The organism is Chryseobacterium sp. NFX27 (genome assembly GCF_049887855.1).
In the GTDB taxonomy this organism is placed as follows: Bacteria; Bacteroidota; Bacteroidia; order Flavobacteriales; family Weeksellaceae; genus Chryseobacterium.
Map to the genome: position 1 here is coordinate 57672 of NZ_JAGEKK010000009.1, position 57671 is coordinate 115342.

At 38.8% G+C, this 57671-nt stretch carries 61 protein-coding genes (2 of these 61 cut by a window edge); 22 read left to right on the forward strand and 39 right to left on the reverse strand.

The window, feature by feature from the left end:
* From J4Q03_RS11915 to J4Q03_RS11935, 5 genes are all read right to left on the reverse strand, one after another.
* Positions 1 to 244 carry the 5' portion of a DoxX family protein gene (locus tag J4Q03_RS11915; protein ID WP_426048393.1) on the reverse strand. Its footprint begins 167 nt before the window's first position, so only the first 244 of its 411 coding nucleotides appear in the window; it begins with the start codon at positions 242 to 244; the stop codon falls past the left edge of the window.
* Positions 245 to 261: 17 nt separating this feature from the next.
* Complete coding sequence (locus J4Q03_RS11920; RefSeq protein ID WP_426048394.1) at positions 262 to 840, reverse strand: YdeI/OmpD-associated family protein; 579 nt, start codon at positions 838 to 840, stop codon at positions 262 to 264.
* A 199-nt stretch (positions 841 to 1039) separates the two neighbouring features.
* On the reverse strand, positions 1040 to 1498 hold the full coding sequence (locus J4Q03_RS11925; RefSeq protein ID WP_426048395.1) for an SRPBCC domain-containing protein: 459 nt from the start codon (positions 1496 to 1498) through the stop codon (positions 1040 to 1042).
* Positions 1499 to 1604: 106 nt separating this feature from the next.
* Entirely contained in the window at positions 1605 to 1934 is a 330-nt protein-coding gene (locus J4Q03_RS11930) for an ArsR/SmtB family transcription factor (RefSeq protein ID WP_426048396.1), read from the reverse strand.
* 253 nt (positions 1935 to 2187) lie between these two features.
* Positions 2188 to 2583 (reverse strand): VOC family protein, encoded by a 396-nt coding sequence (locus J4Q03_RS11935; RefSeq protein ID WP_426048397.1) that lies wholly within the window; start codon positions 2581 to 2583, stop codon positions 2188 to 2190.
* 135 nt (positions 2584 to 2718) lie between these two features.
* On the opposite strand from J4Q03_RS11935, the gene J4Q03_RS11940 reads away from it, so the two are divergent.
* From J4Q03_RS11940 to J4Q03_RS11950, 3 genes are all read left to right on the forward strand, one after another.
* Positions 2719 to 2877, forward strand: coding sequence for a hypothetical protein (locus tag J4Q03_RS11940; protein WP_426048398.1), 159 nt, complete (start codon positions 2719 to 2721; stop codon positions 2875 to 2877).
* A gap of 1002 nt (positions 2878 to 3879) precedes the next feature.
* Entirely contained in the window at positions 3880 to 5898 is a 2019-nt protein-coding gene (locus tag J4Q03_RS11945) for an IgGFc-binding protein (RefSeq protein WP_426048399.1), read from the forward strand.
* 2 nt (positions 5899 to 5900) lie between these two features.
* Positions 5901 to 6422 carry a hypothetical protein gene (locus J4Q03_RS11950; protein ID WP_426048400.1) on the forward strand — a complete coding sequence of 174 codons (522 nt, stop codon included), beginning with the start codon at positions 5901 to 5903 and terminating at the stop codon, positions 6420 to 6422.
* Positions 6423 to 6575: 153 nt separating this feature from the next.
* Here J4Q03_RS11950 and J4Q03_RS11955 read toward each other — a convergent pair whose 3' ends face one another.
* From J4Q03_RS11955 to J4Q03_RS11965, 3 genes are all read right to left on the reverse strand, one after another.
* Positions 6576 to 7025, reverse strand: coding sequence for a GNAT family N-acetyltransferase (locus tag J4Q03_RS11955; protein ID WP_426048401.1), 450 nt, complete (start codon positions 7023 to 7025; stop codon positions 6576 to 6578).
* A 256-nt stretch (positions 7026 to 7281) separates the two neighbouring features.
* The gene (locus J4Q03_RS11960; protein ID WP_426048402.1) at positions 7282 to 7758 is read right to left on the reverse strand and encodes a hypothetical protein; all 477 of its coding nucleotides are present in this window, start codon (positions 7756 to 7758) and stop codon (positions 7282 to 7284) included.
* A 172-nt stretch (positions 7759 to 7930) separates the two neighbouring features.
* Positions 7931 to 8101 (reverse strand): hypothetical protein, encoded by a 171-nt coding sequence (locus tag J4Q03_RS11965; protein ID WP_426048527.1) that lies wholly within the window; start codon positions 8099 to 8101, stop codon positions 7931 to 7933.
* Between the two features lie 200 nt (positions 8102 to 8301).
* Here J4Q03_RS11965 and J4Q03_RS11970 point away from each other — a divergent pair, with 200 nt between their 5' ends.
* From J4Q03_RS11970 to J4Q03_RS11980, 3 genes are all read left to right on the forward strand, one after another.
* Positions 8302 to 11169, forward strand: coding sequence for an AsmA-like C-terminal region-containing protein (locus J4Q03_RS11970; RefSeq protein ID WP_426048403.1), 2868 nt, complete (start codon positions 8302 to 8304; stop codon positions 11167 to 11169).
* A 118-nt stretch (positions 11170 to 11287) separates the two neighbouring features.
* A complete protein-coding gene (locus J4Q03_RS11975; RefSeq protein ID WP_426048404.1) occupies positions 11288 to 12073 on the forward strand; it encodes an XRE family transcriptional regulator in 786 nt (261 codons plus the stop codon).
* A 19-nt stretch (positions 12074 to 12092) separates the two neighbouring features.
* The gene (locus J4Q03_RS11980; protein ID WP_426048405.1) at positions 12093 to 12704 is read left to right on the forward strand and encodes an alpha-ketoglutarate-dependent dioxygenase AlkB family protein; all 612 of its coding nucleotides are present in this window, start codon (positions 12093 to 12095) and stop codon (positions 12702 to 12704) included.
* Between the two features lie 10 nt (positions 12705 to 12714).
* On the opposite strand, the gene xth is transcribed toward J4Q03_RS11980, so the two are convergent.
* Positions 12715 to 13488, reverse strand: a complete 774-nt coding sequence (gene xth / locus J4Q03_RS11985; RefSeq protein WP_426048406.1) for an exodeoxyribonuclease III — start codon at positions 13486 to 13488, stop codon at positions 12715 to 12717.
* 152 nt (positions 13489 to 13640) lie between these two features.
* Here xth and J4Q03_RS11990 point away from each other — a divergent pair, with 152 nt between their 5' ends.
* The 4 genes from J4Q03_RS11990 to J4Q03_RS12005 all read left to right on the forward strand — a co-directional run bounded on the left by J4Q03_RS11990 (position 13641) and on the right by J4Q03_RS12005 (position 15706).
* On the forward strand, positions 13641 to 13868 hold the full coding sequence (locus J4Q03_RS11990) for a glutathione synthase (protein WP_426048407.1): 228 nt from the start codon (positions 13641 to 13643) through the stop codon (positions 13866 to 13868).
* A 9-nt stretch (positions 13869 to 13877) separates the two neighbouring features.
* The gene (locus J4Q03_RS11995; protein ID WP_426048408.1) at positions 13878 to 14108 is read left to right on the forward strand and encodes a hypothetical protein; all 231 of its coding nucleotides are present in this window, start codon (positions 13878 to 13880) and stop codon (positions 14106 to 14108) included.
* A 143-nt stretch (positions 14109 to 14251) separates the two neighbouring features.
* Positions 14252 to 14818 carry a ferritin-like domain-containing protein gene (locus J4Q03_RS12000; RefSeq protein WP_426048409.1) on the forward strand — a complete coding sequence of 189 codons (567 nt, stop codon included), beginning with the start codon at positions 14252 to 14254 and terminating at the stop codon, positions 14816 to 14818.
* Between the two features lie 285 nt (positions 14819 to 15103).
* The gene (locus J4Q03_RS12005) at positions 15104 to 15706 is read left to right on the forward strand and encodes a DNA-3-methyladenine glycosylase (protein WP_426048410.1); all 603 of its coding nucleotides are present in this window, start codon (positions 15104 to 15106) and stop codon (positions 15704 to 15706) included.
* Positions 15707 to 15755: 49 nt separating this feature from the next.
* Here J4Q03_RS12005 and J4Q03_RS12010 read toward each other — a convergent pair whose 3' ends face one another.
* Together J4Q03_RS12010 and J4Q03_RS12015 are read right to left on the reverse strand one after the other, a co-directional pair.
* Positions 15756 to 17153, reverse strand: coding sequence for an alkaline phosphatase (locus tag J4Q03_RS12010; RefSeq protein WP_426048411.1), 1398 nt, complete (start codon positions 17151 to 17153; stop codon positions 15756 to 15758).
* Positions 17154 to 17274: 121 nt separating this feature from the next.
* Positions 17275 to 17613: a MerC domain-containing protein gene (locus J4Q03_RS12015; protein WP_426048412.1), complete on the reverse strand. Its 339-nt coding sequence runs from the start codon at positions 17611 to 17613 to the stop codon at positions 17275 to 17277.
* 85 nt (positions 17614 to 17698) lie between these two features.
* Here J4Q03_RS12015 and J4Q03_RS12020 point away from each other — a divergent pair, with 85 nt between their 5' ends.
* Entirely contained in the window at positions 17699 to 18088 is a 390-nt protein-coding gene (locus J4Q03_RS12020; protein WP_426048413.1) for a Fur family transcriptional regulator, read from the forward strand.
* A 145-nt stretch (positions 18089 to 18233) separates the two neighbouring features.
* A complete protein-coding gene (locus J4Q03_RS12025; RefSeq protein ID WP_426048414.1) occupies positions 18234 to 18725 on the forward strand; it encodes a hypothetical protein in 492 nt (163 codons plus the stop codon).
* Between the two features lie 4 nt (positions 18726 to 18729).
* Here J4Q03_RS12025 and J4Q03_RS12030 read toward each other — a convergent pair whose 3' ends face one another.
* Together J4Q03_RS12030 and J4Q03_RS12035 are read right to left on the reverse strand one after the other, a co-directional pair.
* Positions 18730 to 19194, reverse strand: coding sequence for an NUDIX hydrolase (locus J4Q03_RS12030; RefSeq protein ID WP_426048415.1), 465 nt, complete (start codon positions 19192 to 19194; stop codon positions 18730 to 18732).
* Between the two features lie 49 nt (positions 19195 to 19243).
* Complete coding sequence (locus J4Q03_RS12035) at positions 19244 to 20083, reverse strand: AraC family transcriptional regulator (protein ID WP_426048416.1); 840 nt, start codon at positions 20081 to 20083, stop codon at positions 19244 to 19246.
* Positions 20084 to 20175: 92 nt separating this feature from the next.
* Here J4Q03_RS12035 and J4Q03_RS12040 point away from each other — a divergent pair, with 92 nt between their 5' ends.
* The 5 genes from J4Q03_RS12040 to J4Q03_RS12060 all read left to right on the forward strand — a co-directional run bounded on the left by J4Q03_RS12040 (position 20176) and on the right by J4Q03_RS12060 (position 24814).
* Positions 20176 to 21153, forward strand: coding sequence for a polysaccharide deacetylase family protein (locus tag J4Q03_RS12040; protein WP_426048417.1), 978 nt, complete (start codon positions 20176 to 20178; stop codon positions 21151 to 21153).
* Between the two features lie 204 nt (positions 21154 to 21357).
* A complete protein-coding gene (locus J4Q03_RS12045) occupies positions 21358 to 21744 on the forward strand; it encodes a DoxX family protein (RefSeq protein ID WP_426048418.1) in 387 nt (128 codons plus the stop codon).
* Between the two features lie 190 nt (positions 21745 to 21934).
* Entirely contained in the window at positions 21935 to 22102 is a 168-nt protein-coding gene (locus tag J4Q03_RS12050; protein WP_426048419.1) for a lmo0937 family membrane protein, read from the forward strand.
* A 170-nt stretch (positions 22103 to 22272) separates the two neighbouring features.
* On the forward strand, positions 22273 to 23931 hold the full coding sequence (locus tag J4Q03_RS12055; RefSeq protein ID WP_426048420.1) for an FAD-binding dehydrogenase: 1659 nt from the start codon (positions 22273 to 22275) through the stop codon (positions 23929 to 23931).
* A 79-nt stretch (positions 23932 to 24010) separates the two neighbouring features.
* Positions 24011 to 24814 (forward strand): SDR family oxidoreductase, encoded by an 804-nt coding sequence (locus J4Q03_RS12060; protein ID WP_426048421.1) that lies wholly within the window; start codon positions 24011 to 24013, stop codon positions 24812 to 24814.
* Positions 24815 to 24889: 75 nt separating this feature from the next.
* On the opposite strand, the gene J4Q03_RS12065 is transcribed toward J4Q03_RS12060, so the two are convergent.
* The 6 genes from J4Q03_RS12065 to J4Q03_RS12090 all read right to left on the reverse strand — a co-directional run bounded on the left by J4Q03_RS12065 (position 24890) and on the right by J4Q03_RS12090 (position 29604).
* A complete protein-coding gene (locus tag J4Q03_RS12065; protein WP_426048422.1) occupies positions 24890 to 25882 on the reverse strand; it encodes an aldo/keto reductase in 993 nt (330 codons plus the stop codon).
* Between the two features lie 137 nt (positions 25883 to 26019).
* Entirely contained in the window at positions 26020 to 26910 is an 891-nt protein-coding gene (locus J4Q03_RS12070; protein WP_426048423.1) for a hypothetical protein, read from the reverse strand.
* A gap of 11 nt (positions 26911 to 26921) precedes the next feature.
* Positions 26922 to 27746 carry a hypothetical protein gene (locus J4Q03_RS12075; protein ID WP_426048424.1) on the reverse strand — a complete coding sequence of 275 codons (825 nt, stop codon included), beginning with the start codon at positions 27744 to 27746 and terminating at the stop codon, positions 26922 to 26924.
* A gap of 11 nt (positions 27747 to 27757) precedes the next feature.
* Complete coding sequence (locus tag J4Q03_RS12080; protein ID WP_426048425.1) at positions 27758 to 28585, reverse strand: hypothetical protein; 828 nt, start codon at positions 28583 to 28585, stop codon at positions 27758 to 27760.
* A gap of 254 nt (positions 28586 to 28839) precedes the next feature.
* Entirely contained in the window at positions 28840 to 29160 is a 321-nt protein-coding gene (locus J4Q03_RS12085) for a helix-turn-helix domain-containing protein (RefSeq protein ID WP_426048426.1), read from the reverse strand.
* A 9-nt stretch (positions 29161 to 29169) separates the two neighbouring features.
* Positions 29170 to 29604: a transposase gene (locus J4Q03_RS12090; protein WP_426048427.1), complete on the reverse strand. Its 435-nt coding sequence runs from the start codon at positions 29602 to 29604 to the stop codon at positions 29170 to 29172.
* 625 nt (positions 29605 to 30229) lie between these two features.
* Here J4Q03_RS12090 and J4Q03_RS12095 point away from each other — a divergent pair.
* A complete protein-coding gene (locus J4Q03_RS12095; protein ID WP_426048428.1) occupies positions 30230 to 32077 on the forward strand; it encodes a chloride channel protein in 1848 nt (615 codons plus the stop codon).
* 83 nt (positions 32078 to 32160) lie between these two features.
* Here the strand turns inward: J4Q03_RS12095 and J4Q03_RS12100 are convergent, their stop codons facing one another.
* From J4Q03_RS12100 to J4Q03_RS12115, 4 genes are all read right to left on the reverse strand, one after another.
* A complete protein-coding gene (locus J4Q03_RS12100; protein ID WP_426048429.1) occupies positions 32161 to 33105 on the reverse strand; it encodes an aldo/keto reductase in 945 nt (314 codons plus the stop codon).
* Positions 33106 to 33334: 229 nt separating this feature from the next.
* Positions 33335 to 35140, reverse strand: coding sequence for a hypothetical protein (locus J4Q03_RS12105; protein ID WP_426048430.1), 1806 nt, complete (start codon positions 35138 to 35140; stop codon positions 33335 to 33337).
* Between the two features lie 333 nt (positions 35141 to 35473).
* Positions 35474 to 35653 (reverse strand): hypothetical protein, encoded by a 180-nt coding sequence (locus J4Q03_RS12110; RefSeq protein WP_426048431.1) that lies wholly within the window; start codon positions 35651 to 35653, stop codon positions 35474 to 35476.
* Positions 35604 to 36083 carry a hypothetical protein gene (locus tag J4Q03_RS12115; RefSeq protein WP_426048432.1) on the reverse strand — a complete coding sequence of 160 codons (480 nt, stop codon included), beginning with the start codon at positions 36081 to 36083 and terminating at the stop codon, positions 35604 to 35606. Before J4Q03_RS12115 ends, J4Q03_RS12110 begins: the two co-directional genes overlap by 50 nt.
* 582 nt (positions 36084 to 36665) lie before the next feature.
* Between J4Q03_RS12115 and J4Q03_RS12120 the strand changes: the two genes are divergently transcribed.
* Together J4Q03_RS12120 and J4Q03_RS12125 are read left to right on the forward strand one after the other, a co-directional pair.
* Positions 36666 to 37010, forward strand: a complete 345-nt coding sequence (locus J4Q03_RS12120) for a mannan-binding lectin (protein WP_306842645.1) — start codon at positions 36666 to 36668, stop codon at positions 37008 to 37010.
* Positions 37011 to 37427: 417 nt separating this feature from the next.
* Positions 37428 to 38630, forward strand: coding sequence for a CynX/NimT family MFS transporter (locus J4Q03_RS12125; RefSeq protein ID WP_426048433.1), 1203 nt, complete (start codon positions 37428 to 37430; stop codon positions 38628 to 38630).
* A gap of 54 nt (positions 38631 to 38684) precedes the next feature.
* On the opposite strand, the gene J4Q03_RS12130 is transcribed toward J4Q03_RS12125, so the two are convergent.
* The 5 genes from J4Q03_RS12130 to J4Q03_RS12150 all read right to left on the reverse strand — a co-directional run bounded on the left by J4Q03_RS12130 (position 38685) and on the right by J4Q03_RS12150 (position 43295).
* Positions 38685 to 39761, reverse strand: coding sequence for an alpha/beta hydrolase (locus J4Q03_RS12130; RefSeq protein WP_426048434.1), 1077 nt, complete (start codon positions 39759 to 39761; stop codon positions 38685 to 38687).
* 2 nt (positions 39762 to 39763) lie between these two features.
* Positions 39764 to 40327: a DapH/DapD/GlmU-related protein gene (locus tag J4Q03_RS12135; RefSeq protein ID WP_426048435.1), complete on the reverse strand. Its 564-nt coding sequence runs from the start codon at positions 40325 to 40327 to the stop codon at positions 39764 to 39766.
* Positions 40328 to 40585: 258 nt separating this feature from the next.
* Entirely contained in the window at positions 40586 to 41407 is an 822-nt protein-coding gene (locus J4Q03_RS12140; protein ID WP_426048436.1) for a helix-turn-helix domain-containing protein, read from the reverse strand.
* Positions 41408 to 41482: 75 nt separating this feature from the next.
* A complete protein-coding gene (locus J4Q03_RS12145; protein ID WP_426048437.1) occupies positions 41483 to 42190 on the reverse strand; it encodes a DUF421 domain-containing protein in 708 nt (235 codons plus the stop codon).
* Between the two features lie 343 nt (positions 42191 to 42533).
* On the reverse strand, positions 42534 to 43295 hold the full coding sequence (locus tag J4Q03_RS12150) for an MBL fold metallo-hydrolase (protein ID WP_426048438.1): 762 nt from the start codon (positions 43293 to 43295) through the stop codon (positions 42534 to 42536).
* Positions 43296 to 43388: 93 nt separating this feature from the next.
* Here J4Q03_RS12150 and J4Q03_RS12155 point away from each other — a divergent pair, with 93 nt between their 5' ends.
* Positions 43389 to 43706, forward strand: coding sequence for a winged helix-turn-helix transcriptional regulator (locus J4Q03_RS12155; RefSeq protein ID WP_426048439.1), 318 nt, complete (start codon positions 43389 to 43391; stop codon positions 43704 to 43706).
* On the opposite strand, the gene bioA is transcribed toward J4Q03_RS12155, so the two are convergent.
* From bioA to J4Q03_RS12180, 5 genes are all read right to left on the reverse strand, one after another.
* On the reverse strand, positions 43696 to 44985 hold the full coding sequence (gene bioA / locus J4Q03_RS12160) for an adenosylmethionine--8-amino-7-oxononanoate transaminase (protein WP_426048440.1): 1290 nt from the start codon (positions 44983 to 44985) through the stop codon (positions 43696 to 43698). The two genes, J4Q03_RS12155 and bioA, sit on opposite strands and share 11 nt — an antisense overlap.
* 146 nt (positions 44986 to 45131) lie before the next feature.
* Positions 45132 to 46118: a biotin synthase BioB gene (gene bioB, locus J4Q03_RS12165; RefSeq protein ID WP_426048441.1), complete on the reverse strand. Its 987-nt coding sequence runs from the start codon at positions 46116 to 46118 to the stop codon at positions 45132 to 45134.
* A gap of 2 nt (positions 46119 to 46120) precedes the next feature.
* The gene (gene bioD / locus J4Q03_RS12170; protein ID WP_426048442.1) at positions 46121 to 46735 is read right to left on the reverse strand and encodes a dethiobiotin synthase; all 615 of its coding nucleotides are present in this window, start codon (positions 46733 to 46735) and stop codon (positions 46121 to 46123) included.
* A gap of 47 nt (positions 46736 to 46782) precedes the next feature.
* The gene (locus J4Q03_RS12175) at positions 46783 to 47883 is read right to left on the reverse strand and encodes an aminotransferase class I/II-fold pyridoxal phosphate-dependent enzyme (RefSeq protein ID WP_426048443.1); all 1101 of its coding nucleotides are present in this window, start codon (positions 47881 to 47883) and stop codon (positions 46783 to 46785) included.
* Complete coding sequence (locus J4Q03_RS12180; RefSeq protein WP_426048444.1) at positions 47876 to 48499, reverse strand: hypothetical protein; 624 nt, start codon at positions 48497 to 48499, stop codon at positions 47876 to 47878. The genes J4Q03_RS12175 and J4Q03_RS12180 overlap by 8 nt, the downstream gene beginning before the upstream one ends.
* Positions 48500 to 48664: 165 nt before the next feature.
* Here J4Q03_RS12180 and J4Q03_RS12185 point away from each other — a divergent pair, with 165 nt between their 5' ends.
* Positions 48665 to 50152, forward strand: a complete 1488-nt coding sequence (locus J4Q03_RS12185; RefSeq protein ID WP_426048445.1) for a PLP-dependent aminotransferase family protein — start codon at positions 48665 to 48667, stop codon at positions 50150 to 50152.
* Positions 50153 to 50379: 227 nt separating this feature from the next.
* Here the strand turns inward: J4Q03_RS12185 and J4Q03_RS12190 are convergent, their stop codons facing one another.
* The 6 genes in view from J4Q03_RS12190 to J4Q03_RS12215 are tightly spaced (at most 4 nt apart) and all read right to left on the reverse strand, a layout consistent with a single transcriptional unit that may run on beyond the window.
* Positions 50380 to 51564 carry a PepSY-associated TM helix domain-containing protein gene (locus J4Q03_RS12190; protein ID WP_426048446.1) on the reverse strand — a complete coding sequence of 395 codons (1185 nt, stop codon included), beginning with the start codon at positions 51562 to 51564 and terminating at the stop codon, positions 50380 to 50382.
* A gap of 1 nt (position 51565) precedes the next feature.
* Positions 51566 to 54028: a TonB-dependent siderophore receptor gene (locus tag J4Q03_RS12195; RefSeq protein WP_426048447.1), complete on the reverse strand. Its 2463-nt coding sequence runs from the start codon at positions 54026 to 54028 to the stop codon at positions 51566 to 51568.
* Complete coding sequence (locus J4Q03_RS12200; protein WP_426048448.1) at positions 54015 to 55403, reverse strand: AMP-binding protein; 1389 nt, start codon at positions 55401 to 55403, stop codon at positions 54015 to 54017. Before J4Q03_RS12200 ends, J4Q03_RS12195 begins: the two co-directional genes overlap by 14 nt.
* Positions 55404 to 55407: 4 nt before the next feature.
* Positions 55408 to 55653, reverse strand: a complete 246-nt coding sequence (locus J4Q03_RS12205) for an acyl carrier protein (RefSeq protein ID WP_062646915.1) — start codon at positions 55651 to 55653, stop codon at positions 55408 to 55410.
* Position 55654: 1 nt separating this feature from the next.
* Positions 55655 to 57058 (reverse strand): MATE family efflux transporter, encoded by a 1404-nt coding sequence (locus J4Q03_RS12210; RefSeq protein ID WP_426048449.1) that lies wholly within the window; start codon positions 57056 to 57058, stop codon positions 55655 to 55657.
* Positions 57055 to 57671: the end of an IucA/IucC family protein gene (locus J4Q03_RS12215; RefSeq protein WP_426048450.1), read on the reverse strand. It continues 1198 nt past the right edge of the window; only the last 617 of its 1815 coding nucleotides appear in the window; the start codon falls outside the window, past its right edge; it ends in the stop codon at positions 57055 to 57057. Before J4Q03_RS12215 ends, J4Q03_RS12210 begins: the two co-directional genes overlap by 4 nt.

Genomic DNA, 57671 nt, shown 5'->3' on the forward strand with positions numbered 1-57671 from the left:
CATAGGCCCATTCTTTAAGCAGAGGACGTTTGGGGATCAGTACAGCAACAACGCCAAGGAGTTTCCACACTCCGATTATCATCATCAGGTAAGCGGGATAGCCAAGATTGGTAAAGTTCCTGAGCTCATCTTCATTTTTCATAAGCTGTACAATGGCTGTAGATACCATTCCCAATGCCATCCAGATCGTGAAGATCCAGTAGATGATCCTGTTTCTTTTTTGAGATTTGTTCTGTGTTTCCATAAAATAGTTTTTTAATGTTAATCGTTTAATCCTATTCCGTCCATTATTTGTGGGATGCATTTTTCAATACGGGCTTCACGGGTTTTGGCCTGTTTGGCAGAGGAAAAGTGGAGCAGGTAGGCTCTTTGTCTTCCCGGAGTCAGTGCCTTGAAAGCTTCCTGTAAAGCCGGGTTCTGATCCAGTTTATTCCGAAATTCTTCGGCCATTTCAAACTCTTTTGTTTTCTTCATTTCCACCTTAGCACCAGATTCTTCAATTTCCACTGCTTCAAACATATAGCTCCGGAGAACCTGCTCCAGACCACTGATCTGTGCTGCCTCCGTAAAACGGATCTGTCTTGCCGCCTGTACGTTTTTAGACTGCTGGATCAAAAGATGATCGGGGTCTTTCATCAAAGCACCTTTAAAGAATAGCAAGGCACAGTATTCTTTAAAACCATGGATCAGGAAAATATTTTTCCCTTCGTAGGTATAGCAGGGACAGCCCCATTTTAAATCTTCTGTAAGCTCTGTGCTGAGGGCAATGGTTCTTAATTTTTCAAATTCTTCCTGCCATTGGCCGGCATTCTCGAAGAAAAAATTAACTTTTGGATTCATGTGTTTTGGGTTTCTTGGGTTTGAGGGTATTAGAGTGGGAGAGTACTAGTGTTCAAGGTTTAAGGTTTAAAGTTCAATGTTGTTGTCCATTCACTGATAATTGATGATTCGCCTGCAAAGCAAAATTCACTATTGGCATTGAGGTTCACAATTATCCTGGCGTTCATTGTCTCTCCATTTCTTAGTCTATTATCTCATCTTATTTTAACAACTCCTGCAAACGGTTGTGAGCCATATTAAGTCCCTGTGCGAAAGGCAGTTTCAGCATCTGGTCTCGGAAATCAACAGATTTATAAATGGTATGGATGGTAATTTTGCTGGTACTGTCTGTGAGCTTTTCAAATTCTAAAAATTCGATCTGAACAGGAAATGGCGTATTTTCCATCTGGAAAGTTCTTGTGATCTTTTGGTCAGGAACAAATTCATGGATGGTTCCGTTGGCACTAAAAACTACATCGCCCTGTGGATTTGACGTTTCGAAACGGTAACTTCCGTGTTGCTTATTTTCAAATTTGGTTACTTTGGTTCCCATCCATTGCTCGAAAAGTTCAGCTTCCGTATAGGCTTTGAAAAGCAGTTCCACAGGAAGATCGAATTCCCTGATGATGAATATTTCCTGCTTGCCGTCTTCGGCGTGAATTTTTGTTTTTAATTCCATGATTTTGAAGGTTTGAGTTAGAGGGTTTGAGAGTATTAGAGTGGGAGAGTTTTCTTGAGTGGAGGTTTGCGTGTTTCTAGAGTATAAAATGATTACTCACTGCCTGTTACTTGTTATTCATGTTTTGGAAGGCTTTCATCACAGTTTCCAGCTTATTGAATTTTTCGTCCCACATCTGGCGGAAAGGTTCTATAAAATCGGCTATTTCTTTCATTTTATTGGGATTAAGGTGATAGATAATTTCACGGCCGTTCTGTTCAGATCTCAGCAGTTCGCATTCGGTAAGGATCTGAAGGTGTTTGGAAACGGTAGGTCTGGCGGTATCGAAATTGGAAGCGATAGCACCGGCGGTCATAGACTGTGCAGCCACCAGCATCAGAATAGATCTTCTGGTAGGGTCGGCTATCGCCTGGAATACATCTCTTCTTAAATTCATTGTGTAGCTATTTGACTACAAATTTAAATGAAGTTATTTGACTACGCAAGTTTTTATAGGAAAATTTTACAGCAAAAGGATAAATCTGCGAGAGGTATAAAATTATTGTATCCTTACCTATAAGAAAGAGAAACTATGTGATAAGTAAATCTCACTGAGTTTTAATTTCCCGCAGATTTTAGGATCAAGCAGATTAGGAATGATAAAAATCTGCAATATCTGCCAAATCTGCGAGAGATATTACTTATTATCCTTACATATGGAATACATTAAATTTATGTCCATCAGGATCTGCGAAGACAAAACCATAATAATGATCTCCAAAGCTTTCAGGTTCCGAAACAATGCTACCATCGGCTTTCACGACTTCCTGTGCCCACAGATCTGCCTGTTCTATGCTTTCTGCTGACAGGGTGAATATAATTTCATTGGGACTCTGTGCGTCGCTGAATTGTACATTTTTTACATTGGCTTCCAGTATTTCTTTAAGGAAAAAGTGGATAATAAATTCATTTTCACCGAAAAAAAAGCTGACCAGTTCATTAGATGAATTAGGATTATTAGGCTTGAATCCGAGTTCTGTATAGAATTTTTGGGTACGCTCAAGGTTGGTTACTCCAAGATTGGCCCAGATCATTTTGGGCTTCATATTATTTTTATTTTATGTTAGAATAAAGGTATTGGTTTTTATTGCTACTGAAATTGTCATGTGACAAGAATTTATATTGATGATCTATTTAACATAATATTTTGATGGAAATAAGTCAACCAGCAAATGAAGTGAGTGGAATGGTATAAAATCAATGATTCAGGGGCAAAATACAGAGATGGTGAATGCTGGAAAAATTTTATCGAAAACGGACAGAGCATTAATTTCTTCATCATCTTCATGAGCGGTCGTACGGCCATTATTTTTTCAGAGGCTGAATTTTATGCCGTATAGACAAGCTCAGCAGATCTGGAAAAATTTAAACGGCTTATGGAAGAAATAAAATCTAAAAGTGTACAGCAATACGATGAAGTTTGCTTTAACGAATGGACAGGTTGATGAATTAGAAACGTTCCAGAATCCGCTATAGGATATTAGGCAGGGAAAATTTGAAAATAACGGAATCTGAAGAGGTTATACTTCTATTTCATTGAAATACTATTTGTCCTATAATTTATATTATGTTAAATTGTATATGAATTCACTTTTTTATGCTAACCCATAATCCCTCCAATTTTGAAGTTCTTTATGTGGAAGAAATCTGCTTTAAGATTTTCCATTTATTCATTAAATTAAACTGCATTCTTATTTTAATTCATAATGTACAATCGATTGAATATATTATTTATTTATTAATAATGACAGAATATTATCATTCATGTAATAAATTATATTTATAATATTTATATTTGCAAACTGCTAATAAGTACTGTACTACGCCATGAAAATGAAAATTATTTATTACTTTATCTATAACACTTCCCTTTTTCAGGTTAAGATAAATACCCGCCGGCTATTGCTGATTCTGCCACAAATCGTACCTATGTTACGTTATTCATTGTTGGCAGTTTACCGCAAACACCTTTCTTTTAATCAAATTTAAATCTGATTGTGTAAGATGATGATCCAATAAGACAAACATTGTTTTGTATTATATATAATCTCATGCACAAGAATTATTGTAATAATACCTGAAATGCAGAAATGAGAATAGATTCTAATAACACAAAATGAAACTATAAAATATGCATAATCCCTCCTATTGTATGTTAACGAAAATCCTTTTTTGGACCAAAGTCTGCATTTCCAGGTTTTTACTGATGAAATTATTTGGTAATATAAAGCTTAAAATAGACTGCTTCCATCCTAAGCTCTAAAATTTAAGAAAAAATATCAATTATATACAATTATAAAAATCATACAATGCGTAAATTTTATTTTTTGATTGTGCTTCTTATGTCACAGTTATTTTATTCCCAGCTGGACAATACGCACTATCTACAGCCTATCATCTTTGGAGCTTATGGCTCAACGGCAGCTACTATTACGGAAGAATATATTTATTTGTCGACCCCGTCAACAAGTAATATATCAGTAACGGTAAGAATGGCCGACGGAACAACCATTCCCCGGCTGTCCGTTTACAATATTAATGCGGCAACGACCACTATTGTAACCAACGGCGTGGTAACATTTGCTAATACAACTCCCGTGAGGCTATCCGTTATCAATGCCTCAAACGTGGTTTTAGCACCCGGAACATCACCCATGACCCGGCCTACAACCAATGCAGGAACTATAATCCCGGCCAACGTTGGTGGGATGATCTTCCAGTCTACAGCTGACTTTTTCGTTAATTACAGGGGTGCTGATGCTTCCCAGGCAGGATCTTCTCTTACCAAAGGACAAGTGGCCCTGGGGAAAAATTTCTTTTGGGGCGGAACTCCGAATGAATTTACCACTTCAATCCCTGAAGTCGGAAATATGGTTTCCATTATGGCTACAGAAAATAATACGGTAGTCACCATTAATAATATTGATGCAGGAACCCAATTCATCAATGGAGCCAGCGCAACCCCGTTAACAGGTACTACTTTTACAAGAACACTGCAAAAAGGACAGTCTTTTATACTCTATGCTAAAGTAAAATTGAATGCATTCAGCTTGCAGGACAGAGGCTGGCTGGGAGCTAAAATAACAGCGGACAAAAATATCGCGGTGACAGTTGGAGGGCTAATGCAGCAAGGAAGTATAGAAACAGGAACCGTATCAGACAGCCGGGATTTTGCAGTGGATCAACTGGTGCCCGTAGAACAGCTCGGGAACGAATATGTTATAATGCAGGGAAATGGCGGAACATATGAAAGAGTGGTCGTGATCGCTACAGAAGCCAATACAACAGTGAGCGTCAACGGAAGCGCTACTCCCAACTATACTTTAGCCAATATCGGAGATTACGTGGTTGTACCGGGCAGTTCATTTACCAATAAGAATATGTATCTGAAAACCAATAAAGCGGTTTATGTTTTTCATAAAATTTTCGGAGGCTCTTCTTTGGCAACGAACAGTTTTATGTTTATACCCCCTCTGTCATGTTTCGGGCAGACATCAGTAAACATGATTCCGGATGCTAAACAAATAGGAGCAACGGTATATCCCAATACAGAACTTGCCGTACTTGCAGCAAGCGGAACCGCCAACGCACCTGTTGTATCGGTAGGTGGAGTCTCTCTTGCGGCTATTGTTGCAGCAGGAACCGCTGTACCGGGAAATCCTAACTGGAGAAGCTATAGATATGATATTGCCAATGCTTCAGGAGGAACCGCAACTATTAAAAATGTAAGAGTGAGCTCAGCAGGAACAATACAGGCAGAAATAATCGGAGCAAGCGGAAATGCCGGATTTGGAGGATATTATTCAGGTTTCGGAACCGCACCGATTGTTACCATTAATGTAGCCAATAGTCCTACCACAAGACCTTGTACGGGTACTACAGGAAGCTCAACCTTGTCATTATCTGTAACTCCCGGATTAGGTGCTTACCAGTGGTATAAGAATGGTGTTGTCATTTCAGGAGCAACTACCAGTAACTATTCTATTCCAATCACTGATAGTTCTGCAGCGGAATACAATGTAGTGGTAACTCCACCCGGAGGCTGTCTTATTTATTCCAATGTTGTTAAATCTTATGCCTGCCCATGTTACAAACCTGGCGTAACAGGAACTCCGGAAATCACGAAAATCGGAATTTCTACAAGAGCTTCCAAAAGCACAATAAATTTCCCTGCGGATGTTAACAACGGATTTATTGCTTTAGAATCTAATGATAAAGGATTGGTCATCACAAGAGTAACGGATCCGGAAATTTCAATTACCAATCCTGTCGACGGAATGATGGTTTTCGACACAGACGACGTCTGTCTGAAAATCTATGACGGAACAAAATGGAGCTGTATTAACCAAACATGTAATTAATTATGAACTTCAATATAAAAACACTCACTATATCTCTTTTCATATCGGCTTTTGCAAACGCCCAGGTTGGATTTGAAAAAGAATCTGTCGACGGAAGTGGTTTGGTAGATTTTCCTTCCGGAACTACGAAAGGAATTATTCTTCCTCAAGTAAGCGACAATGCAAGCATGACCAATGTAGCTGAAGGAACATTTGTTTTTGACGGAACCACTTCCAAAGTAAAATATTACAACGGAACCGCATGGGTAGAGCTTACAGGACAGGCCGGTACTTCGAAAACATTACTGGCAGGAGCCGAAAACAACCAATCTAAAGGGCTGGTTATCGGAGCCGCCGATTCACCTGCAGAAAAAGGAGTTTTAATTCTGGAATCTCAAGACAAAGCACTTATTTTACCGAAAGTAATCAACCCCGCAGTCAACGTACAATCGCCAAGCGCAGGGATGATGTGCTATGACCCGGTTGCAAAACTGGTTTGCTTTTATAACGGAACCAGCTGGGCATTTTGGGGGAATATTGAGTAATGTAATTCATTCCAACTAAGCCCGCAAAAACATAAAAGCCTTCAAATTATTTTTTGAAGGCTTTTTGTTGGTCTTTATTTACTAAAATTCTTTTTTAATAAAGTTCAAAGATTTATTTTCCATTCCTTTATTAAAACCATTGTTATACTTTTCTTATACTTCGATTTGATAAATTCTTGATTTTTCCTCCCAAGGGTGATAACCTTCTCCTATATATTCAAATCCATATTTTTCATAATAACCTATATGGTCAGTACATAAATTTAAATACCTAAATCCGAAAGCTTTCGTATCATTTTTAGCCTTTTCTATGAGTAATGCACCATAAGCATTTCCTCGATATTTTTCTTCAACATATATTGCACAGATCCAGGGATACAAATCCATTCTACTTATAAAGTCGTTTGTAATTAATCCTGCACACCCAATTATCTTTCCCTCTTTTTCTAATAAATACCATTGTGGTAAAGACTGTGTAGCATTAATACTGTTCGAGATACAATCTTCATAAATAACAGGCGAAATTTCAGACCAGCTGTCCTGAAAATATTTTATTGCTTTTTCTTTGTATTCCGGATTTTGTCTTACTGAAATTATCTTCATTATTTTTTTATTTACATTCGTTTTTAAAAATAGCATATAATTCCGAAGCTTTAAAGTTACGGCCTCGGAGACCGTTTTTGATTATTTTTCTATTTTTTTTAGATTGGTAATGCGTAGCCAACGTAAAATCACCATGCGAAGTATGATGTGCTGTGATCCGGTTGCAAAGCTGTTAAGATCATAAAAAAAATAAAAGCCTTCAAAACAATTTGAAGACTTTTTGAAAGAAATATTTTCAAAGTTTACAGTGATAGCTTTAATTATTTCTTATAAATTTAATTGTTATATTATAACCCGTTCCAGTCGCTGGATTTAACATATCAAAGAAGATATTTCCACCGGAATCATAAAAAGAGTATGTTGGCAGGCCAACATTGGCAGCATTCGCTAAAAATGAAGTTATAATAGGTGTAAATTCAGTCAGACTGACTCCGGTAGCAACAATAATTGGGGTATCTGTAATGATATAGTTTGATAGAATTACATTGGGAGGTGTTGACTTTGCAACCCTATTAGTGTAACCTAAATTTCCATTAACATCAGCTACAACATTTCTGGTATAGGTGGTATTTGCAGTAGCATCTACTAGTGACCGGACTCTAGTCCCTCCGTTGACATCAAAAGTTGTAGAAGGCGTAGTGGTATTTATACCTACTAATCCATTTTGAGAATAACCAGCAATAGATCCTAATATTGCCATTGTTGTAAAAAAAATATTCATAAAATTTTTCATCTCTATAAATTTTAAATTTTATGTAAATTTAATTATTTCCAACTTTTATTAGCGTAATGTGGTATGTGAAATCAATAAATACAGGTAATTGCTGTGAAATTATCACTTAATAGATCGTTTTTTAGTAGAAATACGAAACCTCCCAATTGAATTGAGAGGTTTTAAATTGTTGTTATTTATAACGTCCTGGTGCGTAATGTTTTGCTGATTTAGCACCGGTTACTTTTTTAACCTGTCCCGGTGGAAGGCCATGATTTCCATTAGGTTTTAATCTGGGAGCACAAGAAGCTACAAATAATACAACTAATACAGTTGCTCCAATACTTTTAATTATTTTCATCACACTTTTTAAAATAAATTATGTAAAAACTGTGCCAATTTAATTAAAATATAAAATAAACTCACAATAGCTAAAAAAAGCATAAATCTGTAAACTATTGAAATGGCTTAATTTTAGATGGTCAATTACTAATTTATTGTTATCAGTTTATAACGGTAATCAATCAAAATTATGGAGCTATGGAAAGGTTTAAAAAAATAATTTTGAAAATTCTAAAATGGACAGGAATTTCAATAGCTGCCATTTTGTTTTTGATGTTTATTATTCCCATACTGTTTCCGGGAACAATTTCTCAGCAGGTAAAAATATTTGCCAACAAGCATCTTGCGGGAAAACTTGATTATAAAAAGACCCATCTTACTTTTTTCCGGCACTTCCCTTCCCTTACGGTTTCAGTGGATAATCTCGTTTTACAGGGGTCAAAGCCTTTTCAAAATGACACCTTACTGACGGCAAAAGAGGTTGCTGTAGGAATTAATCTTAAAAATCTGATTTTCAACCGGCAAGTAAAAATTGATGAAATATATGTAACCGATGCCAACGCCCATGTTTTTGTGAACAGTAAAGGTGAGGCAAACTACAATGTATACATTTCCAAACCTTCCGAAAAGCCTAAAGATACTACCGAAACAGGAGCATCCATAAAGCTGGATCTGATTAAATTCAGAAACTGGAATATCAAATATAGTGATCATTCTGCAAGGGTTCTGGTTGACGCCAAAGGCCTGAACTATACCGGAAAAGGCGGTCTGAGCGAAGATATTTTCGATCTTGAGACTAATCTTGATATTGATAAAGTGGATTTTAGCCTGAACAGGATCTATTATGCCAGACAAAAAACCCTGCATGCTGACCTGATTACAAGAATTAATACCAATGCTTTAACCTTTGTCCTCAAGAAAAATGAATTAAGAATTAATGATCTTCCCTTAAAATTTATTGGTTTTATCAGCATTCTCAGGGATGGGTACCATATGGATATCAATGCTGCTTCGGAAAAAACAACGATCCGGGAAATGATCTCCGTATTGCCGCCACAATATCTCGATTGGGCGAAAGATACCCAAATTGAAGGAAACAGTGATCTGTATTTTCATATAAAAGGAAGATTCAGCGAGCCTAGAAACATCAAACCCAGAGTCAAAGTACGTCTTTTGGTGAAAAACGGTTTTGTTGCCAACGGAAAAGCACCCGTACCGATGAATAACCTGAATATGGATCTGAATATAGATCTGCCGTCATTAGATACCAACCAGCTTGCTGTAGATTTAAAAAAGCTGACCTTTGATCTCGGTCCGAACAATAAGTTCCGTGCTTACGTAAAAACAAAGGGCCTTAATGAAATGCAGGTAAATGCCGATATAAAAGGTGTGGTAGACCTTCAGACGCTTGATCAGGCTTTAGGCTTGAAAGACATTGATATCCGCGGACTGATGGATACCAATATCAAGGCCAATGGTATGTTTAGCCTTGACAGAAAACTGTTCCCGAAAACCGACGGCTATCTCCATCTCAGAAACGGCCTGGTGAAAACAAAATACTACCCCAATCCTATTCAGAATATCAGTTTGATAGCCAATATTGTCAATACAGACGGTACTTTCAGAAGCCTTGGTGTGAAAATGGATCCTTTCAGCTTTGATTTTGAGGGAAACCCTGTTTTCGTGAATGCTGGTTTGCGGGATTTTGAAGACCTGCTGTATAAAGTGCGGGCAAAAGGAGTTCTGAACGTCGGAAGAATCTATAAAGTTTTTGCGAAAAAAGGATTTGATGTCAGTGGACTTATTATGGCAGATCTTTCGCTCAATGGCCGGCAAAGCTATGCCACAACAGGTCAGTACAGTAAACTCGACAACAAAGGAACACTGATTTTAAAGAATATTAAAGCGACTACAGAATACCTTCCAAAATCATTTTTTATCAGAGAAGGAAACTTCCGGTTTGAGAATGAAAAAATGTGGTTCAACAAGTTCTTGGCCACCTATGGAAAATCTGATTTTGCATTAAACGGCTATCTTTTGAATACCATCAACTATTTTATTGAAAGAAAAGGAACCCTTCACGGAAAGTTTGGTTTAAACTCCAGTTATATCCTGATTGATGAGTTTATGGCGCTTAAAAACGGAGATAATACCGATAAATCCATAGAAGTAGAATATGCAAAAGTAGAAAACCCGGAAAGCAGCGGCGTGGTCATTATTCCGAAAAACCTGGATGTTTCCCTGGAAGCCAATGTAAAAAAAGTTGAATTCAAAGGATTGGCGTTTCATCATCTTAAAGGGAATGCTTCGGTGAATACAGGCCAGATTTATCTTAAAAATACCTCATTCGACATCATTGGAAGCCGTATGAATATTGATGCCCGTTACCAGGATGAATCTCCCCTGACTGCTAATTATGATCTCGCTCTTAAAGTCCAGGATTTTGATGTTCAGCGTGCCTATAAAGAAATTGAGATGGTCCGTGAAATGGCTACAGCTGCTAAAAATGTTAAAGGTATCGTGTCTCTGGACTATAAATTGAAAGGTGATTTTGATAAAAATATGAAACCTATTTATCCGTCACTGGAAGGCGGTGGAATTGTTAATCTCCGTGATGTAGAGGTGAAAAATTTAAAAATGCTTTCCGCTGTTGGTGATAATATCGGAGCACGGGCTTTTGATAATCCTGATATGAAAGGAGTTAATATTGAATCTCATATCAAAAACAACCTGATCCATGTGGATCCGTTTACATTCAAAGTTTCCGTGCTGAGACCTACCATAAGCGGAACAACAAGCTTTAATGGATTACTGGACCTGAGAATAAGAGTTGGGCTGCCGCCGGGAGGATGGATTGGTTTTCCTATCGTTGTGACCGGAACCCATGCCCAGCCGAAAATTAAGATCTTCAGTAAAACAGGCCAGGGAATTATTGATGCCCTGTATAATAAAAAATCCAATAAAGTGATTCGTGAAGAAAGACGTGCCGAGAAAAAGACAAAACGCCAGCAGAGGAAGGAAAAACAAGCTCAGGAACAAAAAGCTAAAAATGCGGAAAAGCAGATCAACACTGATCTTAAGGAAAAATAACTGAGGAAGAACCTACCGAAAAAAAACAAGCTGATTTCATGTGTTTTACAGGTTTTGTACTGTAAAACAGGAGCTTTTCTAATCGGAATTTGTATTTTTGTTGATATATTTTGTATCAATGTCAATTTTTTCAAATAATATTCGCTTTTTAAGAGATAAAAGAGAACTCTCCCAGCAATCCGTAGCCAATGAATTAAGCATTTCCCGTGTACGGTATTCCAAATATGAAAACGGAGTTTCGGAACCGCCTATTGAGCTTCTTATAAAAATATCCAAATATTTTCACGTCAGTATTGATCTTCTGGTGTCCGTAGATATCCGTAAATATCCGGTTGAAGACATGCTCAAACTTCCGGACAACAGAATTGTCCTGCCGGTAGCTGTAGACGATCTGGGAAATGACACCATTGAAATTATTCCGCAGAAAGCGTCCATGGGTTATCTTGAAGGCTATAGTGATGTAGGCTATATTGAAAGCCTGCAGAGAATTGCCCTCCCCTTCCTGACTAATGGTAAATACAGGGCTTTTCCGGCAGATGGAGATTCTATGCCGCCCTTTAGAAACGGATCCTATATCGTAGGGAAATACGTAGAGGGAATTGATGAGCTGAAACCGGGAAAAACCTATGTTTTTATCACCTTAAATGACGGAATTACCTACAAACGTTTCAAAGAAAAAAAAGGAAACAACATCTGTGTAAGTGCCGATAATTCATTCTATGAACCTTATGATATTCCTTTTGAAGAAATTGTAGAGATCTGGCAGTATGCATCAGGAATTTTTCCCGAAGACTTTGAGCCCGATGATTATGATAATTATAACTTTAAAGAAATGTTCCGGGAACTGAAGCAGGATATCAGACAACTGGATAAAAAAGTTTCCGGACGCCGCAAGTCCAAATAAAACTGACATCAACTGTGTAATGGATCAGTTAAGTTTATTTAATTCAGATGAATATTTCCGGTTCCCGAAAGAATTGCTGGAATACACCGAGCACTTTCTGCCGGAAGATGAATCTTCAAAACTTGAGGAGCTTCTGCTTCGTACGGCTCCGTGGAAGCAGAGAACCCAGAAAATGTATGATAAAACGGTTCTTACACCGAGACTTACAGCATGGTATGGAGATGCAGGCAAAATCTATCAGTTAGGCGGCAATTCCTTTAATGTCAATCCATGGCTGCCTGAACTATTATCCTTAAAACAGCAGATAGAAAAATCTTCCGGTTACAAGTTTAATTCTGTATTGCTGAATTTATATCGTGACGGAAACGACTCTGTTGCATGGCATCGTGACAAAGAAAGCGAATTGGGAAACCGGCCAGTCATTGCTTCCGTGAGTCTCGGCCAGGTAAGAAATTTTGATTTCCGGAAAGCAGATGACCACCGGAATAAATACAGCTTACCGCTTCAGCACGGATCCCTGCTGATTATGAAAGGAGATCTGCAGATAAACTGGGAACACCGGATTGCCAAATCTGCGAAGCCTATGAAGCCGCGGATCAACCTTACCTTCCGTCTGGTTCATGAAATATAGGCAGCCGTATTCATTTCTCCAATTGAATCCATACAGGCGCATGATCACTGCTTTTAGTCCAGCCACGGACATGACGGTCGACACCGCCGGACTGTAAACCTGAATGGAGATATGGACTTAACAGAATATGATCCAGTCTAATGCCTGCATTACGGTCGTATGCCTTATACAGATAATCCCAGAAAGTGTAAACAGTGTCGTCGGGATATAATGTACGGATGGAATCAAGCCAGCCCTTATTTAGAAGGTCCCTGTAGGTTTTTCTTACTTCTGTCCTGAATAATGCATCATTTTCCCAGCGTTCAGGTTTATAAACATCTCTGGGTTCAGGAATAATATTAAAATCACCGATGAGTATGGCAGGAAGCTCCATTTTGATAAGCTCATTGGTTCGTTTTTTTAAACGCTTGAGCCAGTCTAGTTTATAGTCAAATTTTGGTCCCGGATAAGGATTTCCGTTGGGAAGATACAGACAGCATATCACCATCTGATCAATAATAGCTTCAATATAGCGGCTCTGCAAATCTTCAGGATTCCCGGGCAGGGCTCTCTGAACTTCTGTAATCTCCAGGTCTTTGGCAAGGATGGCTACCCCATTCCAGCTTTTCTGTCCGTTCCATATAGCCTGATATCCTGCATCATTGATTTCTTTTAAAGGAAAACGTTCCTGAGGCGCTTTTAGTTCCTGAAGACAGACAATATCCGGTCCGGCTTCTTTCAGCCACTGCAGCAAAACCGGTAAGCGGCCATTGATTCCGTTTACATTATACGTTGCTATTTTCATATGAGATAATTTAAAGTCTGGATGCATTTACGAGGCAATAATTATTCCATCATATTGAAGGACAATCTGGTATTTTAAAAATTAAAATTAAAATAAATTGCGATTTATATTGGCATAATTTATTCATTAGGTTAAGAATAAATTGTATTCCCATGTTAAATAAAAATTTCACAAAAGCAGAATTTGTACTGAATAGTGAAAATCAGTACCAGATAGAATTTACCGTTAACGAAATCGGCGAAGGATCCAGTCTAACCGTTGAAAGGAAAAACGAAAATGGAGAATTTGAAGTCATTCAGCCCAGTATTGGCAGACTGAATGACCGTATTTTTATCAAATGGAGTGAGCCCTTTGATGGCAGGATTATTTTTGATAAATAAAAGAAGCTTATGAAATACAATGAAGCCTTAGAATATAAAAAAGAAGCTCTGAAAAAAGCGGATAAATCTGTGCTCGAAAATTTTCATATCATTATTACCCCTGCTGATACAGGAGAAAGTGCAAAATATATAGAAGATTTTTCGAAAAATCCTGATGATTTCAATGACAGCAGCTGTAAAAAATACTGTTCGAATGATGAATACGAAGTGATGAGCTTCAAAAAAGAAACGGAAGATTAAAAGACCTCTTCCTTATTGGATTATTTCAAAAATCTCCTATTCATAAACTGTTATACCTGCCACATACATACCCGAAAATGCAGGCTGGTCCCATAATTGCAGATATTATGTCATCAAATAATCAATCACTAAATTATATTATTATGGAAACTAAAAAAACAACAAGAAAACCTGTCTCGAAAACTGCAGTTAAAAAAACAGGAAAAACTCCTGCTAAAAAAAATGCAGCCAAGCAGCTTAAAGATTTGTTTGAAGATTCACTGAAGGATATTTACTGGGCAGAAAAGGCTCTTGTAAAAGCCCTGCCTAAAATGCATAAGAATGCAACAGACAAAAAATTAAAAATGGCCATTGAACAGCATCTTAATGAAACAGAAATTCATGTAAAAAGGCTGGAAGAATGTTTTGCTGCTCTTGGCAAAAAAGCCCAAGCTAAAAAATGTGATGCCATGCAGGGATTATTAGATGAAGGTAAAAGCATCATGGAAGAAACTGAGGCAGGAGCTGTAAGAGATGCAGGAATAATTGCCGCCGCACAGAAAGTGGAACATTATGAAATCGCCACCTATGGATCGCTGGCTGCCTATGCCAAAGTTCTTAAAGAAAAAGTATGCCTGAAAAACCTGCTGGCCACTCTTAACGAAGAAAAAAAATGTGATGAACTGCTTACCAAGATAGCGGATACTGCCATTAACAGTAAAGCAAAGTAGATTATATATTAACGGAGACGGAGACCTGGAAACAGGTCTCTTTTTATTTTTAATGCTTTTTCATGATAGAAATTTATCACTTAATCAGCTTATAAAATCCAGCAGACGTTTTCTTGTGATCTTCTAAATCGATAATCTTCTAAGTTAAATCATTCACAGTTGAAATTATCAATTTTTGATCATAATTTTTATATCTGTTCTGCTTAAGTTGGTCATGATAACAATAAATTAGTATCAGTTGATTAACTTTGTTTCCTCTTAAAACTGCAAATAAATAAACAGATTTTGAAGCTGCCACTTTCTTATTATTTAAATCAGGATGTTATTTTCCTGGCTAAGGATCTTTTGGGAAAAGTACTTTTCACGGAAATAAACGGTGACCTCACGGCGGGGGTCATTGTAGAAACCGAGGCCTATTCCGGTGTTATAGACAAAGCTTCCCACGCCTATGGAGGCCGCCGCACCGGACGTACCGAAACATTATACACCCAGGGTGGTGTTTCCTATGTTTATTTATGTTACGGAATTCATCATCTCTTTAATATCGTAAGTTCTGTTGAAGGCGAGCCCCATGCCGTATTGGTAAGGGCCGTAGAGCCATTAACAGGTGTCGAAACTATGGAGTTCAGACGGAATATGCCGGCTTCCAAGACTGCGATTTCATCAGGACCGGGCTCAGCAGCTAAGGCATTGGGTATTGACCGTTCTTTTAATAAAAAAGATTTAACCGGGAACGAAATTTGGATCGAAGATCACGGCATCAAATATGCTCCGGACGAGATTGTTTCTGGACCGAGGATTGGAGTTGCCTATGCCCAGGAAGATGCACTGCTGCCCTGGCGTTTTTATGTGAAAGGCAACCGATATGTAAGTAAGCCCAGATCTTAATCTTAGCAACTGTTTGTTTATAAATTAGTATTAGGTATCTATTATAAAATTATACCTGTGCAGCTTTTAACATCAGGTAATGCAGATCTGTATTTTTAATGAAAGGTGGCAGAAGCTCTTTTCCAGGCCCGTAAACGGCAGCTTCCACATAATCTCCAGAATGGTCCATGCTAATCCAACCGACAGAATTATGCTTCTTCTGAATTTCTGAATACGCTTTAAAAGGTAATTTTTTATAGTTGTAAATCCCAGCTTCCTGCTTTTCAAGCCCTGAATAAAAACTGAGCAAATGTTTGGCCTCATCATCAGCAAGGCGTATTTTATTGGTCTCATAGATCCAGTCTTTCATCTGCTGAAGATTAAAATTCGGGTGAATAGTATTCAGAATATATTCATTGGTGTATAGATAATTGGAAATGCTGTTAAAATTTTTGGTGGCATCCGGTCCGTAAATTGTTCCAGGATTAGCATTTCCATGGTCTGTTGTGATGATGACCATTGTATTTTGATCTTTCTCCGCAAAATCTATCACGGTTTTTATAGCTTCATCAAAAGCAAGCTGATCATGAATTAAAGCAGAAATATCATTGGCATGTGCTGCCCAGTCGACTTTTCCCCCTTCAATCTGTAAAACAAAGCCTTCTTTGTGGTCTTTCATATGATCAATAGCGGTTTGAGCCATTTCAGCCAGAGAAGGTGTCTTTTGAAGATCAGGAATACTCGTCCTGTCGATGGAATATGGCAAAGCTCCGGAATTGAACACTCCTAAAACTTTCTTTCCTTTTTCTGTATTCTTAAGGTCCACTCTATTTTTTAAAACCTGATAGCCTTTCTGCTTATACAGACTGTAAATATCTTTTTTATCTTTCCTTTTTAAAGGATTAAAAAATTCATCTCCACCACCCATCATCACATCAAAACCTATTTCAGCATACATTTCCGCAATTTCATTTTCTGCATTTCTGCTGTCTGAATTGACGCAGAAACCGGCGGGAGTTGCATGGGTAATCGTTACGGTTGTTACGCAGCCCGTCTTTTTTCCTGCCTTTTTGAATTTCTGCCAGACCGGAACATATTTTTCTCCATTGGCTCCAATATTAAGGACACCATTTTTTACGCGGTGTCCTCCGCCAAATGACGAACTGGCCGCAGCAGAATCTGTTACAATGGAGCTGGCAGAAGCAGTATCCATCAAAGCCCGGGAAGCTTTATTTTCAAGGTACAGATTCATCCAGTTTCCGTTTTTACCCAGGATATTCTGGGAATACAGATTAGCCATTGCTAAAGTTCCTGAGCTCATGCCATCACTGATCATGAAAATAATATTCTTTGCTTTTTTTCCAGGGTCCGGAATTTCCTTTGTACTGTTGGCAAAAAAATCAACCGGGTTTAAGGTAAATAAACCTGACAGTAAAGCTGAACCTTTTAAAAATTTGCGTCTGTTCATCTTGATAAATTTCGTAGGGCAAGGTAAAATGTAATTCTGACTAATGAAACCAAGTTGCGTTAATTAATTGTGAATTTTCATCTTTAATATTCAGAAAACCTTCGGCTTCGGAATTATAAAGTTAGTGCTTGTGGTTCTTAAAATTGATGATATGGCCTGTAATTAATCCCACTGCTCCGGCATAAATTAAAGGGATATGTATTTCAAAGATTAAATCTGCCAGAACAGAAACCGAGATAAGGATGATGGAAGCCCAAAACAGAAATCTTAGCCATTTGCTGTCCATATTTCTCGTTATCCTATAAACCACTACGGCACCAATGATAAGGAAAGCAAGATCAATATAAGGGTTATGGGAGATTCCCAACGGAATGATCATTAACAGAGGAAAAACAATACAGTGGATAAGACATAGAGCCGCTGCAGAAATTCCTACTGCATCAAGAATTTTTGATTTCATAAAGAAGGGGATTTAAATTTCTTATTGTAACTTTGTTGCAAAAGTATAGATAAATATCAAATAACGCAACATTGTTGCATTAAAAATGAAACAAACCAGAAATACCCAGGCTAAAACTGAAATTTTAAATGTCATTAATCATTCTGACATAGCCCTTTCACAATCAGATATTCAGAAAAAGCTGGGTGATCTCTGCAATAGAGTGACCATTTACCGGGTGCTTGAAAGGCTTGAAAATGAAGGGCTTATTCATAAGATTGTGAACATTGACGGCGTTGTGAATTTTGCGAAATGCAGTGGAAAATGTAATACAGAAAAGCATTTTCACAATCATATTCATTTCAACTGTAAAGAATGCCATTCAGTAACATGCATTGAAAATGTTGTTCCTGAGATCAGCCTTCCGCCAGACTTTATAGCGCAGGAATATAATTTTATAGTGAGCGGAATATGTCCGAAATGTTCCAAAGTGTAGAGCACTTGCGCAACACCAGCCTGATCTCTGTTTACTTTCCGGACATTTTAAGATCTCAGTATCAGTTTTCCTGTATCTGAAACAGATTATGTTTGGTAAAGTAAATAAAAGTACTATTTTTATTTCATAAAAGAAAACACTAATTATGCCGACTGAAGCTTCCCACAAGCTGATTCCGATGACGGATTTTGTTATTGAGTATTATTCTAACGAAGGATATGCCGATCTTCAGACATTGCGCCTGATGAAAAACTATGCTAATTTTCTGAGACGTCCACTGATGCTTGGAATGTTTGTTCCCGTAGATCCGAAAGGAAATGTATTGAAAGAACCCAAGAACTATACTTCCTGGAAATCACTTGATCATAATGCCGTAAAAAGGAATGATACTGCGGGATTTGAAGAATACAGCGAATATCAGAACGCAGAAAGAAACTGTCTTTTTGAAGGCTTTACCATTGCCTACAATGGATATTCCGTAGTAAGAATCGTAGCTTCCTATGATGAAGCAGTTGAGCTCTCTTTTAATAAAAGCGACATGATGTCATCTGCATTTCCGGATATTGAATCACTCACGGTTTTCAATGATATCTATCTGACGATTCATGCTTTGGAATCTATCGGGATTAAGAAATAAAAGACTATTCCCCTTCATTCAGTATTTTTTCCAGTTCGGTGATAAAAGCTGCCTGTGCAGGATTGATTTTTCTCCGGGCTTCTTCTGATTCAAACCATTCCCACTGGTCTACTTCAGGAATTTCAATCATTTTAGAAGATCTTGGAGGCCATTCTACCTGCAATGTATTGCTGTAAAGTCCTGATGTTTCAATATCACTCTCCAAAGCCCATGCATAAACAGTTTTGCCGCCTTTCTGTTTAACTGGTGATAAAGCGGTAAATTTTCCCTGTACCGTCTGGCCTGTTTCTTCCTGAAACTCAAGTAAAGCCCGTTCCAGCGGATCCTCATCAGGCATAATCTCCCCTTTTGGAATAGACCAGCTGCCTTCATCTTTATTTTTCCAGTACGGACCGCCGGGATGAACCAGAAAATAATACTGACTGTTCTTTTCTCTTTTAAACAGCAAAATACCGGCACTTGTTTTCATAAGTTTAAGATAAATATTTTTTAAAGAATACACAATGATCAGGCGTTGGCTACTTTTTTCTGAATGCTGATGGCGACATATTTTTATAGGTCCGGAAGATCTTATTAAAATGGCTGGCATCATTAAATCCAAGCCGGTCTGCAATTTCATTGATGTTATAACTACTCTGATTCAGGAGTTTTTCAGCAGCTTTTATTTTATGATGCATTACGTGCTGCTGTATGGAGAATCCGGTCTGCTTTTTAATGTAAATGCTGATATAATTCCGGGAAAGCATAAATTCTTTTGCAAGATGATCAAGTTTCATTTTTTCGGCATCCATTGCATTAACATTGATATAATAGAGAATTCTTTCCGCCTGGTTGATCCCTTTTGATACCCGCTCCCTACCGCCACTGTTCATTATATTCCTGATCAGAATGGTGATTATAGTCGAGAAAAGATCTGCCGATGTTTCTTTGCTGTATATCCTTTTATTGCTGAATTCATAAAGAAGAACCACGGCAAGCTGCAACAGGTGCTTCCTGTCTGTTTTATTCGTAATTGCAGAATCATAAACAAACGAGCTGTCTTCCATCATTAGCCGGACGACTTTATTGAGCTCACTTTTTTTATCAGCCTGCAGACTTTCCCAGATGTGATGTTCTGTGAATTTTATATAAATGAACCTGGTTTTGTTTTTTATAGAAAATGTATGGGCATCGCTTGGTCTGAGCAGAAAAGCATCTCCTTTTTTATAGGTAAACGTAATGCCATTCAGGTAATGTGTTCCTTTTCCGCTTGCTATCACAATCAGTTCGTAGAAATTATGATTATGGTATTCTATGTCCCAAACCTCCTTCTCAATACTAAAAACATTGAAAGAACTGAAATTGACAATACGCTTCATAATTGAATGGATTTTTACAAATTTAACATAAATTTTTACAATATAAATCAACCGTTTATTCATCAATTTAGCACAATAAAAACTCATTTAAAATGAAACATTTAAAACAATCAGTCTTCCTGATAGCATCTGCAATACTTTTGGTTTCCTGTTCAGACAGGAATATGAAGAACACAGCTAAACAATCTGTAGAAACCGGAACAGCATCTAAAAAATACTGGCCCAATGGTGCTCAGCTGGTCATTTCAGTATCTATGCAGTTTGAAACAGGAGGGCAGCCGGAAGGAGCAGAAAGTCCTTTCAGCGGAACTTCCCTTCCCAAGGGCCAGCCGGACCTTGCTGCAGAAAGCTGGTATCGCTATGGAGCTAATGAAGGAATTTACCGTATGCTGGATCTGTGGAAAAAGTATGATATAAAAGTGACCTCTCATGTTGTAGGTACTGCTGCTGAAAAATATCCGGAAATTGCCAGAGCCATTGCCAGCGGAGGCCATGAAATAGCTGCCCACGGTCTTGCCTGGGACAACCAGTGGAATAAAAACTATGCAGATGAACGGCAGTTTGTAAAAGAAGGTGTAGATGCCGTGGAAAGAATAACAGGACAAAAAGCAGTAGGCTACAACTGTAATTGGCTCAGAAGAAGCCCTAATACTTTAAAAGTTCTTCAGGAGCTTGGCTTCCTTTATCATATAGATGATCTTAGCCATGATGAACCTTTCATTACCAAAGTAAACGGAAAGAACTTTATTGTGATGCCCTATACACTTAGAAATAATGATATAGTGAATATTGAAGGTAAACACTGGAGCCCGGACCAGTTTCTGGCCCAGCTGAAATTCGAGTTTGACCGCCTGTATGAAGAAGGGACTTCCAAGAGAAGAATGATGAGCATCAGTTTCCATGACAGGATTGGCGGAACTCCGGCAATGGTTCATGCTATGGAAGAATTTATCAGATATACCAAAGAAAAGCCGGGTGTTGTTTTTATGCGTAAGGATGATATCGCAAAAATGGTGGTTAATGATCCTGCAACTCCGGTAGATAATAGTGAGGAAAAATATAATAACTAAGTCAAAACTGAGGTATGAAGCTGGAAATGGATTATTGTCAGTTTATGTTCTGATATATTTTTGATACAAACTGTTTGGATATATAAATATGATAAATTGAGCAGTTCAATAAAGATATTATCAATTGAATTTTCAGATATCTGTAAATTCTTTATTTCAGCTTCGTGCCTGCTTTTTCTAAAAATTAATTAAAAAATAAATAGTATGAATAAGAATATAGCCTATTTTCTTTTACGTGTTTCCATGGGCGTGAATCTTCTGGGACATGGTATTGCCAGAATTCCTAAACTTTTCGTTTTTGCTGAAGGAATGATTAAAGGATTCGAAAAAAGCTGGCTTCCCCAGTCCTTTGTGTACTTATTCAGTACCGCTTTGCCTTTCCTGGAATTTATCATTGGTGGCATGCTTATTCTAGGCTTGAAGACCCGCTTAGCAAATTTTGCCGGTGCCGGGCTGATCATTATGCTTCTTTTTGGAAGTAGTACTGTTGAAAATTGGGAATCGATGGGAATACAAATGATTTATGCCCTTTTCTTTTATGTCCTGATCAGTAGAACGGAAGATAACTGTTATGCTCTGGACCATAAGTAGACCATTTATAGGGACCGAAATGCCTTTATACAGGTGTGTTTTAGTGATTTGCAGCTATTATAATGTATCTTCATTTGCTTCTGTTGTAAATACAGTATAGATACCACATTTTTAATATTATTGACAGTTTTATTCATAAAGGCATGGAATATGTATTAATTAAAGAGAATAACATTAAAAAATTTAAGTCATGAGAAATTTATTATGGTTAGTAGCCGTCATTTGTATCGTTGTCTGGCTTCTGGGAATGTTAAATATCGTACCGGGAATGAGTACCGGTTACTTAGTGCATGTTCTTTTGGTAATTGCCATTATTGTCATACTTTATAATATCATTTCCGGCAAAAGGCCACTGTGATAATAATTAAAGCTTCGTTGAATAACAAAATGAAACAGGTCAGAAATCACTTCTGACCTGTTTTTTAATTTACTGAAAATATCTGATGATAAATCTACAGGTATGCGTCTGAATATTTTATATATTTATTATAAGATATCATATAAGTATAAACGAAAGAATTCAATACAATGGAAGAAAAATTCCAGCCTGATGTTATCATTGTGGGAACAGGATTAGCAGGACTTACTGCGGCTATGGAAATTACCGGTGCCGGAAAAAAAGTACTTCTCCTCGATCAGGAAACTGAACAGAATATTGGCGGACAGGCATTCTGGTCGTTCGGTGGTCTGTTTCTGATCAACTCACCCCAGCAGCGGAAAATGGGAATTAAAGATTCTTATGAACTGGCTCTTCAGGACTGGAAAGGGACTGCCGGCTTTGACCGTCCGGAAGATTACTGGCCCAGAAAATGGGCAGAAGCTTATCTGAAATTCGCAGCCTATGAAAAATACGCTTATGTTTCTAAACTGGGAATCAAATTTATGTTTATGGTAGGCTGGGCCGAACGTGGAGACGGATCAGCAACCGGTCACGGAAATTCCGTACCCCGTTTCCATGTCAGCTGGGGAACCGGAACCGGAGTTGTGAAGCCTTTTGTAGATAAAGCGTATGAGGCAAAAAGAAAAGGTCTTTTACAGATGAAATTCAGGCACAGAGTGACTGAACTGATCATGGAAAATGGTAAAACCAAAGGTTTAAAAGGAGATGTTCTCGAAAATGACGATAAAGAAAGAGGTGCCGCTACCAACAGAAACGTGATTTCACAGTTTGAATTCCATGCATCTCTTGTCATCATTGCATCGGGAGGTATAGGAGCCAATCATGAACTGGTACGGAAAAACTGGCCGGAAAGATTGGGAAAAGCTCCCGAAAATATGGTTTGCGGTGTACCTGCCTATGTGGACGGAAAAATGATAGGAATTGCTGAAAATTCCGGGGCACACATCATTAACCCGGACAGAATGTGGCATTATACAGAAGGAATACAGAACTGGAATCCGATATGGCCGAAACATGGCATCAGAATACTGCCGGGACCGTCTTCTCTATGGTTTGATGCCAGGGGAAACCGCTTCCCCGCTCCTTTTCTGCCCGGATTTGATACTCTGGGAACCCTGAAGCATATACAGGAGACAGGATTTTCTTACTCCTGGTTTATCCTGACCCAGAAAATCATTAAAAAAGAATTTGCCCTTTCCGGATCAGAACAAAATCCGGATATTACCAATAAGGATTATGTTCTTTTTCTGAGAAGGATTTTTGGAAAAAAAGCACCGGGACCTGTGGAAGCTTTTAAAGAACACGGAAAAGACTTTATTGTTTCAAATGATCTGAAAACCCTGGTGGAAAAGATGAATGAACTGTCTGGTACTCCCCTTCTGAACTATGAAAAAATTAAAGCACAGATCGAAGCCAGAGACAGGGAGCTGGATCATAAGTATTCCAAAGATACGCAGGTTAATTATATCAGGAATACAAGAAATTATTTAGGGGATAAACTTGGCCGGGTTGCAGCCCCTCATAAAATATTAGATCCTAAAAATGGCCCTCTGATTGCTGTACGGCTCAATATTCTTACCCGGAAAACGCTGGGTGGCATTAAAACAAATCTTAACGGACAGGTTTTAAGAGATGATGATACGGTAATTGACGGACTTTACGCGGCCGGAGAAGCTGCGGGCTTTGGCGGAGGCGGAATGCATGGCTACCGTGCATTGGAAGGAACATTTCTTGGAGGCTGTATTTTTTCGGGAATGAAAGCCGGAAAATATATAGCCGGACTTTAAAAGGTAAACAAGTGAATTCTTCTTAAAGCTGAATAGTGAATTTTAAGAATCAGGAGTAAAATACTAAATAAAAGAAAAAGTGAGTACTTATTTTAATAATAAAGTTGTTTGGGTTACCGGAGCTTCATCAGGAATCGGGGAAGCTCTGGTGAAAGAACTGGCATTGAAAAGCAGTGCGAAGATTATCCTTTCATCAAGAAATAAAGATCAGTTGAATGCTGTAGCTGAAAAGGCCGGGCTTGAAGCCAACCGTTTTTTTGTACTGCCTTTGGATTTGGAAGACTATAAAAAAATGACGGATGTCGTGGCAGAAGCTATAGAAAAATTTGGAAAGATTGATGTGTTGATTAATAATGCGGGGCTATCCCAGCGTTCCCTGGCTATGGAAACTGATATAGAAGTTGATAAACGTTTAATGGATATTGATTATATAGGAACCGTAGCCCTTACAAAATCTGTGCTTCCCTATATGATCAGGAACGGCGGCGGGCATATTGCTGTAGTCTCCAGCCTGATGGGCGTTTTCGGAGCTCCGATGCGAAGCAGTTATGCCGCTGCAAAACACGCACTTCACGGTTTTTTTGATTCGCTGCGTGCAGAATTATATACCAAAAAAATTATAGTGACCATCATCTGTCCCGGCTTTGTACATACTAATATTTCTATCAATGCATTAACGGGGAACGGTTCTCTGCAGGGAACTATGGACGATGCCACAAATAAAGGAATGCCTGCAGATGTGTTTGCCAGAAAAATGCTTGCAGCTATAGGAAAAAAGAAATATCAGACATCTATAGGTGGTAAAGAAGTAGCAGGAACCTATCTTAAAAGGTTCTTTCCTACCCTTCTGGCTAAGATCGTCCGTAAAGCAAAAGTGGTTTAGCCAAATACAAAACCTCCCGTAAAGAGAGGTTTATTTTATATGTGGCTGGAAATAAAGTTAATCATCTAAATTGTTTTAAGATTCAGGAACCTGGGCCTTTTCATAGATCAGTCCTTCAGATTTCAGTTCACTCCAAAAGTCAGCCGGAATAGTGGCATTAAGGCCTTCCACATTATCTTTTACCTGTTCCGGTCTGCTGGCTCCGGGAATAATAGAAGCAAATTCATCTGAAGCCAAAACGAATTGAAGTGCAGCATGTACAATATCCGTATTATATTTTTGGGCAATATCCGCTATTGCAGCACGCTTTTCGGCCATCCCTTTTGGAATTACGTCCTTATAATTGTACCTTTCTCTTCCTGCAATATATCCGGAATTGTATCCAGCACCGGAAACCAGTTTTACTCCTGCTTTTTTAACGGCAGGAAGCAGTCTGTCTACGGCATCTTCATGCTCCAGGATCGAATATTGTGTTGCGGAAAGACAGATGTCCGGATCAGCAGCATCAATGCAGTCTAAAACAGGTTCAATTTTGTTGACTCCCATTCCCCATGCCTTAATCACTCCCTGGTCCCGCAGTTCGGAGAGAACTTTAAATGCTCCTTTCTTTGCCTGTTCCAGAAAATAAGGATAGCGGTCCCCTACCTGGTCTTCAGAAAGGTCATGAATATAAACGATGTCAATATAATCCAGCCCTGTTCTTTGCAGGCTGCTTTCTATAGATCGTTTGACCCCGTCTGCCGTGTAATCATGTTTAAAATCATAATTCAGCGGTTTTTTCCACATCGTAGGTGGGACTTCCGGTTCAGGGACTTCATGAAACAGTCTTCCTACTTTAGTTGAAAATATAAAATCGCTTCTGTCTTTGTCTTTCAGAACATCTCCGAATCTTCTTTCACTTTTGGTAAGGCCATACCAGGGTGATGTATCATAATATCGGACTCCCAGATCCCAGGCAGTCTGAAGTATGTTATAAGATTCTTCATCACTTATATTTTCGAACGCTGTTCCTATTGCTACCCCGCCTATTCCTAGCCTGTGCTTTTCTGTTAAAACATCTGTTTTCATATGATTGTATTTAAGTGTTGGTGACAAATAAAATGCAAACATCATGCAGAGAAGACTAAAGAATATATAAAAAATCACCCCGAACGAGAGGTGATTTTTGTTTTTGGTCTATTTTATTGTATTGAACAAAAATGCAATTACTGCTCAACAATCGTTAAAACATTATAACCTCCCGTATTGAGAAGAGGGCGTTTGTCAGGGTCCCACGATACATTGATCCATACAAAAGGTCTTAGTTTATCACCTGCATTCAGATACAGGCTGGCAGTACATGCAGATCCTACAATCACAGCGTTGGGAGCATTTCCTGTATCCTGAGGATAACCGTTATTGGTTTTTATCCTCTGTATAACCGCATTGGATGAGTTTCTTACCTCCCAGATTGCTTCCGTCTGGTTCTGTCCAAAACTGGTGTTAACCTGACTTGGTGCCAAGGCAAAAGTGAAAGTAGCATAATATACGCCCGATCTCGGAGCAATAAATTCCCCGGTAGCAGGATCAAAATTGGTTCTTGGCTGTCCGGAATCCGAATCCAGTTTTTCTGCCCATGAAGTAAGATAAGCAGAAGATCTTCCGGGAATTCCGTCTGTATAATTTCCAACCGGCCACAAACCGGTTTCAAAAACTGTGGAATTATTATTTGTTTTCTCAGCCATCACCACAATTCTAGGTTTTCCGTAGGGCAGAATAGGAACCCATACCGTTCCGTCAGAATATTCTATATAACCCTGAACCCCGATGGCTGGGCTGGGATTGTAACGCATGGCTCCGGCTCCGGCTTCAGCTGCGGTTTGGCTGGTCATTCCTATAGCCATAGAACCATTGGCTCCGTTTCTCAGGTCAATAGCCATTTTGGGAGCAGCTACTCCTACCCCTATTTTTCCGGTTTTATCAATAATGACTTTTTCAGTTGTATTAATTTCAATGGAATTAGCCGGACTGGGATTGTTAATACCAATACCTATCTGAGCTAAAACTAAATTGGGGAGAAGGCTCAGGAATAATATATTTCTTCTATTTAATTTCATCTTTGTTGGTTTTATAATTCGTAAATACTGATACTGTTATTGGTGCCCGTGTTGGCTGTATTGATACTTCTGCTGCCTCCGAAATTATGGAAAACCTTAAATTGGATAGTATTACCTGCAGACAAATTAAAAATAGCTGTACAGTTGCCTCCGACAATATTACTGACGGTATTAATATCCCATGCCGGGTATGAGTTTACACTTCTGTACGTCTGGACATTATTAGCCGCAGCATTACTTTCAATAATAGTTTCTATCCTTGAGTTCTGCGCAATATTTCCGTCAGCTAAAGTAATACTGAAAGAAACAATATAAAACCCGTTTCTGGGCGCAGTAAATGTAGTACCATTGAAATTAGACTGAGAATCTGTAACTACAGTCCATCCGTTTACCAGAGTGGTGGTATTGTTTGTTAGGGTAAGTGCACTGCTTTTATTAGCCAGCACCACTGCCTTAGGCGGTAAGGTCATTGGAAGGCTATGCCATGATACCCCATCAGAATACTGGATGATATTTCCGGTACTGTAACGGATAGCTCCGCCACCGGCAGCTGCAGCAGTTTGTGTACTTGTTCCCAATCCTATAATACCTTTCTGGTCAGCAGAGCGTACATCTACTTTTGTTTTGGGATCTATCAGTCCCACTCCCAGTTTACCATCAGAAGTTACCACTACATCATTTAATATCTGAGGTGCAGAAGGCGGGACACTGCTGTTATCTTTTCCACCGTCTATATGAAAAGTCTGCATTGGATCTTTGGTAAAGATGCCTGTCTGGGCCTGTATAGTGAATGAGAGGAAAAAGACCAGTAATTTATATAAATTTTTAATTTTCATTTTGTGTATTTTTAATTTTCAATAATAGTCAGATTGTTAAAGCCTGCATCCGGATGCGTCCAGTCTGCATTTGCTCTTAAAGCTCTTGCTCCTGACCCTGTGATGTTCTGATTAAGCTGTGGCCGTACGGTCTGGTTCGCACTCAAGCTTACCGTAATGGCGGCAGAGCCTCCTACCTGGGCATCTTCATTACTGCGGGCAAAGGTTTTATAAGAACGGGCAAGGATAGAAGCTGTACTTGGGCTGTAGAACTGGCTGGTAACTTCAGAAGAATTGACCACCGGACCGGAAACAAAATTATAAGTCATCAAAAATGTATAGACTCCGGCTCTGGGTGCGGTGAAAATTCCTGTAACAGGGTCGAAACTGTTGGAGAGATCTCTGACTTCGTTCCATCCGGTAACATTGACATCAGCATTGTAGGCAACTGAGAAAGAGCCAGTCATTCTGGCAACGACTACCGCTTTAGTGGGCAGAATAATTGCTGCTTCCCAGACGTTTCCGTCAGATACCTGAAATTTTGCCTGAGTAGATTCATATCGCACGGCTCCTGCTCCTGCTGCGCTGGCTGTCATAGTGGTGGTACCCAGTCCGACAGCATTTTGAAGGCCGGCTGACCGCATGTCAAGCTTTACAATTGGGTTTAAAACTCCTGCTCCTATGAAACCGCTATTGGTAATAATAAGGTCATTGCTGATTTGTGCAGGGGTAGCAGAAATAGCATTGTCTTTTGCACCGTCTACATGCAAAGTTCCCAGTGGATTGCTGGTACTAATTCCTATCTGTGCACTGATGGTACATGAAACAATCAGAGCCAGGGATAGCAAATTTTTCTTCATTTGAATTGTGTTTTTAAAATGTCAGTTTTATTGGAACTTCTGATATTAAAATGCCTATTAATAATTTTGATTCCAAAATGCAAATTTAGAGCTTTTATTAGTTAATGTATAGAATAATACAAAATTTGGAAAATTCTCTCAGAAGAAAAAGCATACGGTGTGATATTTTCTGAAAAAAACACATGAGTTTATATTTGTAAATATTTGATATATATTGCTTTATATTTAAAAATACTGTATTTTAATGTAGTCTTTCAAATAAATTTTTTTTTCCAATTAGCAACCGTATTTCTACTTAATTTAAAATGCCTGGCCAGCTCTGCGTTGTTATATCCATGTTTTTTCTGATAGTTCAGTATTTCAAGAATGGATTGCTGATCGAAAAAGCGGTGCTTCTGATTAAAAACAAAGGTGTTTTTATCTTTCTTATCCGTAAGAATGCTGCTGCAAGTGATAACATCAAGTATTGAGAAATTCTTTTTAGAGAGTAGGGTTTTGCATGCTTCTTTTTTATCAGGATATCTTTCATTAATAAGGTCTGTATAGATTCTTTTGTAATCCGGAATATTTTTCATTTTAATGTTTTATTTATTCATCATATCATATTTGTGAAGCCATTTGTAAAGTGTGCTTTTAGGAATTTTATATTCAGAAATTACATTGGATTTTGTCATTTCCCCTTTTCTGATTTTGTGCAGGACAAATTCTACGATTTCTTTGGTGTAAAGGCTCTTACGAAAAGCCGGGAGTGGATCTTCTGTTTTTTTCTTTTTAATATAGTCCATAGAAGACTGTGGAGAATACAAAATAAGGTGTTGGGAGTACAATCTGAAAAAGTCATATTGAAGAAGCTTGGACCAGCGCAGCAGAACTTCTGTGTCAATACTGTAAGATTCATACATTTTTATGATATCCTCCTGATTGCAGTTCAGAAATTTACATATGCGGGGCATTTCAATGCCGCTTTTGGCCACCTTTTCTTTTATCATTGATCCAATGTGCAGGTTTTTGATGTTCATATATTTTTTTAATTTTTGGTGTTTTTTATAAACAGATTATCTGTGGTGTAAAGGAATAGAGATATAAGGAAAGGAATACAAAAATTTAACTGAGGGAAATTTTATCACCTTTCATATTTGTTTTAGAATTTTCAGCCTAAAATATTTTTAAGAACAGCCTTTCAGTTGAAGGTATCAGAAGAACAAGATCTGATTATTGTAAATCATTTTCTTTTAGTTGGGAAACACTCCTATCCCTGTAAAAGGCTGACAATAATAAAATTTTAGCCGGGTATGAAAAAGCTTACTATGAAATGATTTCTGAAAATAACAGGTATTTGGAGCTGTTTTAATATGATTATAAAAGCCGGATTTTAAGCGGTTATTTAGATTAAGTTATTTAATATCAGTTGATTGAAAAATTAATCAACAATATAGATTCTGAAAAACTAACACATTATTCCAGCTGGGATCTTCATTTAAAAGCAGAATTAAAATTTATAAGAAATATTTATAATGATGTAATGAATTGATTTATATTGTGTTATGTTGAATTTTAACATTTTCCCAGCAATCCGGAACCGGACATTTATAAAGATATTTCATAAATTTACGAAACCATTACGGTTTTAAAATTGGTTTCCAGGTGAAAATTCACAATAAAAAAAAGTATTTAAGCTTTCTAAAATTTAAAAGAGACTTCCAGGAATACGGACTGGAAAAGGCCCGAAGCTATGAACTTGTCCTTCACTGGCTGAATAACAGACTCAGCAGGAACCAGTTTCTGGTGCTTTCCGGAATCCTTGTAGGATGTACTGCCGGTCTTGCCGGAGTGGTCCTGAAAACGCTTGTGCATACCATCCACAATTTTATTACGCATAAGGTTCATTTTGAATATCAGATCCTATTCTATATTGTTTTTCCTTTTTTAGGGATTGTGCTTACTACAGCTATTGTTATTACTCTGTTTAAAGGCCAGGACAGGAAAGGAATCGGTGCTATTTTGTATGAAATTGCCCAGAATTCAAGTATTGTGGCTTCTGTAAAAATGTATTCACAGATTATTCAGAGCGCAGTGACGGTAGGCCTTGGAGGTTCTGCCGGATTAGAAAGCCCTATTGCAGTTACCGGTGCAGCTATCGGTTCCAACTATGCACAGACTTACAGGCTTAGCTATAAAGAAAGAACGCTTCTGTTGGCTGCTGGCGCCACGGCTGGTATTGCTTCAGCTTTCAATGCTCCGATTGCGGGAATTATGTTCGCTTTTGAGATCCTGTTAACAGGCGTGGTCTTTACAGATTTCATTCCTTTGGTAGTGGCAGCTGTCTGCGGAAGCCTTTTATCAAGGATTTTGCTTCAGGAAGATGTGCTCTTCAGGTTTTATACCAGAGAACCTTTTAACTATAAAAATGTTCCTTATTACCTTATCCTGGGAATTGTGACCGGACTGTATGCGCGTTATTTTGTATTGGTTTCTCAAAAAGTAGAACATTTTATCAAAGGATTAAAGCTTTCAAGGATGCGTAAAGCTATGTTTGGAGGTTTGGTGCTGTCACTGTTGTGTGTTCTGTTCCCGCCATTATTCGGAGAAGGATATGAGACGGTGAAAGCTTTTACCAACGGAAGTACTCATTCTATTATCAGAAACAGCTTTTTCCGGTATTTTGAGATCGGCGACTGGACCATTATTATATTTTTGGTGCTGGTATGTCTTTTAAAAGCTTTTGCTACCTCTTTTACCATATTCAGCGGGGGGAACGGCGGTAATTTTGCTCCGTCTCTTTTTGCCGGAGGCACGGTAGGGTATTTATTTGCAGTAGTCTGCCAGCACATCGGATTTACGGATGTTCCGGTAACAAATCTTGTTCTGGTGGGAATGGCCGGAGCAATGAGCGGTGTATTGTATGCTCCCCTTACTGCCATATTTCTGATCGCGGAATCCAGTTTTGGATATGACCTTTTTATTCCGCTGATGATAGCATCCATCATTTCTTATCTTATTGCAAAATGGTTCTCTCCGATCTCTCCCGAACTGGAATCTTTAGCTGATCAGGGGAAAATATTTACCAACAAGCACGATAAAAACCTGCTTTTTGCTTTAAGAACCGAAGATTTTATAGATAAATATTCAGAAACAATTAATGAAAACGCTTCTGTCACTACCCTGTTTGAACAGGTGAAAAATGGAACTAAAAACATTTTTGCAGCAACAGATGAGGCCGGGAAACTGAAAGGCATCCTTACTTTGGATGATATCCGCCCCTACCTTTTTAATAAGGAAACAGACAGCTCCATGACGGTTGCACAAATTATGAAAGCACCGCCTGCAGTTATTCACCGGGATAATAAGCCGTTGGAAATTCTTCAGACCTTTGATGATACCGGCGTGTGGAATCTTCCGGTAACCAGTGAAAACAATGATTTTATAGGATTTATATCCAAGTCATCCATCCTGATGAGCTACAGACAGCTTTTGAAAGAATATTCTGATTAATTTGACCAAAGTTCAAAACTTCTAAAACATAAAAAATATCCGTTCGGTTTGCTGAACGGATATTCTTTTGAATTCAACCAAAATTAATGACTTGCCTGATCAAGCATTTCAAGATCTTCCTGATCTAAAATAAGTTTTGGAGCATTGAATAAAGTATCCAGCTGGGAAGTGCTCGTTGCACTTACAATAGGTGCTGTGATTAAAGGATTGGCCAGAAGCCATGCCAGGGCAGCTGTTCCCTGTGTGGTTTTATGTTTTTCACTTACCCGGTCCAGGGCTTTTAATACTTCAAGGCCTTTTGTGTTCAGGTATTTTCTTACCCCCTCACCTCTCTGACTTTTGCCTAAATCTGCTTCAGTACGGTATTTGCCGGTAAGAAAACCTGCAGCCAATGACCAGTAAGGGAATACACTTAACCCAAATTCTTCCACAAGCGGAGCATAATTTTTTTCAAAACCTTCTCTTTCCATTAAATTATAATGAGGCTGAAGGGCAACATATTTTGGCAGGTTATTTTTTTCTGAAGCTTCGAATGATGCTCTCAGACGCTCCGGAGAAAGGTTGGATGCTGCAATATAACGCACTTTCCCGGCTTTGATGATCTCATCGTATGCCGAAAGCGTTTCTTCTACCGGAGTGGTATGATCATCAAAATGAGTATAATAAAGATCAATATGGTCGGTCTGAAGCCTTTGTAAAGATTCATCCACAGATTTCAGAATATGCTTCCTGCTGATGTCAAAACCATGTTCTTTAGTTTCAGATCCCACCTTGGTGGCCAATACTATATCCTGACGGTTGGAGCGGCTCTTCATCCATTTTCCGATGATTTCTTCAGACTGGCCTCCTTTTCCGTTGACCCACCAGGAATAGGTATCTGCCGTATCAAGAAAATTGAAACCGGCATCCGTAAACTGATCCAGAATGTCAAAGGATTGTTTCTCATCCAGCGTCCATCCAAAAACATTTCCTCCAAAATTAACAGGCGCTACTGAGAGATCCGTATTTTTTATTTTTCTTTTTTCCATAAAAACAGGCTTGAATTAAAATTTTAAGAAGTATCTAAGGTAAGAAATATCACGTAGGATTCAGATTCAAAATAAGCATACGGCTTATAGTTATTATAAATAGAAAGGCTTATTCTTCCTTATTTTTTACCTTTAAGAAAGAAGATAACAGGTTTGGTTTTAACTGAATCAGCATAAAAAAAACAGCTTCCAATGAAAGCTGTTTATCTATCAATTTAAAAAAATACTGTTACTTTTCAGCCTGAGGGACCTCAATGGCTGTAAGTATCAATTTATATTCCTGCAGCTGCAGTTCTATGGTTTTCAATCCGCTTTTAAAGAAAGTGGATGTATGAAACAGATGGTGATAATATTCAATACCTTCCAGCACATTTTTTTTGAATGCATTCCACTTTTTGGTTTGGGAATTCGTGATCTGTGTCGAAGAATTGCTGATTTCTTTTTTAAGATAATCAACATACATTTTCAGCTCATTGATGAACATATTCGGACGCTGATTATCAGAAAGGATATTGGTATTCCCGTAGATATGTTTTACCATTTCGGAAAGGGAAACTTCCTTGTCAAAAAAAGCCAGATTAGGTCCCGGACATATGACAACGCCCTGTTTTTCGCCTTTTATTTCAAGATCCTGCTCCATATAGGCTGCATTGACCAATCCTACACACAGACAGGCTTTATCTGTAATTTCGGTCTTTCTCTTGCTAAATTCTTCAGCGGTAAGCTCAGGATCAGCCTGAAGTTCTTTCAGTTTAATATCCTGGTATTTTTTAGAGGCTGTACAGGTTCCCTGCGGTGAAAATTCTTTGCTTAAAGCCAAAAGTTTTTTCGGACACGAGCTTCCGTACTTTCCGGCGGCTTCCTTCTGTTCTTTTAATAACTCGTTGGATGTTCCCCTAACTGTATTGAAAGGGACGCCCAAAGGTGAGATATTACTCAGATAGAAATCTTTTTCTCCAGATTTTAAAAGCAGATTTCTGGTTTCCGTATCTACAGAAGTAGCTTCAGGAACCAACAGAAATGGTGATCCCCATCCAACACTGTCTACATTATAGTTTTGAAGCAGAAATTCATGCTCTTCCGAGGTTCCTACTCCCCCCTGAACCGTAATTTTCATTTCGAGAGGCTCAGAAACTGTGTGTTTGCCTTTTTGCTCCAATGCATTGATCATCAGGGCATGGGCAGACTGGATAAGATCGTTCTTTTTCTGTTTAAATTCTTCCATGATAGGCCCCAACAGCATGCCTTCTGTGGCAAATGCATGTCCTCCGCAGTTCAGCCCGGATTCTATGCGGTATTCTGAGATCCACAGTCCTTTTTTAGCCAGGAAATTCCCCTGGATCATGGCTGAACGGAAATCACTTACCTTAAGAATGATCTTCTTTTTTAAGATACCGTTCTGATCGGGAAAGAAATCGTCAAATTCTTCAATATAGCTGTATAAACGCGGGTTCATTCCTGCAGAAAGTACCATTGAAGAAGATAATTTACTTTGGGCGAAACCACGCAGTGAGGCATGGGCATCATTAAACATCACAGGAAGCTGCTCATCTTTTATATAATTGTCTTTGTCAACTTTTGTCATGATATTGACATCGATACTTCCCGGTTTCAGGTTGGTTTCAATAAAGTTTTTGATGTTTGAGCCTAAACTGTCTTTTTGGTTCACAAGATTCTGAAGGCCGCTTTTCAAATCTGAAGTATTGGGCAGAATGGCCATAAAGTTCTTTAATGCTTCCTTATTTTTAGTGATCTCCTGTTTGAAAGATTCAAATTTTTCATTCACGATATCATCTACCATATCGAGGTAAGCGGTAATTCTTTTTGCCCTGTAATCTTCTGTCTTTGTTGAAATTCCTAAATAATCGAGACTGAATTTCTTATTATAAAAGTTTTTCATTTTTTCCAGGATCTCATCATCGATAATGGAAATCACGGAAGAAATTCCATATTGGGCAACACGGATGGGGCTGTCTATGGTATAAGCCAGACCCATTACCGGAATATGGAAATTGTGTAATGGTTTATGTGTCATTTTATTTCGATAAAAATTCTTTCGCTGAGAATGAATTACAACCTCTGGAATACTGTATCCATATTGAAATGAGTGCATCAGTCCAAGCTTTTAATAGACCTAAATTTATCATTTTAATATTAGTTATGCATTAAATAATACTTATAATATCAGAAATATGTTAAATGTCATCCTTTTGTAATGCATTGGATCTGAATCGAGATGAGGATGGGGATAAAATTAAATGCAAGAATAAAAATAAGGCTTTATAAAGCACTTAGGTGATTTTAAAGATAAACAAGACAGTTTCACCTATTGAAAGTAATAGCTTTATTTTTATTTTACCAGGAAATTTTATTCAAAATCCAGAAAACCATCCGCCAGTTTTTTCCACTGAATTTTGGAGATTCCCATCATTCCTCCTACGGCAACCATAAGATTTCTGATGATGTCAATACACCCGGCATTAATATTGGGAGTTTCATTACGCCCGTAGACTGCGGCTTTCAGATGAGTCGGCGTTCTGGCAATCATAAAAGTAGAAGTTGCTCTGGAACTGTAAAAAATGAGCAATATGTTTGTTTTTTCTGTCCTGAGGATTTCCGGACGGACTGCATGTTATCAAAATGCTTTCCGAATAGTTATCTTCCTCAAAACAGATATCGGTAACTTCTACCCAGTCATACCCTTTGGCTTCAGTTTCTCCCGGTCCAGGAATATCAATTCTCATAAAATCTCCTTTCTGAGGAGGTCTTTCAGCGGCATTTCCTTCGGAATCATAAAGCTTAAAGGCTGCAAAGCCCTCACCACAATAGCTTTTCCACCGGTTAACTGAAAAAAATCGTTGTTTTAAAATATCAAACTTGAGCGGCAGAAGTTCCGGGGCAAACTGCTTCTGACTTTCTGTATCGTGAAATCCGCCGGATTGCTGCTGTGGAACTCTGTTGATCTGCTTAGGCTTCATCTTAACTGATTTTATACTAAGTTATAAAAACAGGAGGCGCTTCTTTATGAGCACGGTCATAACGGCCTAAATAAAAGCCTCTCGATGGAGAGGCTGATGTTAAAACTTAAATGTATCGGGATATATGGAGTTTTAATTGAGTCTATCAAAAATAAGAGGAAATGAATGGAATATTTTATGACCATAATCATGTGATTAAACTATTTATACTATTAAAATGTTTTTTTACTATTTTTTTGTTTTATGATAATATCTTATCAATATATTTCAGGAGAAATTGTAGGAAAGTATTATTGATCAGATGTATATTTTTAACTAAAATTAATACTTTTTTTAACATTTATGCTTATATGATGTTTTGCATAATTACAATTTTTACTTATATTTGTGAATCGAAATAATTTTTTTTCATCATTTGTGTTTTTTTAAGGTCTCCTCCTTTAGGGGACCTTTTTTATTTTAGCGTATTATTGTTTTAAACTAAGTGTAAATACGGAATGGTAAATTTGGTATTTTCTACGCTAGCTTATATCTCTTTAAAGTGACAACTTTGTAATGTTAAACAACTTAAAACATTACACCATGTCAACATTTAAAATTAATATCATTGCAGGTCCGCTTTGGAGCAATGATGAAGCACAGAAAATCGGAGGCCGTATTGCTGCGGCACATTTAGGAAAATTCACTGGACAATGGAGCACTATTGTCGAAGGTCAGATGAGCGTTATCGAAGTTGAATATGATACGCAGCCATCCGGAAGTACAGAATATACTATGGACGTTTTAGCAGGACCCATCTGGAGCAACGAAGATGCAAAAGAAATATGTCCTTCAATCTGTGCTTCTTACGGAGGTACATGGAACGGCCAGTGGACTACAGTCGTTGAAGGCAAAATGAGCGTTTGCGGATGTGTATTCAAGTTCTAAGAAAATTTAGATAATGTATGAATCTCCGGGGTAACCCGGAGATTTTTTTTATAATAGCCCACCGGTAATTTTTACAAAATCTGTCGGTTTGGACAGCAGTATAGCCTGAAAGCTTTTATACCCTACTTTATAGGCTGTTTCCGAAATGTGGAGGCTACGGGAACTCAGCAGTTCATGCTTTTAATGACTTTCAGTATCTGCTGGTATTTAGCAAGCTGGAATCTGCTTTCCACATAAACGAGCTGGTTTTTTTGGTGGAAATGAAGAATGTCATCATACCGTCAGTCTTTTTCAAACCGGACAAAATGCGGTTTCTTCAGCTGATCAATATCGAGGGTTCATGTCGTTTTATATTAAAACTTTGGCAAAATTAAATAAAACTGCTTAATTAATTTTGCATCAAATATTAAATATATAATGAAGAACGAATCAAGAAAGAATGCTTCTTATGTCCTGATGGTGATCAATGTACTGGTTGTGATCCTTGTATCCAGCAACCTGAGGTCTCCTATTATCTCTGTTTCCCCGGTTTTGAGTGATATACGGAATGCCCTGAATCTGGATAGCTTCCAGGTGAGTCTGCTTACTTCTATTCCACTGTTTATGTTTGCAACCTGTTCCGTTTTAGTGAGCAGATTTTCACATACATTCAGTATCAGCAGGTTTCTGTTGTATTCCCTGATTATTTTAAGCTTCGGACTTTTCCTAAGGATTACGGGATCTCTTTGGATGCTTTTTGCGGGGTCTGTATTCATAGGCTTGGGAATCTGTATCGGAAATGTGGTGACTCCGGGATATATCAAGAATCATTTTCCTAAGCAGATCGGCCTGATGACCGGAATTTTTGCCGTTTCCATGAATCTTACCGCTGCATTAGCCTCAGGCTTCAGTGTAAGAATCGGAGAATGGACAGGATTCGGATGGCGTGGTTCGCTGGGAATCTGGCTGATTATTGCCGGGCTTGGACTTTTTGTTCTTATTCTGGAACTGATATTCAATAAAAAAAATCCGGGACAGGCAAAAGCAGCATTAAGTGTTTCTGATTTTAATATGTTTAAATCTGCACAGGCATGGAATATCAGTGTATTTATGGGACTGCAGTCTTTATTTTATTATTGTATGATGGCATGGCTTCCCTCATTTCTCACTGACTGTAAAATGGAAGGTGAAAGTACGGGATGGATACTGTTTCTAATTCAGATTACTATGATCCCGATTACTTTCTGTGCCCCGATTATTGCCGGCAAAATGAAAGATCAGCGGATTCTGATCGTACTTATCTGCAGTTTAATGTTCGGAAGTACGATGATGTTTGTATGGCTGCAGTCGCAATGGATTTATGCTAATGCTGTCATTATCGGTATTTCTAATGGTTTGTCTTTCAGCCTGTCAATTCTGTTTTTTTCAGCAAGAACAAAAAATAGCGCCAATGCGGTAAAGATATCAGGAATGGCGCAGTCTGTGGGATATCTTATTGCGGCATTCGGACCTCCGGTCTTCGGAAAGCTTCATGATTGGGATGCCTCGTGGAAAAGTTCTTTTTACTTTTTGAGCTTTGCTGTCCTTCTGATGTTTTATTTTGGAATGAAGGCGGCCAGAAATAAATATGTTGAAGATTAAAAAATACAGGAATTCTCTCTAAGAAGCTTCCTGTATTTTAAAATGATATTATTGTTAAAGATTTTTTTGAAAAAATATTTCCAGCTTTTCAAAAGGAATTAATTGTGTGTTATCGTACAGATCAACATGTCCTGCATTAGGTACATAATACAGTTCTTTCGGTTCGGCGGCAAGTTGATAAGCCTTCTCACTGAATTCTTTTGAATGTGCCTGATCGCCTGTAATGAACAGCATAGGTCTGGGAGAAATGGTTTCTATATCATTAAACGGGTAGAAATTCATAAATTTTGTATTGCTGCTCAATGTCGGATGAGTAGTCAGCTCCGGAGAACTCCCTTTTGGGGTGTATTCGCCTCTGGAAGTCCTGTAAAAATCATAAAATTCGCGCTGGATAGGATGTGTATCTTTGTCGAGTTTATGAACAGTTCCACTTGTATATTGGGTTTTCCCACCGGTAAATTCTACATAACGCTGTTCTGCTGCTTCTGCAATTATTTTTTTCCGTTGTTCGATGCTTTGAGAATGGTTCAGTGCATTTCTGTTGGCTGCTCCCATATCATACATACTGACCGTTGCTATGGCTTTCATTCTGGGATCAATCTTAGCTGCACTGATCACAAAACTTCCACTTCCACAAACACCGATAATTCCGATCCTGTTTTTGTCAACAAATGATCTTGTTCCAAGAAAATCAACGGCAGCACTGAAATCTTCTGCATATATATCAGGTGCAACAGCATTTCTCGGCTCTCCGGCACTTTCCCCCCAAAAGGAAAGATCAATGGCTAAGGTGACATAATCTTTTTCGGCCATTTTGGATGCATACAAATCGGCACTCTGCTCTTTCACGGCACCCATTGGATGCCCAACAATAATGGCCGGATGTTTTTCGTTCCGGCTAAAATTTTCCGGTATAAAAAGATGGCCGGCAACATCCATATTGTACTGGTTTTTAAATGTAACTTTATAAATCGCAATATTGCTGCTGACTTTAAAAGTGGTATATAGGTCTGCGGTGATCTTTTCCATTTTATTTTTTTCTGATTCCGGATGATGATTTTTCACATTCTGTGACAGTATTTTCCCTGAAAAGAGAAGGCACAGAGCTACTGCAAATATTGATTTTTTCATAATTAATAAATTGATTTAATGATTTTTGCCGGAATACCTCCTACTACAGTATCATCAGGTACATCTCCTGAAACAACTGCCCCGGCTGCTACTACAGCATTTTTTCCTATAGTAATTCCAGGAAGGACCGTAGCACCCGCACCAATCCATGCCCCTTTTTTCACAAGGATAGGTTTTGTGACGATTGCTTTTCTTTGATTAGGATCCAGTGGATGATTTTCTGTAACCAGGTTTACTTTTGGGCCAATCAGAACGTCATCTTCTATGGTAATACCGCCCATATCCAGAAAAGAACATGCGTGGTTGATAAAAACATTTTTTCCAAGGGTGATGAATCTTCCGAAATTAGTGTAGAACGGTGGAAATATTGTTGTGCTTTCATCTATTGCAAGCTCTGTAATTTCACCAATACAGTTACGCACCTGCTGAATATCTGTAGAATTATTAAGCTTCTGAGACAGTTTAATCGTTCTGTTCACTATATTGTTAATGATATAATATTCAGGATCATTAAGATGGATGGTATCTCCTTTTCTTAGTCTTTCCAATATATTTTTGTCTTTCATTTTCATATTTTTAATACAAAACAAAATTAAAAGGAAACCCTCACAAAGACATCTTTGTGAGGCTCAATTAATCTTTCTGAGAAGCTCAAATAAGGGTTGATGAAACTTTTTAGCTATGTGTGCGGCAGATACTGATATGAATTGCTGTCAGCCAGCCATATTCACGAAGATATGTCCAATAGAAATGCAGCGCAGACAGAACATTAAAAGTGAGATGGCTTCAGTAGGAAAATATTCCAATAAAAAAACAGATCATTACTATATATCGGACGGTGAAAAGCCATATTCTTTTTTAAAAGCTGTGGAAAAATGAGAAGGATTTTTAAATCCCACTTCTATATACACATCCTGCACTTTTTTATTTTCTTCTTTAAGTTTAAAATAGGCGGCTTCAAGGCGTTTTTTAATTAACCATTTCTGTGGGGTAAGACTGCTTATTTTCTTAAAATCCCTTTTAAAAGTGGCGAGGCTCCTGCCGGTATAAGAGGCGATCTGTTCCATGGTAAGATCGTCCATATAATTCTCATTAAGAAAGCCAAGAATATCTACTTTCCAGGGTTCTGTAAAATCGAATAGTACCGGATACAAAGCTTCAGAACTGTTGAGAACCGCATAAATTCCTTCAAGCAGTTTGAGATGTGCAACTCCTTCTGTGGGTTTTATATTGCCATCAAAATAAGGCGTTAAAGATTGAAACAGACTGGTAATATCCGGACGGATGTCAAGTTTAAATATATTTTTTTCTGAAATTGATAATTTCTCCGGTATTTCATACCTGTTCATTTTGCTGTAAAACTCACGGAGAATATTTCTTCCAAAAGTAAGTGAGATCCCTTTATACAGGTCTTCTCCCTTACTGTTTTTATACATGACGAGCCTGTGATCGCGACGGATAAAAGCACACTCACCTGCTTTGATAATAATCTGCTCTCCCCTGTCTTCGATGATTTGTTCGCCGGAATACAGATATAAGAGAACATGTTCAGGTGTGGCGTGGATGCATTTTTCACTGTAATCTGAAAAGCAGGAAAGAAATATACCTGAATAATTTAATGTTCTCAATGTCTCTGTGTTTTCCATGCTGCGTCCATTTATTGTTTGCAAATTTAATGATAAAGTCGCTGTAAAGATTTGCTGTAAGGCTCAAGTGCTGATTTATGTCACTCTTTTTCTGTTACTTGCTTCTATCCATTCGTCTTTTTGGCATTTGGGACAGTGTGCTGTATTTCCTTCTGCTTTAAATTCGGTATGTCCACAGAAGATGCAGGAATATTGGCTTTCTTTATAAATTCTTTTTAATGGACTTTTTAATGAATCCGGCATGATGGGAAGTCCATATTTTACATCTTGATCTTCATAGTAAAAAACACTGATTTCACCGGAAATCTCTTCTATGGCTGTTTCTACCTGTCCAAGCTGAGAAATGCCTTTCAATCTTAATTCGGCAAAGAATTCATCGCTGCCCAGATTTTCTTTTTTAAAATTTTCAATAGCAAATTCACCGTCTTTGATCAGGTAGATGGAACTGCCTTCCACCATTCTCTCAAACTTTTTGCTTCTGCCGATAAAAAATGTGACAATACTGTATAAAAGGATGATAACAATAAAAACAAGGATAGAAGAAATAATGCCTACATCTTTATTAAACATAGGATCGCCGGCTGCGGAGCCTAAACCGATAATAACAACCAGCTCAAAAATAGAAAGTTGTTTGACTCCCCTTTTGCCTAATATCCTCAGCCCGATAATAATAGCCAGAAACATGATAACTGTACGGAGGATGATTTCTAAAAGAAAGGACCATTCTTCATGTCCCAGAAACAATTCTTTCCAGTTGAGTTCTAAGAGAAACAAGGATAGCATAGAAATTAATTTAAAGAAGGCATTCAAAAAATGAGCCATCTCCCAACCTATTCTTTCTAAAGATTATAGATTTTAAACTCTTCTTAACCTGAATTCGGGATAAGGATTAAACTCAATGCAAGGATAGGCAAAGCCTTAAAAAACATTTATTTTATTTTTTAAAATAAACAAGCCGTTTCACTTATTGGTAAGCAATACAGGGTGTATGTGGTCTTACTTTGCTGCATGAAATGCCTTTGTTTTCCTTATTAAAAATACCAGAGAATCTACTTTGTTTGTCTTTGCGATAAAAATATAATTGTTTTCAGGTATTTCTTATCCCGAACTCGGTCTTTTTAAGTAATTATAAAGAATATTCCATCCCATCCTGCAGAACTAAGCATCTGTTTTCCATACCGTTTTCATTGATCTTCTTCTGAATGTATTCACGGTTTTCTTTACAGTGGCTTACAGCTTCAAGATGGGTTACCAAAACAGTGGCATTGGGTGCATATTCACCAAGTTTAATGATGTCCTCGCTGGTCATGATGATAGGATCTCCCACTACAAAAGTGGCTGCGCCTCCGGCTACAACAATATGCTGTGGCTTGTGCCGATCGATTTCTGCCGCAATTCCGTCATACCAGATACTGTCACCTACGATATAGATGCTTTTATCCTCAGTTTTAAAGACAAATCCGTTTACCTTACCCATTTTCTCCCCTATTTCTCCGGTCCCGTGCTCTCCTTCTGTAATTGATATGCTGATGTTTTCCCAGATGATGCTGTCTTTAATAGAAATTATATTCTTAAAGCCTGACTGGGCAATCTGTTCTGAAATAATCTCCGGGCAGATCACAGGAATATTTTTATCCAGGAGCTCAATCGCTTTTGCGTCCCAATGATCGGGATGAAGGTGAGTTACGGCCACTGCATCAATTGTTATCAGTTTATCTTTTAATTCTTCCTCACTGAACGGAAGGTCAACCAGAGGGTTTTCCAATTCGTTATCTGTCATCGGAAATTTCCCCAAAGAACCTTTTTCTCCAAGCATGGGATCAATTAAAATTTTTTTTCCTCCGATCTGGAGCAGCAATGTGGCATTACGCCATAATTCTAGTTTCATTTTGCTTAATTTTGTCTTTACAAAGCTATAGCTCAATCAAGGTTAAATAATAGACGGTTACCAAAAGGTTAACCATATACAGTAAAGTTATCTATGAATTTTGAAGAATTTAAAAACTGCGGGCTCAGACGAAGCCTGGATTTTCTTTCCGGAAAGTGGAAACCTCTGATCCTTCATAATCTTTTTGAGGAAGATCAGGTGCGATTTATAGAATTATGGCGTAAAATGCCGAGGGTCTCGAAGAAAGTACTGTCGGAACAGCTGAAACAGATGGAGGAGAATCATATTATTCAACGGATTGAAGTCTATAATTTTCCTCCTGAAGTTTATTATAAGCTCACTGATCAGGGTAAAAAATTAGAACCTATTCTTAATCAGCTGCATCAGTGGGGCAATGATCTTAATTCTTAAAACTCTCTAAAACCTCGAAAATATTCCGATAAATAAAGTCCAGCTCTTCCGCAGTAATACAATACGGGGGAACCAAATACATGACATTCCCCAGCGGACGCATTATAATTCCACGCTGTAGAAATTTATCGTACAGGATTTTACCAATCTCATTAAAATAGGAAGTATTCTGATCCGTTTTATATTCAAAAGCGAGAATCGTTCCGGTCTGACGTACATTTTCAACATCAGTATACGCTGAGAGAATTTTGGCAAAATCTGAATGCTGTCTGCTGATACGGTCTATGGCAGCTAACGTTTCTTCCTGTAATAAAAGCTCCATGCTGGCTAATGCAGCTTTGCAGGCCAAGGGATTGGCTGTAAAAGAATGTCCGTGAAACAACGTCTTGTATTTGTCATCCGATAAAAAAGCATTGAAAATGTCCTGGGAACAGGTGGTAATTCCCATAGGCATCGTTCCGCCGGTTAGTCCTTTTGAGAAACACATAATATCCGGCATTTCTGTAAGATGGTTGGCGGCAAACAATTTTCCTGTTCTTCCAAAACCTGTAAATACTTCATCCTGAATCATCAGAATTTCTTTGCTTCTGCAGAATTTCATCAGTTCGTCAAGATGTTCAGCCTCATACATCAGCATACCTGCTGCACCTTGTACCAGAGGTTCATAGATGAAACAGGCTGTCTCTTCTGCGAGATCTTTGATCTGAAGTTTTAAGCTTTCCAGATTTTCTGCGTTGGGTGTATCAATAAAAATCACTTCAAAAAGCATGCTTCCGAAAGGTTTTGTCCAGACACTCCTTCCACTCACAGACATTGCTCCGAACGTGTCACCGTGATAGGCATTCCTGAAAGCCAGGATTTTCGTCTTTTCTTTTCCCAAATTATAAGCATACTGAATACACATTTTCAGCGCTGATTCCACTGCAGTAGAACCATTATCCGAATAAAAAACCTTTTTCTGATTATCAGGAAGCAGTTTGAGGAGATTTTCTGATAGCTGAACAGCCGGTTCATGCGTAAATCCTGCAAAAATAACCTGTTCCAAAGTATTTAACTGTTCAAATACCCGCTTTGCAATATAGGGGTGCGCATGGCCGTGCAAAGTCACCCACCAGGAAGAAACCGCATCGATATACTTTTTTCCTTCATCATCATATAAATAAACACCCTTTCCTTTAATAATGGGAATCACATCTCCCGCTGTTTTCATTTGGGTATAAGGATGCCAGTTGACGGTTTTGTCTCTTTCGGCAAGAAGAGATTGTATTGATGTATTCATTTTTAGAAGTTAGAAGTTAGAAGTTAGAAATTAGAGGTTAGAGGTTAGAAGTTAGTTGTTAAAATATGGAGATGGGAGTTCTGGAAGCTAACTCGTAACTTATAACACAATCGTTTATCACCCGAACCCCGCGTCCCGGATCCGGATTAACAACAATTGGTTTCTTTCATCTTCATGGGTTTCAGTCCCAGCTTTTCCAGCATCTGCATATCTTCAGAAACTCCGGGATTAGGCGTTACCAATAACGTTTCTCTTTCTCCTGTGAAGATGGAATTGGCTCCGGCCATAAAGCACCATGCCTGTTCTGTTTCATTCATTTCGATACGTCCGGCACTTAATCTGACCATTGATGACGGCATGACAATCCTTGCAGTAGCAATCATTCTTACCATTTCCCAGGTATCTACTTTTTCATTATCCTCTAGCGGTGTTCCTGCTACTCTTGCCAAGGCATTGATGGGAACGGATTCCGGATGTTTGGGCATCGTGGCTAACGTTAAAAGCATTGAGATCCGGTCTCTGTGCGTTTCTCCAAGACCTATAATTCCCCCTGAACACACCGTTATTCCGGCTTTTCTTACATTGTTGATGGTATTGATCCTGTTATCGAAAGTTCTGGTTGAGATAATTTCTTCATAATACTGTTCGGAAGTATCCAGATTATGGTTGTAAGCATATAAGCCTGCTTCCTGAAGACGGATGGCCTGCTCTTCGGTAAGCATTCCCAAAGTACAGCATACTTCCAGCCCCAGTTCGTTTACGCCTTTTACCATATCGATTACCCTGTCGAAATCACGGTTGTTACGGACTTCACGCCATGCAGCAGCCATACAGAAACGGGAGGAGCCGCTGTCTTTTGCTTTTTGGGCGTGCGCAATAACAGTTTCTGTCGGAAGCAGGGCCTGTACTTTGATATTGGTATGGTAACGGGCAGCCTGGCCGCAATAGGAACAGTCCTCAGGACATCCTCCTGTTTTGATGGATAATAAGGTTGAGATCTGTACTTCTGACGGATCATGCCATTCACGGTGAACGGTTGATGCTTTATAGATCAGTTCCAGCAGGGGCTGGTGGTAAATTTCTTCTATTTCTTCTTTTGTCCAGTTGTTTCTTACGGTTGTTTTTTTATCCATTATCATAAATTTGTTTTTGCTAATTGTTCTGCAACAGCTTTAATGCTGTCTTTTGTGGGCTGGTCAATTTCGGGGATGCGAATAATTACGGTTTCTTTTTTAATAAAGTTGCTGATTGCTCTTTCTGTATCCGGGGGAAAAGCTCCGTTAAGGATCAGGTATTCCAGCTTAAGCTTTTTTTGTTTTAATGCCATGATGGAAAGCAAGCTATGATTGATGCATCCTAAATAATTTCTGACCACCAGGGCTACAGGAATTCTGAGTTTTTCGATAAGATCAATCATGAAAATTTCATCCGAAAGCGGGACCATAAGCCCTCCTGCTCCTTCTACAATAAGCTTGTTAGCTGTTTTTGGAAGCTGGAACTGTTCTAAACTGATTTCTGTATTTTCTTCCCGGGCCGACTGATGCGGAGAAGCGGCCAACTGAAAACGGAAGGTTTCCGGATGACAGACTGTATTCTCTGTCCATGATTCTATTTTATGAGTGTCCGTATATTCAAGGTCTCCTGACTGCACAGGTTTCCAGTAATCTGCCTTAAAATATTGCGTTAAAACGGCAGAGCATACTGTTTTTCCTACTTCAGTGCCTATGCCGGTGATGAATAGCTTGTTCATGCGGGGTATGGGTTTCGGGTTTCGAGATGCGTGATTTGGGTTTAGATTTAAATATATTCCTTAATAATTCCTGTGAGTTCTGTAATTTCTTTCTCGGTATTAAAGCTGTGGAGGCATATTCTCAGTCTTTCGGTTCCTGTTCTTACAGTCGGACTGTAGACGGCATAGGTTAAGAATTCATTGTCAGATAATGTTTTCTGTAAGTTTTTTAATTGCTGATTGTCCGGAAGCAATACCGCCTGTATCGGGCTTGTCTGTGAAGAAGGTGTTTCAATATTCTGATTGCTGAAGATTTCAATATTTTGATGAAGTTTTTCTGACAGTTCAGGTTTTAGCTTTAAAAATTCATATCCAGTTTTAACAGCTGCCCATAAAAAGTCCTGTGATGCCGTGGTATAGATGAAAGGAGACGCAAAATTCACCAAATAGGACCTCACGGTTTCATCACAGAGAATAGCGGCTCCATGTGCTCCCAAAGCCTTTCCATAAGTAATCACAGCGGCAAAAACATCATGTTGCAAATGGTATTTCTCAATCAAACCATATCCGAAAACTCCAAAAGCATGGGCTTCATCTACAATCAGTGCAGCATGGTATCTTTTTGCTAAAGCTGCAATTTCCTGAACAGAGGCAAAATCGCCATCCATTGAATACAGACTTTCTATAGCAATATAACAGGGGTCTTTCTGCTTTTTCAGAATGCTTTCAAGATCTTCAAGATCATTATGCCGGAATTTAATTTTTTTGGCATGTGACATTCTGCATGCATCATGAACAGAACGGTGAATCTGCTCATCCACAATAATCGTGTCATGGCGGTCCGGCAGTGTAGAAAATAAAGCCAGATTTGCATTGTAACCTGAAGAGAAAAGCAGCGCTGCAGGATATTGATGCTGTCCGGCAATATAATTTTCTGTTTCATCAGTTATATTGCTGTTCCCGCTGATCAATCTTGAGCCGGAACTTCCTGAAAGAAGCTGAGGGTTTTCCTGAACCTTCAGAAGCAACTGTAACTGAAGTTCTTCATTTCCTGCCAAGCCAAGATAATCGTTGGAATAAAAATCGATACCGGCTGATTTCGACTTTAAAATCCGCAATATTCCTGCTTCTGTTCTTTTATCAAGAGCTTCCTGAAATTTTTTAAGCATAATCTAATTGAGACACTTCTTTTGCCATGGCATTGATCCACAAATCATGCAGTTCCTTTTCTATCATCAGAATCTTCTCTGCGTGCAGTTTCCAGTCTGCGGAAAATTCATTTAACTGATGAATCATTTCTTCAAGATGTCCCTCTTCTTCCAGAATAATGGATTTCACCATAATCTTCGAAGATTCTTTGGTCAGAATATCCTGATAAACCGGATATAACTCATCTGCACGGACTTCAATGGCATAGGTTACAAAAAGATAAGCGGCGTATTTCAGATCTTCTTTATTCAGGGTAAATACAGTTTGAAGATACCTGCAAGCCTTAACATCTAATGAATGAAGATACTGTCGGGTCACAATTGGGGCCAGAAGTTCTTCAGTTTCATAGGTTTTACACAATTCGGGATCTATTTTTCCGATCTGCTTTTTTAGATAATAAGCGTGACGGTGTTCTTCCGCAGCATGTTTCAGCTGAATCAGGGTCACTGAAACCGGATGCTCACATTTAGAGATTTTTCTGGCACCGGCATTTTCCATGAACGAAAGCGTATTCAGCCATTTGGCATGGGTAACGCTATCCCGGACAATTCTTTCAAGCAGTTGTTGAAATTCCATAGGTTTTTATCAATTTTGGTTCGGGGTTCGGATTGTGAGGTTCAGGTTTTGGAATTTAATTTTTCTCTAATATTAACTCGTATCCCGTATCTCGCAACTTCTTATTTTATTCTGAGCCAAAATTAGTATATTGCCGGACTGTTAAAAGGTGCCAGTTTTAATATTATGGATAGTCCGGTTAAGATTCCTTATCAAAGTTTTATAGAAATTGACAGAAATTCTGATACTTCGATCTATATGCAGATCGCGAATCAGTTAATTAATGCTATTCAAAGAGGTTTTTTACCTTATGGGACCAAGCTGCCGGGAACCCGAACATTCAGTGAAGTTCTGGACATCCACCGGAATACTGCCGTTGCGGTGTACGATGAATTATCTGCACAGGGCTGGGTGGAAAGTCTTCCGAATAAAGGGACCTTCATTATCGGGGAAAACCAGGAACAGCCTGTGAGGGTTAAGGACTTTGAAAAAAACAGTCTTCAGAATTATCCTGAAGCTACAGGTTTTTCTTTTAAAACTTCAAATATTCTGGACAATCCTTTTGAACATTCGGACTGTGAATATGTTTTTAATGACGGTGTCCCGGATATCAGGCTGACTCAGATCGGGCAGCATTCACGGTTTTACAGCTCTATTCTTAAAAGGAAATCCAACCAGAAAATGCTTGGGCATTATAATCATGACGGAAGTGAATTTTTTAAGGAACATCTGTCACATTATCTTAATCTTTCCCGCGGATTACCCATCTCAAAGAATAATCTTCTTATCACCCGAAGCACAGAAATGAGTATTTATATCGTTTCAGAAATTCTACTTTCCGCAGGAGATACTGTATTAGTAGGCGCTTTAAGTTATTTTTCCGTCAATATGATTTTCCAGAAAGCAGGTGTGAATATTCTCTCTCTGCCGATAGATGAGGAAGGAATTATCGTTGAACATGTCCGGGAAGTCTGTAAAAAGCAAAAAATCCGGATGCTTTATCTCACGCCGCACCACCACTATCCTACTACCGTTGCCTTAAGTGCCCAGCGAAGGCTTGAACTGCTTGATCTTGCTCATGAATACGGCTTTATCATTCTGGAAGATGATTATGATTATGAATTTCATTACGATAAAAGTCCAATTCTTCCTTTGGCGAGTGCAGACACGAAAGGAATGGTTATTTACATTGGATCATTCGGAAAATCATTGGCTCCGGGATTCAGGACCGGTTTTATTGTGGCTCCGGAAAATCTGATGGCTGAAATGAGGAAGTACCTTGGGATCATAGACCGTCAGGGTGATATTTTAATGGAAAGGGCTTTGGGTGAAATGATTGAGGAGGGAGAAATACACCGTTACCTGAAAAAATCCTTAAAGGTTTATCAGGAAAGACGGGATTATTTTGCACAACTGCTTGAAGGAAATTTAGGAGAATTGATACAGTTTCAAAAGCCGTCGGGAGGTCTTGCGTTCTGGCTGGAATGGAAGGTTCCGGTCAACCTGATGCAGCTGAGCCGGAACTGTGCACAAAATAATCTTTTTATCCCTAAAACACTGCTGTATCAGACCAAAGATCTTACGGCGATGAGGTTGGGTTTTGGAAATCTGAATTTTGAGGAAATGGAGAAGAGTATTAAAATCCTTTCAGATAACGCTAAAAGATTGTTATAGGAAATCTCTCGCAGATTAAGCAGATATGGCAGATGTTTGCGTTTTATTGATCTGCTCAATTCGCGAGAGGTAAAAAACATCTAAAAATTGCACATCAGATTTAAACTAGTATAAAATTTCACGCAGATGTTACTGATTAAGCAGATATTTATGTTATTTATATCAATAGGATGTTTGAAATAAAAAAGTGTAACAGTTCCGTTACACTTATCTAATTTTTTTGTTTTTTAATTGGAGAGACTCAATGTCTTCACTTTCTTTTTCGTGGGTTTCTTCTTTTTTCTGTTCAGATAAATAATAAATCCGGTGATGGGAAGTGAAGCTGCAATCATGCCTGCAAAAAGGTATAAAATCCGGCCTGGCATTCCGAAGATACTTCCGGTATGAAGATCATAATTCCTTTCTCTTAACGCAGTTCCATAGCCGATATTTTTGTCTTTGTAAGATTGATGTTTTAATATTTCTCCTGAATATTGATCAAAGGTAAACTGCTCATTCTGGTACTGCCTATTTCCGTAGGTCACCTCAGCATAATAAGTGCCTTCTTCCGTTTTCGGAAAGCTGATGAGTGCAGATTTCTTATCAGCTAAGCTCTTTTCTACCCTATCACCAACAATATTCAAAATGTTTTTTGAATTTGAATTTTCTTCGGAAGGGATGGTGCTTTTGGCTTTCTGTTCGGTTTTTGCTTTTCCGTTCAGTGTTTTTTTTACCCATTTATCAACGTTTTCGAAATTCCATATTAAAGCTGCATAGGAAATAAGACACAAAGGAATAACGGCATAAAATCCTAAGACATTGTGCATGTCATAATTAACCCTTTTCCATTTGGCTGATGTTTTAATGGAAAACATCCCTTTCAGAGCTTTCTTATTCATTTTGCGGGGATACCAGATCATCAGTCCCGAAAAAAGCATGACAGCCAATATCAGTGTGGAATATCCTGTAATCGTTTTGCCAATTTTTTCACCCAGTAAAAGCCTCCGGTGAAGGTCCATCACGATCTCAAAAAAATCATTTTTAGCATTTTCCACCTCAAGAACCTTTCCGGTGTAAGGATCTACATAAACCCTGTAATAATGAATGTAAGTTCCCCAGTAGGTCAGAGCTTCACTGTTCATTTTCAGCGAACGGAATGCATAGCTTCGGGATGGATCTGAGGATATTTCTACCCTGCTAACCTTTAAACTGTCCGGAAGTGCCTGCTCTGCTTTCAATTTGAGGTCAGAAAACTGCAGTTTTTCTTTTTTTATGGTTTTGACGAAATATTTTTCAGGGTATAACGCATGTTTCAGTTCTTTTTCAAAAGCGAGAATACATCCCGTAAGCGCCATAATGACAACTATAAGCCCGGACATTAGTCCGAGCCATAGATGTAATTGATATGCCGTCTTTCTTAGTATAGAATTCATATTAAAACTTAAGACTAACCTCCGCTACAAAGTTACGAGGCATTTGGGCTACTACAACCCCCTGTCCTGCGAAATACTGCGCATTTCCTAAATTATTCATTTTAAATCCTAATCTGTATCTTTCTTTTTCAAGAGATATAGAAGCATTGACTAAAGTATAAGCAGGGAATATAAATTGTCCGGTAGTCGCGTTGTCTACCGTAATCTGCTCACCGACACGGTTCACCCCAAAACCTAATCCAATTCCCTGAAATCCTTTGATTGGCAATATATAGCTTATCCATGAATTGAATACATTAGCCGGACCTGCAGAAGAAGGACGACGCCCATCCACATTAGCTGCCGCCTTTACAAACTTACTGTCGTTGTAAGAATATCCTGCCATAATATTCAGGCCCTGAATAGGATTCAGTATTGTCTCAATTTCTATTCCCTTGCTTCTCTGCTCACCGTCCTGGATGGTAATGCTATGGCTTTTCCCGTCACGGATTACTTCCGTTAGTCTTAACATATTATCAACCAGTATATCATAATATCCTACGGTAAAATTCACTCTGTTTCTCCAGAGATTTCCTTTTACTCCCACTTCCCACTGATTAGATTTTTGCGGTTTGAAATCTCCGCTGTAATCTGAAAGGGGCTGAGAAGCCGGAGGTGTATAGCTGAAGCCGTTCATATAGTTGGCATATGCTGATAAACGGTCTTTAAAGATCTGGTACGATACCCCCAGTTTTGGAGACAGTGCTGTCTGCTTGAATTTTGGTGAAGAAGGATTAAGGGCATTCGTGTTCAGATCAAGCTGTCCGTTACTTTCATAATGGTCTAAACGTAAGCTTAATAAAGTAACTAAACGATCCGTAATATAAACAGCATCGGAAATATAAGCGCCATAGATATTACTTGAGAATGAATTTCTTTCCAAAGGTGATTTACCTGTTTTGATACCGGCTTCGATGGCAGCCTGGGTGAAATTCTGTATTTTTTGAAGGGCCAGATCTTTAGAAATCATCCCGTACTTGGCTGTCAGATTCTGCCCGTTGATGGTGTCGTATTTAACGATGGGAGAATTGTTGTTGTTTAATGACTGGTTTAAATAGTCTAGCCCAATAAGAACTTTATTTTTAATTTTTCCTATTTTAAATTCTCCGTTAAAATTCTGCTGAATACTCGTAGAGGCTCCCTCAGAATTCTGCCACTGTACATTACGCTCCAAAAGGGCATCGCTGGTATTTCCCCTGATGAACTGATACTGATATAATCCTTCCGTTTTTCTGTAATTTCTTGAGATCAAAGTCTGTGAGCTCCATTTATCGGAAATTTTGTAATTCACCTCGGCTTTTACATTGATGGAAGGTGCCTTTAAACTCATATCATTATTGGAATAAGACCTTTTCCAGTCAAATCCGAGTTCGTCAGGAGTCGTCGCGAAAAACTTCCTTGTTCTGGATAGGAAAATAATTGGTGTATTTGTTCCTTCGTAGGTGTAAATCTGAGCTCCCAAATTGAACTTCAACCGGTCATTTACCTGGTAGCTGAGTGTCGGGGCTACAAACATGGACTTCCTGAATTCAGAATCTCTGAATCCGTTCTGATACTGATAAGCGGCATTCAGACGGAATAGAGTTTTTCTTGAATCCGTGATCGGGCCATATACATCAGCTGTCACACGGTTCAGGTTATAGCTTCCCAAAAGATAAGAAACTTCTCCCCCGAAATAATCTTTCGGTTTTTTCGTCACCACATTAATCAGTCCTCCAAAGGAATTCACTGCGCCTCCGTAAAGTGTTCCGGAAGGCCCTTTTATCACGTCGATACGTTCAATATCCGCAGGGTCAATTTCTGAATTGGTGGTTGCAGGAACACCGTCTACCATAGAAACTCTGGTAGGGAAACCTCTTAAATTATAATAAAAGCTTCCGTCCCCCGCTCTTCCTGCACTTCCCTGCATTTTTACAATACCCGGAACGTTTTTTAAAGCATCCGAAACATCATAAACCAACTGCTCTTTCAGGATCTGCTGGTTGATGCTCGTATACATTTGGGGATTTTCAATATTTTTCAACGGCATCTTAGAAACTGAGGTGCTGTCCTTGTCCAGAAATTTGTTTCTGCTTACTGCATATACGGTAATCCCTTCGATGACGTTGTTTTCTACGGAAGTGTAGATCACTGGAATTTCAAAGACATCTTTCTCGATGCGGATCTGCTCCCGCATCAGTTCAATATCATTTAAAACCACCTGAAGAGTATACTCTCCAGGTGGCACATTATCAAAGTAATATTCTCCTAAATTATTGGTTTTTGCCTGATACGGCGTATTGACTAACCTTAAAAGTGCATTCTTTACAGGCACTTTTTCAGACAGCATGACCTTGCCGTTAACGCGTTCACTCTGCTGGGCAGAAACGATAAGCGGGAAGCTGACAAGAAGTAAAAGTAATATAAGGGTTTTAAATGTTTTCATGCTGTAAGTTTTGTAACAGTGGATAGTTTATTTTGCCGTTTTGTGATAATGGAAATGATTCTATGTGTTCGGTGCGTACGTACTGCGGATTGATGCGCAGTTTATTTTTAATGATTTCTGTAATGGTCTGGGGATCAATCCCGAGGTTGTCATACAGAACAATGATTTTCTTGTCATTGCCGTTAAGGCAAACCACCGTGTTGCCTTCCAGCTCATTCTTAAGGATAAACTCTACCTCATCCAGGTTGAGACGGATCCCGAAAAGCTTCATGATCCTCTTGATTCTTCCTGTGATGTAATACAGTCCGTTCTGCCCTCTTCTGCCCGTATCTCCTGTATGAAGAACTTTTGGCTGCTCGTAGGTAGAAAGGTCTTCAAGCCTGTTGGCATACCCTCCGCTAATGCCTGAATGTAAAAAGAGCAGTTCATCCGTTTCAGGATCAATCTGGAAGCTTCCACCGTGTACCGGTGTCCCGATAGAAGTTTCCTCTTCAAGAAGTCCGTCTGTGGTAAGGTAAGCCATTCTTCCGCCTGCTTCAGTCTGTCCGTACTGGGCAAAGAACTGTTTTTCAAATTCATGGCAGTAATTGAAAATCGTTTTCCTTAGCTCAGCATTGATCACTCCTCCTGTGTGGGTCATGTATCTCAGGCTGCTGCTGTCTTTTCTGAAAAATCCTATTCTGTTCAAGTTTTCGTACAGATAAGGAACGCCTCCCAGCGTGCTGTAACCGTATTCTTCCATTTCGTCCCAGAATGCTTTCTGCATGATGTCTTTATCCGTACAAACTATTCTTCCCGCGCGCATACAGTTGGTGGTAAAAATTGAAAAACCGTACACGAAATTAATCGGTACGTTGAGTGGAACTACATCAGATTCAAGAATCGGCATATACTGAAGGATGCTCACAGCATTCTGGTAGAGGTTCTCATCTGAAAGCTTCACCAGTTTTGGAACTCCGGTGGTTCCGGAAGTACTTAAAAGGATCTTGATCTCGGGATGAATAACTACTTCAGGCTGATCATCTTTTTTAGCAAAGATCTTCACTGTTTCTGAGAATTCCTTCAGTTCATATCCCTGAACCTCATCTCTGGAAGGATCAAAGATATATTTGGGGCGGTATTCCGCTTCCAGACGTTCTTTAAATTCCGGATGCAGCTTCTGTCCCAAAACAGCAATGGCAAGTGCTGTTCCATAGAAATTGAGGAGCACCTCAATGCCGGGCAGCTGATTGTCATTGTACAAAAAGATCAATCCTTTTTCTACAGGATTGAGGCCCAAAGACCGGTACAGCGTTCCAACCGGCGTGGTGGCACCGGTGGAAGCATCTGTAAACAACAAGTTCTTGTTGGCAATTACATTTTCTAAAATTTTCATATACTTAGTTTTCTACGAGTACATCGTATTTTTTCATTTTTTCGCGGATCTTTCCAACGGTTCCCATTTCAAGGATATCGTTAAAATCAAACTTGACACGGTAGAACTGCTCCAGGGCTTCTACAATAAGCAGATGCGACATAGAGTCCCACTCAGGAATTTCCTGATAGGTAAGGTTTTCGTCTACCAATTCTTTTTTCACAGCGATTGCTGATGCGATAATTTCATAAAATTCGTCTGTTGTGTGCATTTTAAATTTTTATAGTTTTCCATTTACCATTTTTGAAGATCATGAGGAACAGTACAGCCAGTACGATTTCCGAAGAAACAATAGCTGTAAATATTCCTTTCAGTTCCCATTGAAGCCTTACCCCAAGCAGGTAAGCTAGAGGAAGCTGAATCACATAAAACATGATCATGTACAGCAGGGTTACCTGCATAATATTACCGGCCGCATTAAGAGCACGGCTGATCACCATTGTAAAACCGAGTAAGAGATAAGCCATAGACACCACATGGATGTACTGTACAGCGTATCTGGCTACTTCTGCTTCTTTGGTGAAGAAAGTCACTACATATTCCGCAGCGAACTGCCAGAATACAGCGACAGCTACCAAATAAGTCATATTGATTCCTCCGGCTCTCCATACTGTTTTCTCTGCGCGGTCAGGGTTTCCGGCTCCTAAATTCTGTCCTGTAAGAACGCCAGCAGCATTTCCTATTCCCCAGGCAGGCATCGTTGCAACAGAAGCAATTCTCTGTGCAATAATGTATCCTGCAAGAGCAGTTGTCCCGAAGGTGGCGATGATTTTAACCATAATCAGCCAGCTTGAAGCAGGAATAATATACTGAACCAGTCCGCCAAAAGTAATTTTCAGTATTTTCTTAATTAAAGGCAGATCCAGATGAAACTTGACCAGGATATTCACACTGGTCTTACGTGTAAGAAGAATAAAGAACTGATATAAAACCGCCAGTAACCGGGATAATATCGTAGCATACGCCAATCCCATTATTCCGTAAGCGGGAATAAAACCAAGTCCAAAAACAAGAATCACGGCAAAGACCATACTGGAGATATGACAAAGCCAAAGCGACTTCATCGCCAGATCTGCATCTCCTGCTCCTCTGAAAAGACCATTGATAGACAGACGCAGAATCACCAGACCGATACTCAGAAAGACCAGTTGGGTAAATGGCAGTCCGTTATTTACCATTCCTGTATTGAATCCAAGGAAACTGATGATCTCACCAGCGAAAAGAAATGACAGACCACCAATCAGTAATGCAAAGGTCGATGCCAGCAATATGATATAATGTGCTGTCCGGCCCATACCTTCCTGGTCTTTTTCTCCGGCTCTCCTAGCCGTTAGTGTTGCAGCAGCGATACCTAAACCAATAGCAATCGCATTGGCAAAATTGATATAGTTATCTGCAATTCCCACAAGCCCAAGGACCTTATCTCCTAATCTTGCAATGATTAGAAGATTGATACTGACAAAAACAGATTCCATCACGAGCTCCATCACCATAGGAATAGCAAGGCTGAAGATAGAACGGTTGATACTCCCTGAGGTAAGTTCTACTTTTTTTCCCGCTAAAGCTCCGTACGCAAATACAGAGCCTTCTTTTACAAGATGCAGAAACTTTCTCATACCGTTGCTACAGAGTTTTTATTCGCAATCTGATACAAAGGATTCGGCAGTGCACCGTCTTTCTTTGGAATAGCAAATGCTTTATTTTCGCTGTAGCCGTTGTTTTTCAAACGAAGACTGTTGATGTAGAACCTTTTGAAGGTAGGAACATACAGATCATATTTTTCATAACGCTCATTCAGATGAGGATTATGGTTTTTGTAGTTTTCTATACAGTCATGAACAAGCGTCCAGAAGGTCTCTTCCTGAAAGTTGGAATAGGTATGCAGAATATTGGATAAATATCTGAAGAATGCATCAAATACTCCCAAAAGAATAGACAACGGAACATTTTCCTTGTTGGAAGACTGGATCAGTCCGTCTGCCAGATGATCAGGAAGTTTTTCTCTTGCTTCTGCAGTCAGCACAATATCATCCACAAAATCTTTGATGACAATTCTCTGAGGAACTCCGTTTTTCAATACCACCATAATATTTTCTCCGTGAGGCGTTACACAAAGAGAATGGGTGTAATAAATATGAAGCAGGGGCGTAAGATAAGCATCCAGATAATCTGTGATCCACTGCCTGATACTGATTCCTGCCTGTTCTGCAAAAGCCTGTACCAAAGGAA

Coding starts and splice junctions, on each gene's coding strand:
- bioA (WP_426048440.1), bottom strand. CDS start 44,985: ATGAATACATCAATACAATCTCTTCTTGCCGAAAGAGACAAAACCGTC.
- J4Q03_RS12070 (WP_426048423.1), bottom strand. CDS start 26,910: ATGAAATTAAATAGAAGAAATATATTATTCCTGAGCCTTCTCCCCAAT.
- J4Q03_RS11920 (WP_426048394.1), bottom strand. CDS start 840: ATGAATCCAAAAGTTAATTTTTTCTTCGAGAATGCCGGCCAATGGCAG.
- J4Q03_RS12015 (WP_426048412.1), bottom strand. CDS start 17,613: ATGAAATCAAAAATTCTTGATGCAGTAGGAATTTCTGCAGCGGCTCTA.
- J4Q03_RS11960 (WP_426048402.1), bottom strand. CDS start 7,758: ATGAAAAATTTTATGAATATTTTTTTTACAACAATGGCAATATTAGGA.
- J4Q03_RS12155 (WP_426048439.1), top strand. CDS start 43,389: ATGAATTTTGAAGAATTTAAAAACTGCGGGCTCAGACGAAGCCTGGAT.
- J4Q03_RS11945 (WP_426048399.1), top strand. CDS start 3,880: ATGTCACAGTTATTTTATTCCCAGCTGGACAATACGCACTATCTACAG.
- J4Q03_RS11990 (WP_426048407.1), top strand. CDS start 13,641: ATGTTAAATAAAAATTTCACAAAAGCAGAATTTGTACTGAATAGTGAA.
- J4Q03_RS11980 (WP_426048405.1), top strand. CDS start 12,093: ATGGATCAGTTAAGTTTATTTAATTCAGATGAATATTTCCGGTTCCCG.
- J4Q03_RS12055 (WP_426048420.1), top strand. CDS start 22,273: ATGGAAGAAAAATTCCAGCCTGATGTTATCATTGTGGGAACAGGATTA.
- J4Q03_RS12050 (WP_426048419.1), top strand. CDS start 21,935: ATGAGAAATTTATTATGGTTAGTAGCCGTCATTTGTATCGTTGTCTGG.
- J4Q03_RS12130 (WP_426048434.1), bottom strand. CDS start 39,761: ATGAAAAAATCAATATTTGCAGTAGCTCTGTGCCTTCTCTTTTCAGGG.
- J4Q03_RS12185 (WP_426048445.1), top strand. CDS start 48,665: ATGGATAGTCCGGTTAAGATTCCTTATCAAAGTTTTATAGAAATTGAC.
- J4Q03_RS12210 (WP_426048449.1), bottom strand. CDS start 57,058: ATGAGAAAGTTTCTGCATCTTGTAAAAGAAGGCTCTGTATTTGCGTAC.
- J4Q03_RS12105 (WP_426048430.1), bottom strand. CDS start 35,140: ATGACACATAAACCATTACACAATTTCCATATTCCGGTAATGGGTCTG.
- J4Q03_RS12035 (WP_426048416.1), bottom strand. CDS start 20,083: ATGAAGCGTATTGTCAATTTCAGTTCTTTCAATGTTTTTAGTATTGAG.
- J4Q03_RS12195 (WP_426048447.1), bottom strand. CDS start 54,028: ATGAAAACATTTAAAACCCTTATATTACTTTTACTTCTTGTCAGCTTC.
- J4Q03_RS12115 (WP_426048432.1), bottom strand. CDS start 36,083: ATGAAGCCTAAGCAGATCAACAGAGTTCCACAGCAGCAATCCGGCGGA.
- J4Q03_RS12120 (WP_306842645.1), top strand. CDS start 36,666: ATGTCAACATTTAAAATTAATATCATTGCAGGTCCGCTTTGGAGCAAT.
- J4Q03_RS12110 (WP_426048431.1), bottom strand. CDS start 35,653: ATGATTGCCAGAACGCCGACTCATCTGAAAGCCGCAGTCTACGGGCGT.
- bioB (WP_426048441.1), bottom strand. CDS start 46,118: ATGGATAAAAAAACAACCGTAAGAAACAACTGGACAAAAGAAGAAATA.
- J4Q03_RS12025 (WP_426048414.1), top strand. CDS start 18,234: ATGCCGACTGAAGCTTCCCACAAGCTGATTCCGATGACGGATTTTGTT.
- J4Q03_RS12090 (WP_426048427.1), bottom strand. CDS start 29,604: ATGAACATCAAAAACCTGCACATTGGATCAATGATAAAAGAAAAGGTG.
- J4Q03_RS12200 (WP_426048448.1), bottom strand. CDS start 55,403: ATGAAAATTTTAGAAAATGTAATTGCCAACAAGAACTTGTTGTTTACA.
- J4Q03_RS12065 (WP_426048422.1), bottom strand. CDS start 25,882: ATGAAAACAGATGTTTTAACAGAAAAGCACAGGCTAGGAATAGGCGGG.
- J4Q03_RS12080 (WP_426048425.1), bottom strand. CDS start 28,585: ATGAAGAAAAATTTGCTATCCCTGGCTCTGATTGTTTCATGTACCATC.
- J4Q03_RS12010 (WP_426048411.1), bottom strand. CDS start 17,153: ATGAACAGACGCAAATTTTTAAAAGGTTCAGCTTTACTGTCAGGTTTA.
- J4Q03_RS12190 (WP_426048446.1), bottom strand. CDS start 51,564: ATGAATTCTATACTAAGAAAGACGGCATATCAATTACATCTATGGCTC.
- J4Q03_RS11950 (WP_426048400.1), top strand. CDS start 5,901: ATGAACTTCAATATAAAAACACTCACTATATCTCTTTTCATATCGGCT.
- J4Q03_RS11930 (WP_426048396.1), bottom strand. CDS start 1,934: ATGAATTTAAGAAGAGATGTATTCCAGGCGATAGCCGACCCTACCAGA.
- J4Q03_RS11925 (WP_426048395.1), bottom strand. CDS start 1,498: ATGGAATTAAAAACAAAAATTCACGCCGAAGACGGCAAGCAGGAAATA.
- J4Q03_RS12100 (WP_426048429.1), bottom strand. CDS start 33,105: ATGGAAAAAAGAAAAATAAAAAATACGGATCTCTCAGTAGCGCCTGTT.
- J4Q03_RS11995 (WP_426048408.1), top strand. CDS start 13,878: ATGAAATACAATGAAGCCTTAGAATATAAAAAAGAAGCTCTGAAAAAA.
- J4Q03_RS12150 (WP_426048438.1), bottom strand. CDS start 43,295: ATGAAACTAGAATTATGGCGTAATGCCACATTGCTGCTCCAGATCGGA.
- J4Q03_RS12085 (WP_426048426.1), bottom strand. CDS start 29,160: ATGAAAAATATTCCGGATTACAAAAGAATCTATACAGACCTTATTAAT.
- xth (WP_426048406.1), bottom strand. CDS start 13,488: ATGAAAATAGCAACGTATAATGTAAACGGAATCAATGGCCGCTTACCG.
- J4Q03_RS12030 (WP_426048415.1), bottom strand. CDS start 19,194: ATGAAAACAAGTGCCGGTATTTTGCTGTTTAAAAGAGAAAAGAACAGT.
- J4Q03_RS12020 (WP_426048413.1), top strand. CDS start 17,699: ATGAAACAAACCAGAAATACCCAGGCTAAAACTGAAATTTTAAATGTC.
- J4Q03_RS12175 (WP_426048443.1), bottom strand. CDS start 47,883: ATGCTTAAAAAATTTCAGGAAGCTCTTGATAAAAGAACAGAAGCAGGA.
- J4Q03_RS12180 (WP_426048444.1), bottom strand. CDS start 48,499: ATGGAATTTCAACAACTGCTTGAAAGAATTGTCCGGGATAGCGTTACC.
- J4Q03_RS12040 (WP_426048417.1), top strand. CDS start 20,176: ATGAAACATTTAAAACAATCAGTCTTCCTGATAGCATCTGCAATACTT.
- J4Q03_RS12205 (WP_062646915.1), bottom strand. CDS start 55,653: ATGCACACAACAGACGAATTTTATGAAATTATCGCATCAGCAATCGCT.
- J4Q03_RS11975 (WP_426048404.1), top strand. CDS start 11,288: ATGTCAATTTTTTCAAATAATATTCGCTTTTTAAGAGATAAAAGAGAA.
- J4Q03_RS12140 (WP_426048436.1), bottom strand. CDS start 41,407: ATGGAAAACACAGAGACATTGAGAACATTAAATTATTCAGGTATATTT.
- J4Q03_RS12045 (WP_426048418.1), top strand. CDS start 21,358: ATGAATAAGAATATAGCCTATTTTCTTTTACGTGTTTCCATGGGCGTG.
- J4Q03_RS11955 (WP_426048401.1), bottom strand. CDS start 7,025: ATGAAGATAATTTCAGTAAGACAAAATCCGGAATACAAAGAAAAAGCA.
- J4Q03_RS12135 (WP_426048435.1), bottom strand. CDS start 40,327: ATGAAAGACAAAAATATATTGGAAAGACTAAGAAAAGGAGATACCATC.
- J4Q03_RS12125 (WP_426048433.1), top strand. CDS start 37,428: ATGAAGAACGAATCAAGAAAGAATGCTTCTTATGTCCTGATGGTGATC.
- bioD (WP_426048442.1), bottom strand. CDS start 46,735: ATGAACAAGCTATTCATCACCGGCATAGGCACTGAAGTAGGAAAAACA.
- J4Q03_RS12075 (WP_426048424.1), bottom strand. CDS start 27,746: ATGAAAATTAAAAATTTATATAAATTACTGGTCTTTTTCCTCTCATTC.
- J4Q03_RS12000 (WP_426048409.1), top strand. CDS start 14,252: ATGGAAACTAAAAAAACAACAAGAAAACCTGTCTCGAAAACTGCAGTT.
- J4Q03_RS12145 (WP_426048437.1), bottom strand. CDS start 42,190: ATGCTATCCTTGTTTCTCTTAGAACTCAACTGGAAAGAATTGTTTCTG.
- J4Q03_RS11935 (WP_426048397.1), bottom strand. CDS start 2,583: ATGAAGCCCAAAATGATCTGGGCCAATCTTGGAGTAACCAACCTTGAG.